Source organism: Streptomyces sp. NPDC088923 (genome assembly GCF_044749745.1).
Taxonomy (GTDB): Bacteria; Actinomycetota; Actinomycetes; order Streptomycetales; family Streptomycetaceae; genus Streptomyces.
On the sequence record NZ_JBIVIO010000006.1, the window covers coordinates 101,984 to 158,239 of the forward strand.

Annotated in this window: 51 protein-coding genes and 1 pseudogene; 29 read left to right on the top strand and 23 right to left on the bottom strand. The window is 72.7% G+C overall.

Translation table 11 applies throughout. The features are described from left to right. Positions 1-116 precede the first annotated feature (116 nt). Complete coding sequence (locus ACIP4O_RS22725) at positions 117-1,229, bottom strand: glycosyltransferase (protein WP_401576968.1); 1,113 nt, start codon at positions 1,227-1,229, stop codon at positions 117-119. Then, positions 1,226-1,765, bottom strand: coding sequence for a WcaF family extracellular polysaccharide biosynthesis acetyltransferase (locus ACIP4O_RS22730; RefSeq protein WP_164289731.1), 540 nt, complete (start codon positions 1,763-1,765; stop codon positions 1,226-1,228). The genes ACIP4O_RS22725 and ACIP4O_RS22730 overlap by 4 nt, the downstream gene beginning before the upstream one ends. A 186-nt stretch (positions 1,766-1,951) precedes the next feature. Here ACIP4O_RS22730 and ACIP4O_RS22735 point away from each other — a divergent pair, with 186 nt between their 5' ends. Both ACIP4O_RS22735 and ACIP4O_RS22740 read left to right on the top strand, forming a co-directional pair. Beyond that, complete coding sequence (locus ACIP4O_RS22735; protein WP_401576970.1) at positions 1,952-3,466, top strand: hypothetical protein; 1,515 nt, start codon at positions 1,952-1,954, stop codon at positions 3,464-3,466. A 313-nt stretch (positions 3,467-3,779) separates the two neighbouring features. After that, on the top strand, positions 3,780-4,625 hold the full coding sequence (locus ACIP4O_RS22740; RefSeq protein WP_401576972.1) for an SDR family oxidoreductase: 846 nt from the start codon (positions 3,780-3,782) through the stop codon (positions 4,623-4,625). Between the two features lie 102 nt (positions 4,626-4,727). On the opposite strand, the gene ACIP4O_RS22745 is transcribed toward ACIP4O_RS22740, so the two are convergent. From ACIP4O_RS22745 to ACIP4O_RS22765, 5 genes are read right to left on the bottom strand one after another with little or no spacing between them, the layout of a single operon-like run. Beyond that, complete coding sequence (locus ACIP4O_RS22745) at positions 4,728-5,075, bottom strand: MerR family transcriptional regulator (protein WP_401576974.1); 348 nt, start codon at positions 5,073-5,075, stop codon at positions 4,728-4,730. Positions 5,076-5,102: 27 nt separating this feature from the next. Next, a complete protein-coding gene (locus tag ACIP4O_RS22750; RefSeq protein ID WP_401576976.1) occupies positions 5,103-6,050 on the bottom strand; it encodes an aldo/keto reductase in 948 nt (315 codons plus the stop codon). A gap of 50 nt (positions 6,051-6,100) precedes the next feature. Further along, positions 6,101-7,345, bottom strand: coding sequence for a hypothetical protein (locus ACIP4O_RS22755; RefSeq protein WP_401576978.1), 1,245 nt, complete (start codon positions 7,343-7,345; stop codon positions 6,101-6,103). Then, entirely contained in the window at positions 7,342-9,048 is a 1,707-nt protein-coding gene (locus tag ACIP4O_RS22760; protein ID WP_401576980.1) for a lipopolysaccharide biosynthesis protein, read from the bottom strand. Before ACIP4O_RS22760 ends, ACIP4O_RS22755 begins: the two co-directional genes overlap by 4 nt. After that, a complete protein-coding gene (locus tag ACIP4O_RS22765; RefSeq protein ID WP_401577294.1) occupies positions 9,045-10,250 on the bottom strand; it encodes a glycosyltransferase family 4 protein in 1,206 nt (401 codons plus the stop codon). Before ACIP4O_RS22765 ends, ACIP4O_RS22760 begins: the two co-directional genes overlap by 4 nt. A gap of 237 nt (positions 10,251-10,487) precedes the next feature. Between ACIP4O_RS22765 and ACIP4O_RS22770 the strand changes: the two genes are divergently transcribed. Then, the gene (locus tag ACIP4O_RS22770; protein ID WP_361334916.1) at positions 10,488-10,961 is read left to right on the top strand and encodes an adenylyltransferase/cytidyltransferase family protein; all 474 of its coding nucleotides are present in this window, start codon (positions 10,488-10,490) and stop codon (positions 10,959-10,961) included. Here the strand turns inward: ACIP4O_RS22770 and ACIP4O_RS22775 are convergent. After that, on the bottom strand, positions 10,942-11,667 hold the full coding sequence (locus ACIP4O_RS22775; protein ID WP_401576983.1) for a CDP-alcohol phosphatidyltransferase family protein: 726 nt from the start codon (positions 11,665-11,667) through the stop codon (positions 10,942-10,944). The two genes, ACIP4O_RS22770 and ACIP4O_RS22775, sit on opposite strands and share 20 nt — an antisense overlap. A gap of 476 nt (positions 11,668-12,143) precedes the next feature. Between ACIP4O_RS22775 and ACIP4O_RS22780 the strand changes: the two genes are divergently transcribed. From ACIP4O_RS22780 to ACIP4O_RS22815, 8 genes are all read left to right on the top strand, one after another. Next, positions 12,144-14,621 carry an ATP-binding protein gene (locus ACIP4O_RS22780; protein WP_401576985.1) on the top strand — a complete coding sequence of 826 codons (2,478 nt, stop codon included), beginning with the start codon at positions 12,144-12,146 and terminating at the stop codon, positions 14,619-14,621. A gap of 131 nt (positions 14,622-14,752) precedes the next feature. Further along, complete coding sequence (locus ACIP4O_RS22785) at positions 14,753-15,172, top strand: roadblock/LC7 domain-containing protein (RefSeq protein WP_007819547.1); 420 nt, start codon at positions 14,753-14,755, stop codon at positions 15,170-15,172. Further along, positions 15,169-15,537: a DUF742 domain-containing protein gene (locus ACIP4O_RS22790; RefSeq protein WP_164283995.1), complete on the top strand. Its 369-nt coding sequence runs from the start codon at positions 15,169-15,171 to the stop codon at positions 15,535-15,537. Before ACIP4O_RS22785 ends, ACIP4O_RS22790 begins: the two co-directional genes overlap by 4 nt. Then, positions 15,518-16,204 carry a GTP-binding protein gene (locus tag ACIP4O_RS22795; RefSeq protein WP_401576986.1) on the top strand — a complete coding sequence of 229 codons (687 nt, stop codon included), beginning with the start codon at positions 15,518-15,520 and terminating at the stop codon, positions 16,202-16,204. The genes ACIP4O_RS22790 and ACIP4O_RS22795 overlap by 20 nt, the downstream gene beginning before the upstream one ends. Positions 16,205-16,455: 251 nt before the next feature. After that, a complete protein-coding gene (locus ACIP4O_RS22800; protein WP_401577296.1) occupies positions 16,456-17,631 on the top strand; it encodes a cytochrome P450 in 1,176 nt (391 codons plus the stop codon). 31 nt (positions 17,632-17,662) lie between these two features. Beyond that, positions 17,663-18,304, top strand: a complete 642-nt coding sequence (locus ACIP4O_RS22805; RefSeq protein ID WP_401576988.1) for a peptide deformylase — start codon at positions 17,663-17,665, stop codon at positions 18,302-18,304. 148 nt (positions 18,305-18,452) lie between these two features. Then, entirely contained in the window at positions 18,453-19,118 is a 666-nt protein-coding gene (locus ACIP4O_RS22810; RefSeq protein ID WP_401576990.1) for a TNT domain-containing protein, read from the top strand. Beyond that, positions 19,102-19,368 carry a hypothetical protein gene (locus tag ACIP4O_RS22815; RefSeq protein WP_401576992.1) on the top strand — a complete coding sequence of 89 codons (267 nt, stop codon included), beginning with the start codon at positions 19,102-19,104 and terminating at the stop codon, positions 19,366-19,368. Before ACIP4O_RS22810 ends, ACIP4O_RS22815 begins: the two co-directional genes overlap by 17 nt. Before the next feature lie 20 nt (positions 19,369-19,388). On the opposite strand, the gene ACIP4O_RS22820 is transcribed toward ACIP4O_RS22815, so the two are convergent. Continuing rightward, positions 19,389-19,889, bottom strand: a complete 501-nt coding sequence (locus ACIP4O_RS22820) for a DUF1772 domain-containing protein (RefSeq protein ID WP_401576993.1) — start codon at positions 19,887-19,889, stop codon at positions 19,389-19,391. Positions 19,890-19,982: 93 nt separating this feature from the next. After that, on the bottom strand, positions 19,983-21,191 hold the full coding sequence (locus ACIP4O_RS22825) for an FAD-dependent monooxygenase (RefSeq protein ID WP_401576995.1): 1,209 nt from the start codon (positions 21,189-21,191) through the stop codon (positions 19,983-19,985). A 238-nt stretch (positions 21,192-21,429) separates the two neighbouring features. On the opposite strand from ACIP4O_RS22825, the gene ACIP4O_RS22830 reads away from it, so the two are divergent. Beyond that, entirely contained in the window at positions 21,430-22,098 is a 669-nt protein-coding gene (locus tag ACIP4O_RS22830; protein WP_401576997.1) for an enoyl-CoA hydratase-related protein, read from the top strand. Between the two features lie 181 nt (positions 22,099-22,279). Here ACIP4O_RS22830 and ACIP4O_RS22835 read toward each other — a convergent pair whose 3' ends face one another. After that, entirely contained in the window at positions 22,280-22,783 is a 504-nt protein-coding gene (locus ACIP4O_RS22835) for a hypothetical protein (RefSeq protein WP_401576999.1), read from the bottom strand. 457 nt (positions 22,784-23,240) lie between these two features. Further along, the gene (locus ACIP4O_RS22840) at positions 23,241-24,533 is read right to left on the bottom strand and encodes an MFS transporter (protein WP_401577001.1); all 1,293 of its coding nucleotides are present in this window, start codon (positions 24,531-24,533) and stop codon (positions 23,241-23,243) included. 93 nt (positions 24,534-24,626) lie between these two features. Here ACIP4O_RS22840 and ACIP4O_RS22845 point away from each other — a divergent pair, with 93 nt between their 5' ends. From ACIP4O_RS22845 to ACIP4O_RS22870, 6 genes are all read left to right on the top strand, one after another. Next, positions 24,627-25,421, top strand: coding sequence for a DeoR/GlpR family DNA-binding transcription regulator (locus ACIP4O_RS22845; RefSeq protein WP_401577003.1), 795 nt, complete (start codon positions 24,627-24,629; stop codon positions 25,419-25,421). Between the two features lie 165 nt (positions 25,422-25,586). Beyond that, positions 25,587-26,618 (top strand): polyphosphate polymerase domain-containing protein, encoded by a 1,032-nt coding sequence (locus ACIP4O_RS22850; RefSeq protein ID WP_401577005.1) that lies wholly within the window; start codon positions 25,587-25,589, stop codon positions 26,616-26,618. Beyond that, complete coding sequence (locus ACIP4O_RS22855; protein WP_361334875.1) at positions 26,615-27,298, top strand: DUF4956 domain-containing protein; 684 nt, start codon at positions 26,615-26,617, stop codon at positions 27,296-27,298. The genes ACIP4O_RS22850 and ACIP4O_RS22855 overlap by 4 nt, the downstream gene beginning before the upstream one ends. Continuing rightward, positions 27,298-29,097 (top strand): CotH kinase family protein, encoded by a 1,800-nt coding sequence (locus tag ACIP4O_RS22860; RefSeq protein ID WP_401577008.1) that lies wholly within the window; start codon positions 27,298-27,300, stop codon positions 29,095-29,097. The genes ACIP4O_RS22855 and ACIP4O_RS22860 overlap by 1 nt, the downstream gene beginning before the upstream one ends. A gap of 92 nt (positions 29,098-29,189) precedes the next feature. Beyond that, positions 29,190-29,933, top strand: coding sequence for a response regulator transcription factor (locus ACIP4O_RS22865; RefSeq protein WP_401577010.1), 744 nt, complete (start codon positions 29,190-29,192; stop codon positions 29,931-29,933). Between the two features lie 50 nt (positions 29,934-29,983). Next, positions 29,984-31,531 (top strand): sensor histidine kinase, encoded by a 1,548-nt coding sequence (locus ACIP4O_RS22870; protein ID WP_401577013.1) that lies wholly within the window; start codon positions 29,984-29,986, stop codon positions 31,529-31,531. A 269-nt stretch (positions 31,532-31,800) separates the two neighbouring features. On the opposite strand, the gene ACIP4O_RS22875 is transcribed toward ACIP4O_RS22870, so the two are convergent. Continuing rightward, on the bottom strand, positions 31,801-32,610 hold the full coding sequence (locus ACIP4O_RS22875) for a TIGR03084 family metal-binding protein (RefSeq protein WP_401577015.1): 810 nt from the start codon (positions 32,608-32,610) through the stop codon (positions 31,801-31,803). A gap of 279 nt (positions 32,611-32,889) precedes the next feature. Here ACIP4O_RS22875 and ACIP4O_RS22880 point away from each other — a divergent pair, with 279 nt between their 5' ends. The 4 genes and pseudogenes from ACIP4O_RS22880 to ACIP4O_RS22895 all read left to right on the top strand — a co-directional run bounded on the left by ACIP4O_RS22880 (position 32,890) and on the right by ACIP4O_RS22895 (position 37,308). Further along, positions 32,890-34,932, top strand: coding sequence for a glycosyltransferase (locus tag ACIP4O_RS22880; protein ID WP_401577017.1), 2,043 nt, complete (start codon positions 32,890-32,892; stop codon positions 34,930-34,932). Between the two features lie 144 nt (positions 34,933-35,076). Continuing rightward, a complete protein-coding gene (locus ACIP4O_RS22885; RefSeq protein ID WP_361334863.1) occupies positions 35,077-35,478 on the top strand; it encodes a VOC family protein in 402 nt (133 codons plus the stop codon). A 279-nt stretch (positions 35,479-35,757) separates the two neighbouring features. Next, a pseudogene (locus ACIP4O_RS22890) lies at positions 35,758-36,270 on the top strand (acetoacetate--CoA ligase); the annotation flags it as partial. A 489-nt stretch (positions 36,271-36,759) separates the two neighbouring features. Next, positions 36,760-37,308, top strand: coding sequence for an Lrp/AsnC family transcriptional regulator (locus tag ACIP4O_RS22895; protein WP_401577019.1), 549 nt, complete (start codon positions 36,760-36,762; stop codon positions 37,306-37,308). Positions 37,309-37,340: 32 nt separating this feature from the next. On the opposite strand, the gene ACIP4O_RS22900 is transcribed toward ACIP4O_RS22895, so the two are convergent. The 5 genes from ACIP4O_RS22900 to ACIP4O_RS22920 all read right to left on the bottom strand — a co-directional run bounded on the left by ACIP4O_RS22900 (position 37,341) and on the right by ACIP4O_RS22920 (position 43,654). Then, entirely contained in the window at positions 37,341-38,072 is a 732-nt protein-coding gene (locus tag ACIP4O_RS22900) for a GntR family transcriptional regulator (protein ID WP_401577021.1), read from the bottom strand. Positions 38,073-38,514: 442 nt separating this feature from the next. After that, positions 38,515-39,699, bottom strand: a complete 1,185-nt coding sequence (locus tag ACIP4O_RS22905; protein WP_401577023.1) for an amidohydrolase family protein — start codon at positions 39,697-39,699, stop codon at positions 38,515-38,517. 109 nt (positions 39,700-39,808) lie between these two features. After that, a complete protein-coding gene (locus tag ACIP4O_RS22910; protein ID WP_401577025.1) occupies positions 39,809-40,924 on the bottom strand; it encodes an amidohydrolase family protein in 1,116 nt (371 codons plus the stop codon). Between the two features lie 203 nt (positions 40,925-41,127). Then, the gene (locus tag ACIP4O_RS22915; RefSeq protein WP_401577027.1) at positions 41,128-42,585 is read right to left on the bottom strand and encodes an aldehyde dehydrogenase family protein; all 1,458 of its coding nucleotides are present in this window, start codon (positions 42,583-42,585) and stop codon (positions 41,128-41,130) included. 109 nt (positions 42,586-42,694) lie between these two features. Next, positions 42,695-43,654, bottom strand: a complete 960-nt coding sequence (locus ACIP4O_RS22920) for an amidohydrolase family protein (RefSeq protein ID WP_361334546.1) — start codon at positions 43,652-43,654, stop codon at positions 42,695-42,697. A 108-nt stretch (positions 43,655-43,762) separates the two neighbouring features. Here ACIP4O_RS22920 and ACIP4O_RS22925 point away from each other — a divergent pair, with 108 nt between their 5' ends. Together ACIP4O_RS22925 and ACIP4O_RS22930 are read left to right on the top strand one after the other, a co-directional pair. Next, on the top strand, positions 43,763-45,355 hold the full coding sequence (locus ACIP4O_RS22925; protein WP_401577030.1) for a bifunctional 3-(3-hydroxy-phenyl)propionate/3-hydroxycinnamic acid hydroxylase: 1,593 nt from the start codon (positions 43,763-43,765) through the stop codon (positions 45,353-45,355). Between the two features lie 159 nt (positions 45,356-45,514). Then, positions 45,515-46,333, top strand: coding sequence for an IclR family transcriptional regulator (locus ACIP4O_RS22930; protein WP_401577031.1), 819 nt, complete (start codon positions 45,515-45,517; stop codon positions 46,331-46,333). 110 nt (positions 46,334-46,443) lie between these two features. Here ACIP4O_RS22930 and ACIP4O_RS22935 read toward each other — a convergent pair whose 3' ends face one another. Next, positions 46,444-47,037 (bottom strand): nuclear transport factor 2 family protein, encoded by a 594-nt coding sequence (locus ACIP4O_RS22935; RefSeq protein ID WP_401577032.1) that lies wholly within the window; start codon positions 47,035-47,037, stop codon positions 46,444-46,446. 85 nt (positions 47,038-47,122) lie between these two features. Here ACIP4O_RS22935 and ACIP4O_RS22940 point away from each other — a divergent pair, with 85 nt between their 5' ends. Both ACIP4O_RS22940 and ACIP4O_RS22945 read left to right on the top strand, forming a co-directional pair. Further along, positions 47,123-48,001 carry a LysR substrate-binding domain-containing protein gene (locus tag ACIP4O_RS22940; protein WP_401577034.1) on the top strand — a complete coding sequence of 293 codons (879 nt, stop codon included), beginning with the start codon at positions 47,123-47,125 and terminating at the stop codon, positions 47,999-48,001. 89 nt (positions 48,002-48,090) lie between these two features. After that, positions 48,091-48,480 carry an RICIN domain-containing protein gene (locus tag ACIP4O_RS22945; protein ID WP_401577036.1) on the top strand — a complete coding sequence of 130 codons (390 nt, stop codon included), beginning with the start codon at positions 48,091-48,093 and terminating at the stop codon, positions 48,478-48,480. A gap of 78 nt (positions 48,481-48,558) precedes the next feature. On the opposite strand, the gene ACIP4O_RS22950 is transcribed toward ACIP4O_RS22945, so the two are convergent. Both ACIP4O_RS22950 and ACIP4O_RS22955 read right to left on the bottom strand, forming a co-directional pair. Beyond that, positions 48,559-49,680 (bottom strand): glycoside hydrolase family 76 protein, encoded by a 1,122-nt coding sequence (locus tag ACIP4O_RS22950; protein WP_401577038.1) that lies wholly within the window; start codon positions 49,678-49,680, stop codon positions 48,559-48,561. A 415-nt stretch (positions 49,681-50,095) separates the two neighbouring features. Further along, positions 50,096-51,283 carry a CocE/NonD family hydrolase gene (locus ACIP4O_RS22955; protein ID WP_401577040.1) on the bottom strand — a complete coding sequence of 396 codons (1,188 nt, stop codon included), beginning with the start codon at positions 51,281-51,283 and terminating at the stop codon, positions 50,096-50,098. A 382-nt stretch (positions 51,284-51,665) separates the two neighbouring features. On the opposite strand from ACIP4O_RS22955, the gene ACIP4O_RS22960 reads away from it, so the two are divergent. Further along, the gene (locus tag ACIP4O_RS22960) at positions 51,666-52,061 is read left to right on the top strand and encodes a Rid family hydrolase (protein ID WP_401577042.1); all 396 of its coding nucleotides are present in this window, start codon (positions 51,666-51,668) and stop codon (positions 52,059-52,061) included. A 406-nt stretch (positions 52,062-52,467) separates the two neighbouring features. On the opposite strand, the gene ACIP4O_RS22965 is transcribed toward ACIP4O_RS22960, so the two are convergent. Next, on the bottom strand, positions 52,468-53,919 hold the full coding sequence (locus tag ACIP4O_RS22965) for an amidase (protein WP_401577044.1): 1,452 nt from the start codon (positions 53,917-53,919) through the stop codon (positions 52,468-52,470). 130 nt (positions 53,920-54,049) lie between these two features. Between ACIP4O_RS22965 and ACIP4O_RS22970 the strand changes: the two genes are divergently transcribed. Beyond that, a complete protein-coding gene (locus ACIP4O_RS22970; protein ID WP_401577045.1) occupies positions 54,050-54,676 on the top strand; it encodes a TetR/AcrR family transcriptional regulator in 627 nt (208 codons plus the stop codon). 534 nt (positions 54,677-55,210) lie between these two features. Here the strand turns inward: ACIP4O_RS22970 and ACIP4O_RS22975 are convergent. Continuing rightward, entirely contained in the window at positions 55,211-55,378 is a 168-nt protein-coding gene (locus ACIP4O_RS22975; protein WP_401577047.1) for a hypothetical protein, read from the bottom strand. Positions 55,379-55,526: 148 nt separating this feature from the next. On the opposite strand from ACIP4O_RS22975, the gene ACIP4O_RS22980 reads away from it, so the two are divergent. After that, the gene (locus ACIP4O_RS22980; protein WP_401577049.1) at positions 55,527-56,054 is read left to right on the top strand and encodes a hypothetical protein; all 528 of its coding nucleotides are present in this window, start codon (positions 55,527-55,529) and stop codon (positions 56,052-56,054) included. The last annotated feature ends 202 nt before the right edge of the window (positions 56,055-56,256 follow it).

Genomic DNA, 56,256 nt, shown 5'->3' on the forward strand with positions numbered 1-56,256 from the left:
GGGGGGTTCTTATTTTGGGTGGGGGGGGGGGGGGGGGCGGGGGGCGCGGGGGGGGGGGGGGGGGGGGGGTGGGGGGGGGGGGCGCCCCCCCCCCCCCCCCCCCCCCGACCCCGTCTCTACAGGCCCTCGTACACCGTCAGCAGCCGGTCCAGGACCGCGTCCATCGCGAAGGTCTCGCCCGCGAGGGCGTGCGCGGCGCGGGAGGCCTCGGCGTGGTGGGCCGGGTCGAGGAGGTCGCCGATGGCGGGGGCGAGCCCGTCCGCCGTCGTGACGACGCGGCCCGCGCCCGCCCGGGCGATGTCCTTGGCGAGGCCGTTCGAGGTCGTGACGACCGCGGGGGTGCCGACCGAGAGGGCTTCGAGCACGGACATCGGGAAGGGCTCGTCGACGGCCGGGAGGACGTAGACGGTGGCCTCGCGCAGCGTGCGGAGCATGTCCTCGCCGCTCAGCGGTCCGGGCAGGGCGACCTTCTCGCGCAGCCCGAGCCTGTCCACGAGGGCGCGGACGGCTTCGAGTTCGCCCTCGTCGGGCCCGGCCACGGTGAAGCGGGCCCCCGGGTGCCCGGCAAGGATCTCCGGGATGGCGGCGACGAAGTCGGTGGGCCGTTTGCGGGCCTGGAGACGGGCGGCGTACACGAGGTGCGGCGCGGTGCCGTCCCAGGGCGTGCGGGGCTCCTGCGCCGGGACGCCGTTGACGAGCCGTACCGCCTGGGCGAGCGGCGGGGCGCCGACGACGGCGTCGAGCCCCGCGCGTTCGTGCTCCGTCAGGTAGAGCACGGCGCCCGCGCCGCGCAGCAGGCGGCGCACGGCCAGCGCGTCGAGCACCTTGGCGAGCGCCTTGCCGCTCGGGTCGACCATGCCGTGCGTCTGGAGCACGAGCGGGCGCCCGGCGCGCAGCGCGGCGAGGGCGACCGGGAGGGTCACGAGGTCGCGCGCGAGGTGCACGTGGACGACGTCGGCCTCGCGCACGAGGCGGCGCGCGGAGCCGAGCAGCGCGGGCGAGGTGATGCCGCTGAAGCCGAGCGGGGCGAGCCTGCGGGCCTGGAAGAGGCGCGCGGGCACGCCCTCGACGTCGGTGGGCAGAGCACTGTCGAAGCCGTCGCCGAGCGCGAGGAGACCGGCCTCGTGGCCGCGCTCCTTGAGGCCCTTCGCGAGGTTGAGCGCGACGCGGACGGGGCCGCCGAAGGCGTGCGTCGGGCTGTGCAGCGTGACGGCGTGCAGGACTCTCATACGGGCTCCGGTACGGGCCTGCGGCTGCCGTCGACGGCGTGCAGGGTCAGGGCGGGCAGGTCGCGGGTGAGCACCGTGCCGGCCGCGACGACGGACTGGGCGCCGACCGTGACGCCCGCGAGGACCGTGGCGCGAGTGGCGACCCAGGCGCCGTCCTCGACGGTGATCGGGGCGTTGCGGTAGCGGAAGTCGGCCTTGCGGTGGTCGTGGCTGCCCGTGCAGATCATGGCCTCCTGCGAGACGCAGACGTGGGCGCCGATCCGGATGGGCTCCAGGTTGAGCAGGAAGGCGCCCTCGCCTATCCAGGTGTGGTCGCCTATCTCCAGCTTCCACGGCCACAGGACGCGCACCCGGTGCCGGATGAGCACCCCCTCGCCGATCTTCGCGCCGAAGGCGCGCAGGAGCATGGTGCGGACCCGGGCCGGTGTGAACCACGCCATGAAGACCGTGTTCATGACGGCGAACCACAGGGCCTGGACGAGTTTCCCGCGTCCCTTGTCGTAACCGGCCAGCGTGAAGGCCGGGAGATTGCGCATGTGTGTAACCCCCACCGGCGCCTCCCCTGGCGCCCTCGGTGCTCAGCCTAATGGTTGACTCAAGGTGACCGAGGAGCGTCGGTAGACTGCCGCGGGGGATCTCTTCCGGTTGTCGTACCGGGCGAGTGGCGCGGACCGGTGACCACCGGCCGTGGTCGGGGCACGAGTTGGGGCGGGGGTCGCTGGATGGCGACAGGCACGGAGCAGGCCGGGACGCGCGTCGAGGACAGGCCGCGGTCCGTCCCGGGCCCGGTGGACGCGGAGTGGGGGAAGCCGACCTCACCGCGCACCCTGCTCTCGCGCGCGCTCTCGGTGCCCCTCGTGCTGGGGCTCGCCGTGTTCTTCCCGCTGTGGGTGTGCGCGCAGACCGGCGCGGGGATCAAGGACGCGGTCTTCTGGCTGCAACTCGCGCTCACCGTCTACTCCGGGGCGCGGCTCGCCGCGATGATCCTCACGAACAAGCGGAAGCTGCTCCAGGGCTCCTTCTGGCTCTTCGTCTACATGGCGATGGGCGTCGCCCCGCTCGCGCAGGTCGTGCTGGGGCAGACCCCGACCGTCGTGGTGGGGGCGCGCGGGGACCTCGTCGAGGCGACGGCGCTGATCCTCGCCGGGTGCATCGCCTTCGACCTGGGCGCGCTCCTGGGCCGTACGCGTCCGGAGCGGCCCGGACGCGACGAGAACGCGCTGCGCCTGGTGCACCGCAGGCGGCTGTACGCGCTCGTGGCCTTCTCCTTCGTGGCGAGCGCGCTGTTCGTGCAGAAACTGGGCGGCCCCGCCGTCTTCTTCAGCAGCCGTCAGGAGATCATCGCGGGGATCGAGGACGCGGGGCTCTCGCAGGACGGCTCGCAGGCGGGGCAGGCGATCCTGCGCGGCCTCGGCACCGTGCCGGCGCTGCTCTCGCTGCTCATCTACACGCGGTGGGTCGTGACCTCGAAGCGGGCCAGGCGCTCCCCGGTGATCCTCGCGACGTGGCTCGCGCTCGCGCTCCTGAACTGCGTCGTGAACAACCCGATATCGAACCCGCGCTACTGGTTCCTGACGGTGATGTTCTCGCTGCTCTTCACGGTCTTCCCGCGCAGCGCGGCGATGTACCGCTCGGCGCTGAGCCTCGGGGTCGTCGTGGCACTCGTCGTCTTCCCCTTCGCGGACCGCTTCCGGTACGACGAGAAGAACTACAAGCCGATGCAGACGACGTCGATCCTGGAGCCGCTCGCGCTCAAGGACTACGACCAGACGGCGATGTTCTCCAACACCATCACGTACGTGCACTCCGGCGAGGGACACACCTTCGGCCTCCAGTTGCTCGGGGACGTGTTCTTCGCGGTACCGCGCTCGGTGTGGAACAGCAAGCCGAAGGACACGGGCGTCATCGTCGGCGAGTGGATGGACAACAAGAACACCAACCTGTCCTCGCCCGTGTGGGCCGAGTTGTGGATCGACTTCGGCCCGCTCGGCGTCTTCGGCGGCCTCCTCGGCGTCGGCTTCCTCGCGGCGCGCGTCGACAGGCGCTACGCGCGCAGGGCGGTGCGCCGCACCCCCCCGGGGGCGCTCGTCTCCGTCCTCGTACCGCTCGTCGCCGGCTACTCCTTCATCCTGCTGCGCGGCCCGCTGCTCCAGGCGACGGGCCGCGTGGCGATCGCGGCGGTGTGCGTGGCGCTCATCTCGACACGGAGCAGGAACGGGCGGGCGTGGATGAAGTGAGGCGCGGGCAGGCGTGAGGCGGCGGCCGGAAACGGGAGGGGCCGCCGACCGGACACCGCCGCGGTCACCACCTGGTACGCCTCCGGGCCACGGTGCCTCGCGCGGAGACGGCGTGGCGCCGCATTGTCGAACGGTCGTTCGGTCGCTGAGGAGTACGGGGTGCTCGCGCCGAAAGGCGCCCTGACGTCGCAGGACCTACCGTCTGTCTTGTGCTGCTCTCCCGGCGGCGTCGCCGTCGCGGACGCGGGTGGCAGCGGCAGGGGCGGCGGCTTCGTGGACAGGCCGGACACCAGCACAGGGAGGCTCGACCATCATGGCGGGACCGATTCTCATCACCGGAGCGGGCAGCGGCTTCGGCAAGGAGGTCGCGCTGCGGCTCGCGGCGGCCGGGCACCAGGTGATCGCGGGCGTGGAGATCATCGCCCAGGTGACGGCTGTCCGTGCCGAGGCGCGGGAGCGGGGCGTCGAGCTGCGCGTCGAGAAACTCGACGTCACCGATCCCGGCGACCGCGAGCACGCCTGGTCCTGGGACGTCGAGGTCCTCCTCAACAACGCGGGCGTCTCGGAGGGCGGTGCGACCGCTGACATCCCCGAGGAGCGGCTGCGCCACCAGTTCGAGGTGAACGTCTTCGGGCCTGTCCTGCTCACGCAGGGCATCGCCCGCCGAATGGCGGCGCGCCGCAGGGGGCGGATCGTCTTCATGTCCTCGGTCGCCGGACTCACCGTCGACCCGTTCACCGGTGCGTACGCCGGATCGAAGCACGCGGTGGAGGCGTTCGCCGACGCGCTGGACCAGGAGCTGGCCGAGTTCGGCGTCACGGTCGCCACGATCAACCCCGGCCCTTTCCTGACCGGCTTCAACGACACGATGTTCGAGACGTGGAAGGAATGGCGCGACGACCCCGCCGACCGCCTCCACGACTACGCCGAGCTGGCCTTCCCGCACGAGCAGTACGACCCCGAGCCGGTCTACGCGCGCACGGTACGGGTCCTGCTCGGCGAGGACCGGCGCTACCGCAACCTGCTGCCCGAGGAGATGGAGCCGCAGGCCCGCGAACAGGTCGACGCCCTGTGGGACCGGCAGCTCAACGACGGCAGCCGACCCGCCCTCGTGCGGAAGGCGTACGACATCAGTCCGGGCACACCGGTCCGGGAGTGACTCCCCGCGGTCCGTCGCCCGCCTCCCGCACCTCCGGCGGCGGGAGACGCTCACCGGCCACCGGTGGCCGCCCGTCGCGCGGGGAGCGCGGACCGCGCCCGCTCAGCCGTAGTACGTGATCTTGTCGTCCAGGACGCCGATCGCCCGGCGCAGCGCCTCGACCCGCTCCTCCAGCGCGGCGCGGCGCGCGCGCAGGAAGCCGACGCGGTCCTCCGCCGGGTGCTCGGCGCGCAGCATGGCGACGAACTCGCGGAGGTCCGCGATGCCGAGCCCGGCGTCGCGGAAGCACGTGACGAGGCCGATCCAGAACACGTCGTCCTCGGTGTACTCCCGGTGCCCGCCGCCCGAGCGCCGGATCGGGCCGATGAGCCCCTCGCGCTCGTAGTAGCGCAGGGTGTCGAGCGGGACGCCGGTGCGCTCGACGGCGGCGGCCGGGGTGAGGGTCGTCATGCGGGCCTCCTGGAAGGGACGTGGGCGCTACCGCGCCGCGGCGAAACGGGCCGTTGCCGCGTCGTCGAGGCGTACGTCGCGCGCCGCGAGGGCCTGCTCGACGTGCTCGGGGCGGCTCACGCCGACGATGGGCGCGATCCCCTGCCGCCGCAGCCACGCCAGGACGACCTGGTTGCGGGTGACGGCGAGGTCGCGCGCGAGGTCGTCCAGGACCGCGAGCACCCGGCCGGTCCCGGGATGATCGTAGGTGGCGGGGAGCGGCTTGTCCGCCCGCTCGTAGGAACCCCACAGCAGGGCGCTGTACGCCCACACGGCGAGTCCCTCCTCGCGGGCGAGGTCCAGGTCCTCGGCCGCGAGCATGCGGTGCCCCGCCTCGGCGACGGGCGTGAGGGGACGCGGTTGGAGGAGCGAGTGGCGCAGTTGCAGCGCCGTCCAGGGCTCCACCCCCTGCCGGCGGGCGAGCGCGCGGGCGCGCTCCACGCGCCAGGCGGCGTGGTTCGCGGCGCCGATCCGCGACACGGTGCCGCGCGCCACCAGTTCGCCGAACACGCCCACGGTCTCCGCCAGCGGTACGGAGCGGTCCTCCGCGTGCGCCCACAGCAGGTCGACGTGATCAGTGCCGAGGCGTGCGAGGCTGCCCGCCACGCCCTCCCGTACCGCGCCCGCGGAGAGGCCCTCCGCGCTCTTGGGCCACGCGTGCGCCACGAGGGGGTTCTGCCGGACCTTCGTGGCGATGCGGACGCGTCCGCGCGCTCCGGGACGGGCCTTGAGCCACGCCCCGATGACCCGCTCGCTCGCGCCGCCCACCCCGCTCGGGTCGGACCAGAAGGAGTAGCAGTTCGCGGTGTCGAGCCAGACGCCGCCCTGGGCGACGAAGGCGTCGAGGAGGGTGAAGGCACGCGCGCGGTCGACGCGCGTGCCGAAGTCCATGGTGCCGAGGATGATTCCCGGTTCGTCGTGATCCATGACGGCCATGCTGGGATCTGGAGCGCGCTCCAGGTCAAGTCCCCGCCGCTCGCGGGCGGTCAGGCCGGGGCGGTTTCCTGCCGGTCGTCCGGGTCCGGGGCCGCCGCGGGCGGGTGCTCGGGGAGTCCGCGTACGCGGTTCCAGGCGCCGACCGCCTTGAGCGCGGAGCCGAGCGCGAGTCCCCAGGCGGCGCCCTGGACGCCCACGAGGGCGTAGCCGCCGAGCATGAAGGCGACGGAGAGGAGCGAGAAGACGACCTGGAGGGAGAGCGTCGCGCGGGGGCTGAGCACGCGGAGGGTGACGAGCGCGCAGGTACCGAGCGCCATGACGGCGTACTGGCTCCCCGTCGCGGGCAGGAGCTTCGCCGTCGCCTCCCACGTGGCGCCGAGCAGGTGCTTGCCCGCGCTCGCGGGGAGCGCGTACAGGAGCAGCGCCCAGCCGAGCGCGACGCAGCCGAGAACGACGCCGAGCAGGGCGGCGGCGCGGGCGGTCGCGCGCCGGCCGCCGAAGCGGCCGAGGATCGGCGGTCCGAAGGCGTTGACGGAGTTGAAGAGGACGTTGAGCGGCCCGAAGAGGGTCGTCGCGCCGCGCAGCGCGCCCACCGCGAGCGGGTTCGCGAAGAGGCCGAGGCCGAGGACGGCGAGTTGGCTGGAGGCGTTGCCGACGGCGAACTCGACGACGAAGCGCCGCCCGAGGTGACCGCGGCCGAGGTAGGTGGAGAGGCGGGCGCGGGTGTCGCGCACGTACGGGCGCAACAGCGCGAGCGCGAGGAGCAGCGCGGGAATCGCCGACAGCCCCCAGGCCAGGACCATGCGGGCGGGGCTCGCGTGGTGCGGCTGGAGGGCGAGCGCGGGCACGACGCACACGAGGCGCAGGGTGTCCGCGGCGAGCGCGCGGTGCGGGACGCGCAGCGCGGAGAAGGAGTAGCGCAGTCCGTCCTGGAGCAGCGCGAGCGGCAGGACGGCGCCGAGCGCGGCGAAGGCCGTGCCCGAGGTGCCGCCGACCGCCGCGCCGCCCGCCACGAGCAGCGCTCCGGCGAGCAGCGAGGCGAGCGCGGTGAAGGCGGTCGCGGAGCGGCAGGCGGCGGCGAGCGCGCGCTCGCCGCCCTTCTCCAGGACGACGACCTGTCCCACGTACGACATGTTGAGGCCGAGCAGCACCGTGAAGGTCACGTAGACCATCGAGAAGGCGGCGAAGCCGGCGGCCGTCGAGACGCGGGCCACGATCACCAGGACCAGGATGTTGGTCAGGCTGGAGGCGGCCTGGTCGAGTACGGAGGCGGCGACCGTGGCCGAGCGTCTCATCTCTTGTCGCCCGTCCGCAGGTCCTCGGGCCGCAGCTGGCGCAGCGTCACGGTCTCGGTGCCGTCGCCGAGGCGCTGTTCGACGGGGGGTGCGGGGCGCGGGGCGGGGGGCGGCAGCTCGCTGCCGGCCGCGCGGTGCCCGGTGCCCTTCGCCGCGCCCTTGTCCCTGGCCGGGTGCCCGCCCTCGTCGTGGGTGACCGCGCCGAGCACCGTGCCCCCCGCGCCGACGATCAGCTCGCGGATACGGACGAGTTCGGTGCGGTGCACGCTGCGCAGGTCGCAGACGATGACGACGCCGTCGACGCGGTCGACGAGCGCGAGCGCGTCGGCGTAGGAGAGGACGGGCGGGGCGAGGACGACGACGGTCGAGCCGTTCTCGTCGGCGTCCTCGATGAGCCGGGTGGTGCGGCTCGACGTCAGCGCGCGGGCCACGTTGCGCACCCGCTGGCCCGCGACGAGGTCGAAGGAGCCGGCCTCGCCCGCGTCGACGGTGAGCGGGCGGGTGCCGGGCCAGCCGTTGTCGTCGCTGTCGGCCGGCAGGCTCCAGCCGGGACGACCGGCGCTCGTGTGCAGGCGCGCGGAGAGCCCGGGGGCGCGCAGGTCCGCCTCGACGAGGAGGACGTCCTTGCCGGTCTCGGCGAAGGAGGCGGCGAGGTTGGTGGCGACGGAGGTGGCCGCCTGGGCGCTCGCGTCGCGGGCCGCGACGACGAGGAGTCGGCGGCGGTCGGCGAACCGCGCGTCGTAGGCGAGCCGGAAGGCGATCGAGCGGTACTCCTCGGCGGTGCGCGAGCCGGTCTGGTCGACGGCGAGGAGGCTCTTGGCGGCGCCGCGCGGGAGGGAGCCGAGTACGGGGGCGTGCACGGCGCGCGCGACATCGCCGGTGGAGCGCGGCGAGGGGTCGAAGACGAGCCGGACCCAGGCGGCGAGGAGGCCGAAGGCGATGCCGAAGGCGCCGCCGAGCGCGAGGGATATGACGAGCCCGAGGCCGTCCGAGCCGGTCGGCGGGGTGGCCTCCTGTGTGACGGAGCCCGCGGCCATGTCGAGGCCCATGAGGGTGTCGCGCTGGTTCTGGAGGGTGCTGATGCGGCTCTTGAGGTTGACGTTCGCGGTCTGCTGGGCGTCGTAGGCGGAGGTGCCCTTCGTCATGGCGTCCAGCTGCTGCGCCAGCTCGTTCTGCTGCTTGCCGAGCGGGTCGATCTGCCTCTTGAGCCGGGCGACCATGCTGTCGCGCAGGTCGGACCACTTCTTCTCGCTCGCCGTCAGGTAGGCGTCGGCGAGCGCGTTGGCGCCGCGCGCGGCGGCCTCGGGCGAGTCCGCGGTGTACGTGAAGCGCAGCGTGAGGCTCTGCGGGGGCGTGGTGACCTGGAGCCCCTTCTTGAGCGTGCGGGCCGAGGTGCCGTCCTTGAGCTTCTTCGCGGCGATCTGTGCGACGTTGGAGGAGAGCGCCGTCTGGCGCTCGGTGTTCATGTTGACGCTCTTGTCGGGCGCGGTGGAGCTGTCGAAGGGGTTGGTGGTGGGGGTGCGGACGACGATGTCGCTGTTGGCCGCGTACGAGTCCGCCGAGGTGATGCCGAGGTAGGCACCGCCGATCAGGCCGATCCCGATGCCCCCGCCGATCAGCCAGCGGTAGCGCAGAAGCTGCCGGAACTGGTCACGCAGAAGTTCCGGTTCGTCCCCCGCCGGACTGACGTGCGAGTCGCTCATGTGCGCCAAACCCCCAGAGCCTCTTCGATGAGTGCGTCGATACGGGCGAGTCCCGCCGCGCGCGTCAGATGGGCCGCGACGTGGCGCGGTCCCGCATCCCCCAGTGCCCGGGCCCGCGCCGGGTCGTCGGCGAGTCTACGCACTTCCTTGAGCAGCGCGTCGGGGTCCTCGGGGGCGACGAGGACACCCGCGCCCGAGCGCAGCACCTCGTGCGCGGTGCCGCCCTCGGCGGCGACCGAGGCGATGACGGGGCGCGCCGCGGCGAAGTAGGAGGTCAGCTTCGAGGGCACGCTCATGTCGAGGACGGAGGCACGCTGCGTGACCGCGAGGACGTCCGCCGCGGCGAGGACGTCCATGAAGTCGGCGTCGTCGGCGGGCGGCAGGAAGTGCAGGTTGGGCACGCCGCGGCCGAGTTCTTCGAGGTGGGCGCGCTGATTGCCGTCGCCCATGAGCACGAAGCGGACGGCGGGGTCGCGGCGGGCGGACTCCACGAGGACTTCGAGACCCTGCTTGAGGCCCATGTTCCCCGAGTGCACGACGACGATCTCGCCCGGGGCCCACCCGAGGCGCGCGCGGGTGGCCTCGCGGTCGCCCGCGGGGCTCGTGACGTGGGACCAGTTGGGCACGAGGCGGATGCGCTCCGGGGCGACCCCGAGGGCCTCGACCTTGGCGCGGAAGGTCTCATGGATGATGCCGACGAGGGTCGCGCGGCGCAGCGCGAACGACTCGGCGCGCGCGGCGACCTTGGCGGCGCGGTCGCCGCCGCTGATGCCGCTCTGCGCGGCGGCGGCGCCCATGAGGTCCTGGACGACGGGGATGTACGGGACCTTCCAGCGGTGCGCGAGGCGGGCGGCGAGCACGCCGCCGGCGAGGCTCGGCATCTGCGCGTGCACGGCGTCGGGGCGCGGCATCCGGGGCGGGGCGACGGCGCCGTGCAGGAGGATCGAGCCCTCGAACAGGGCGCGGCGCACGGCGGTCTGGCGGGGCGGCACAGTGTGCCTGCGCCGGTGGACGGTGACACCCGCGCGTTGCTCGGTGCGCCGCCAGGCCCCGGCGTACTCGGGGTCGAGGCTCCACGAGGGGTAGTGCGGCATCCCGGCGAGGACGTGGGTCTCGTGGCCCGACTCGGCCCAGTGCTCGGCGATCTGTGTCGCGTACGGGCCGATCCCGGCGTGCTCCGGCGCGTAGTTGGTGGAGACCATGAGCAGGGTGCGTCGCCCCGCTATGTCCCCGATCTGATCGTTTGCGCTCACGCAGCGCTCCCCTTCCCCCAGCATTTCGCTGCAATCCCCCGGGCGTTCGCGCAGGTACAGACCCTTTCGGCCCTCCAGGCGAAGCTTTCCTAGCCTAAACGTTCACTCACGCCGAAGTGAACGCGCACGCTATCGTCAGACCCGCACCGCACGAACGGTGCGAACGAGACCAGGGGGGTTTCTTTCATGACGGAGCACAGACCGTATCGAGTCGGTTATGCCCCGGGTGCTTACGATCTCTTCCATATCGGACACCTCAACATCCTTCGGCACGCGAAGAGTCACTGCGACTACCTCGTCGCGGGCGTCGTCTCGGACGAGATGCTGGAGCAGTCCAAGGGCCGTCGGCCGATGATCCCGCTGGTGGAGCGCCTGGAGATCGTGCGCAGCGTCAAGTACGTCGACGCCGCCTTCGTGGAGACCGTGCCGGACAAGGTCGACACCTGGAAGCAGGTCCGCTTCGACGTGCTCTTCAAGGGCGACGACTGGCGCGGCACGCCGAAGGGGGACAAGCTGGAGCGCGATTTCGCCGCGGTCGGCGTGGACATCGTCTACTTCCCGTACACCGTCCACACGTCCAGCACGCAACTGCGGCGCGCGCTGGACGTGCTCACGGGGGATGAGCGACCCGCCGGGCCGCTCAGCGCCGAACTGCGCTGAGCTCCCTGAACCACTTGGCGAGGAACGCGAGCAGGAAGAGCACGGCGGCGAGGGCGAGGGCCGCGTAGGCCCAGCGGAATCCGCTGCCCGCGCCGAGGAAGAGGAAGACCAGGCAGAAGATGCCGTGGTCGACGGGGAGCAGCGCGATCGCCCGCAGCGTCGAGGGGGCCGCGGCGGGCGTTCCCGGGGCCGGGCGCGGGGTGAGCTTCTCGGTGAGCAGTCCGCCGAAGAAGGTGACGACCGCGGCGAACTGGAAGACGAGCGGGAGCAGCAGCCAGGCGTCCTCGCCGTCGAAGCCGTAGGCGTCCGGGTGCCGGTAGAAGGAGATGAGCACCGCCGTGTGCAGGGCGGTGATCTTCGCGCAGTCCACCACGTGGTCGAGCCACTCCCCGGCGGCGCTGCCGCCGCCGCGCAGCCGGGCGAGCTGGCCGTCCGCCGAGTCGAAGGCGAAACCGATCGCGAGGCCCAGCCACACGAGGACGCCGAGGCCCACGGACGGAGTGCCGATCGCGAGGCCGACCACGGCGGCGAAACTGAAGAGCGCGCTGATCACCGTCACCTGGTTGGGCGTCAGGCGCAGCGCGTAGGCGCAGGCGGCGAGGACGCGCCCCGCCGGGCGGTTGGCGAAGCGGGAGTAGAGCGAGACGCCTTTCGAGGACTTCTGCGCGGTTCTCAGCTCGCGGAGCGCGGTGTTGATCGTTCCCATGGCCCCCCCGGGTCATTTTTCGTTCATGTGCCGGTCAATAATGTCAGGCGGCTTTCGTGGCCCGGTGGCCGGTACCGGGTGACACGGTGGCTGGTACGGCGTCGTCCCACACCGCCCGCGGAAGAGCGCGAAGCCCCGCGCGCGGAGCGCTCGCCGGGCTCCGCCCCGATCACGGTCGCCAGCACGGACGGGACTGTCGCACGCCCCACCGACAGCGGGCCCACTTCCCGTCACTCCGCGCCGCGCCCCGCTCAGCCTGCCCGGCCGGTCCCTCCCGGCAAACCCGCCTCCTCTATCACAATCACCCCACCCCCGGAAGGGGTTCGGCGGTAAACACCCCCATCGGGCGCTATGCCCGTACAGCACCCCAAGAGTCCGCTTCGGCACGGTTAGCATGACCCGCACGCGGCCCCGGTCCGCGTCTCGTACGTCGCCGTACTCCCCTCCCCCACCGTCGAGACCGAGGGAACCGCGGAATGCCAGTGACCGCTCACCACCCGCGCCGCGCGGGCCGCCCCGGGCGCCTGCCCCGGGCCGCGCCGCCCCTGATCCTGCTCGCCCTCACGGCCGTCGGCGCCATGGCCGCGACGACCGCCGCGCCCCCCGCCGCCCAGGTCTGGACGGGGACGACGGCGGGAATCTGCTGGCTGCTCCTCGCCCTCGCCACCACGTGGGCCACCCTGCTCGTCCGGGTGCACCGCCGCCGGGCGGAGCGCGCCGAACAGGCCCGTACCGACGCCCGCGAGGCGCTCTCCGGCCACACGGCCGAGATCGCCAGGCTCGTCCGCGTCCTCCTGCCCGATCTCGGCGCCCGGCTCGCCGAGGGCGAGACCGCGACGCACGCGCTCGACGCCCTCTCGCTGCCCTCCGATCCCTCGCTCCGCGCGGCCCTCCACTCCGTCGCGACCGCGCTCGGCTCCGCGCACACGGCGGCGCGCGACGCCCGTGCGCTGAGCGTCGAGGCCGCGCTGCGCGCCGAGCGGCTCGACCAGGACATCGAGACCTTCGCCAACGAGACGGTGCCGCTCGTCGTCGCCCGCTTCGCCGAACTGCGCAACCACGGCGACGCCTTGCACCGCGTCCCGCTCCCCGAGGACGAGCGGCTGCGCGCCGCGCTCGACGAGTTCGCGTGGTCCGCGCACTACGGCATGCGGCGCGCCAAGGTCGCCTACGGCATGGTCAGGCACAGCCTCACCCGCGTGCAGGCCCGCAACGCCACCGTGCTGCACCGCCTCCAGGACATGCAGTTCCGGTACGGCCAGGAGGCCTTCAAGGACCTCTTCTTCCTCGACGAGACCGCCTCGCGGCTCGCCCTCGCCGCCGACCGCATCGCCTGGATGGTCGGCGGCAGGGGCAGCCGGATCTGGACCCGGCCCATCGTCATGTACCGCATCCTGCGCGGCGCGATCGGCAAGATCGAGGCGTACCGCAGGGTCGTGCTGCACTGCGACACGGAACTGTCGATCGTCGGCCGCTCGGCCGAGGCGATCATGCACCTCCTCGCCGAACTCATCGACAACTCCACCCAGTTCTCGCCGCCCACCGCCGAGGTGCACGTCTACGCCGAGGAGCGCCCCGCGGGCATCGTCGTGACGATCGAGGACAGCGGCATGAAGATCCCCTGGGCGATGCGCGAGTACGTCGAGGACTGCCTCGCGGGCAAGGTGCTCGACCTCGCGGACTTCAAGAACCACCACTACGGCTTCAACGTCGTCGGCATGATCGCCCAGCGGTTCGAGATCGAGGTCAGCATCCGGCCCTCCTCGCGCGGCGGTACCGGCTTCGTCGTCCTGCTCCCCTCCGTGCACATCTCCGAGCGCAACCCCCAGCACCCCGCGCTCGTCGTCGAGCAGAAGCTCCCCGAGATCACCGCTCCCGTCGCCCCGCCGCTCGACCGCGACCTGCCGCCCGCCGAGGCCCTCGCCAAGCACCGGGCATGGGTGGCGGCCCACAAGGAGGAGCGCGCCCGCGCCGCCGCCGAGGCGGGCACGCCGCTGCCCCCGCCCGGCCCGCCGTCCGAGCTGGAGCGCCTGACCGCCCCCTGGATCGCCCGGCCCGCGCCGGACGCCGAGGAGCACCGGAACGAGGTCCCGGAGCAGGAACCGCCCGCCCGCAGGAGGCGCGCCCCCTACCTGCCCGAGGGCGCGGACCCGTACGACAGCGAACCGCCCGGCGAGTACGAGGAGGTGACGGGGCGGGACCCCTACCGCGACGGCCCGGCCCCGGAGACCGCCACCGCGCCGGAGGCCCCGCCGAGCGGCACGCCCGGAAGGGACGCGTACGGCACCGGGACGGAGCCGGAGGGTACGGGGACACCGCCACGTACCGCCGGGACCGGCGCCCCGCCCGCCCGGACCGGCGCACCCGCGCAGGACGCCCCGCGTCCAGCGGGGCCGCCCCCGCTCCCGACCCGTGGCCCCGGCACGCACGGACCGCTCCCCGCTCCGCGCCACCAGGCCCCCGGGCCGGGCTCGGCCCCCTACTCCCGGGACCTGCCGGCGGAACCGGACAGCGAGGACCCGGTGCCCGGCTTCATGGAGCGCGAGCGCTTCCGCGCCGACCCGGAAGGGGCACGGGCCCGCTTCTTCGGGGACGACAGCGGCGAGTTGTTCTTCGACCCCTTGCAGGGTCTCGGGCCGCTCGTCTCCACGGAGAACGGCCTCCCCGTGCGCCCGCCCGGCCGGACGATGGCCGCCGTCGACCAGATGATCGCCGAACTCCTCGCCGCAGAGCCCCCCTCGGCCGCCCCGCAGCAGGACGTGGGCCGCAGCTTCGGCGGCTTCGACCGCGCGATGCGCGCGGGCCGCGCCGCCCGCGCGGCGGCCACGACCGAGCAGGCGGCACCCCCCACCGCACCGGACCCCACCGCGCCACCGGGCCCGCCCCCGCACGGCGCGCCACCCCCCGAGCCCACCCCGCCACCCACCGACCTGCCGGAGCGCGAGACCCCCTGAGCCCGGCAGGGCCGCCCCCGAGTTCCCCCCGCCCCGCCCCCGGCCGCCCCGCGGCGGCCCCGGACCGGCGCACGTGATTGGAGACAAGGGCCAGTGTCCGTGCCCCCGCCCGGACACCGCCCGCGCACACCATGCCCACCACCGACAACAGCCTCGACTGGCTCCTCGAAAAACTCCTGGACCACACCCCGGGAACCCGCCACGCCCTCGTCCTCTCCCGCGACGGCCTCAAACTCTGCTGGACCCCCGACCTCCCCCTCGACCAGGCCGACCAGCTCGCCGCGATCTGTTCCGGCATCCAGGCGCTCGCGCAGGGCGCGTCCGTGGAGTTCGGCGACCGGCGCGGTGGGGTGCGGCACTCGATGACCGCGTACTACGGCGGACAGTTGTTCATCGTGGACGCGGGCGACGGCGCGCACCTCGCGGTGGTCGCTGAGGAGAACGCCGATCCCGAGTACGTGGGACAGGAGATGAGCCACCTGGTCGGCGCGATCGGCGCCCACCTGCGCGCCGAACCGCGCAGCCCCGCACCGAACGCCGGTACCCCGTGACGCCACGCGGTCCGGCCGACGTGGGCGAACCCGACCGGATCTTCCTCGTCACCGGCGGCAGGACCGCGCCCGGCTCGCGCGTCTTCGACCTGGTCACCCTGGTCGTGCGCGAGACGGACCGGGCGCGGGACCTGGGGCCCGAGCACCAGCGTGTCCTGGACCTGTGCCAGCACCCGGTGGCGGTCGTCGAACTCTCCGCCGAACTCGGCCTCCCCGTGGTGGTGACGCGCATTCTGCTGGAGGACCTGCTCGCCGCCGGGCACATCCGCGTCCGCTCCCCGCGCCCCGCCGCCCGCGCGGCAGGGACGACGGGGCCGGACACCGCCGTACTCGAAGAGGTGCTCCATGCGCTGCGCAGACTCTGAACCCGCCACCCCCACGACACCCCCGGGGTCCACCGGCGCCTCCGACGCCGTGCCCGCCCAGGCCACCGCGCCGCCGGGCCCCCGCACGCCGCTGCCCGCGACCGCCGAACAGGGCGTGAAGATCGTGGTGGTCGGCGGTTTCGCCGTCGGCAAGACGACGATGGTGCGCGCGGTGAGCGAGATCCGCCCGCTGAGCACCGAGGAGGTCATGACGGAGGCCGGCGAGGGCGTCGACGACCTCGCCGGCGTCGAGTCGAAGACCACCACGACGGTCGCCTTCGACTTCGGCCGCATCACGCTCAACGAGCGCACGGTGCTCTACCTCTTCGGCGCCCCCGGGCAGGAGCGCTTCTGGTTCCTGTGGGACCAGCTCTTCGCGGGGAGCCTCGGCGCGGTCGTCCTCGTCGACACCCGCAAGGTCGCCGACTCCTGGTACGCCGTCGACCGCCTCGAAGCCCACCGCACACCGTTCGTCGTCGCCGTCAACCGCTTCGAGAACGACCCGCGCCGCTACGGCCTCGCGGAGATCCGCGCCGCGCTCAACCTCTCCGCGCACGTCCCCGTCCTGGACTGCGACGCGCGCGAACGCGCCTCCTGCAAGGAGGTCCTCCTCACCCTCGTCGACCACCTCTACCACCGCGCCCTCGCGCAGGAGGCAGGCGTATGAAGAACCCGCTCTTCCCGCCCCCTTCGGACGACTACGGCCCCGAACCGCTGCGGCCCTGGGACCACCGGCCGAAGGAATCCGCCACGCCCCCGCTGCGCGGCCCCACCGCGGCAGGCGGACCGCCGCCCGCCTGCCCCGCGCACGGGGACCGCTGGGAGGACGAGCCCGTACGCCTCTCGACGCTCGACTCGGACCGGCCGCCCGCCGAGCTCTACCGCGAACTGCGCGCGCGCTTCGGGCCCGTCGCCCCGGTGCTGCTCGACGACGACATCCCCGCCTGGCTCGCCCTCGGCTACCCCGAGGTCGCCTATGTGACGGGCCACGACGAGGAGTTCGGGCGCGACTCGCGGCGCTGGCACCAGTGGGAGAACATCCCGGGCGACTGGCCGCTGCTCGCCTACGCGGGCTACCAGCCCTCGGTGTTCTTCGCCGAGGGCGAGGAGCACCGGCGGCGCGCGGGCGCGCTCACACGCGCGCTGGAGGCGATGGACATGTACGACGTCTCGCTCGTGTGCGAGTCGGTCGGACGGCGGCTCACCGACCGGTTCGTGCACGACGGGCGGGTGGAGCTGCTCGAGGCGTACGTGCACGCGCTGCCGGTGCGCGTGATGATCGAGCTGTGCGGGATGCCCGCGGGCGAGGAGATCACCGAGAACCTCGCGGAGGACCTGCGGATCACGCTGGACGCCGAGCGCGGCGAGAACCCGGTGGACGCCTACCGGCGGGTCGCCAAGCAGCTCGGCGCGCTCGTGGCCTCGCGCCGGGCGCGGCCCGAGCGGGACCTCACCTCGTACCTCGTGACGGACGCCGCCGCGCTGAACGACACGGAGGCGGTGCACGACCTCACGGTGCTCATCCTGGCCGGTCAGCAGCCCACGGCGAACTGGATCTGCAACGCGCTGCGCCTCCTCCTGCTCGACGACCGCTTCGCCGACAAGGTCGCGGGCGGGCGCGTCGGCGTGCCCGAGGCTCTCACCGAGACGCTGTGGCTCGACACGCCGGTGCAGAACTTCCTGGGCCGCTGGGCGACGCGCGACACGGAACTGGGCGGTCGCCCCGTCAAACAGGGCGACTGCGTGCTGCTCGGTCTCGCCGCCGCGAACACCGATCCCGAGCTGTGGCCGCACGGCGGCATGGGCGAGGGCAGCACGGCGCACCTGTCGTTCAGCATGGGCGAGCACCGCTGTCCCCACCCCTCCCCGCAGATGGCCCGCGTCATCGCCCGTACGGCGATCGACACGCTGCTCGCCCGGCTGCCCGATCTCGCGGTCGCGGTCGAGTCCGAGGAGCTGCGCTGGCGCCGCTCGCTGTGGAAGCGGGGCCTGGAGGAGCTGCCGGTGGTCTTCTCGGCGGGCGGGGTACGGGAGTGGACGGACCGCGGCGCGGGGCGGGCCCGCTCCCGCGAGACGGGCCTCCTGCGGGACTGAGCCGGGCGGGTCCCTTTGCGAGACTGGCCCGATGACCACTCCCGGCACCCTGCCGCCCCTGCCCGAGCGGGTCGAGCGCCTGCTCGCCACCGAGGACCCGCTGCCGATCGTCGCCGCGGGCGGCCCCGTCCTGCGCGCGCCCGCCGCGCGGTACGAGGGCCAGCTTCCCGACGCGCTGCTCGCGCGGCTGCTCACGGCGATGCGCCGCACGATGCGCGAGGCCCCCGGCGTCGGTCTCGCGGCGCCGCAGATCGGTGTGCCGCTCAGGCTCGCGGTCCTGGAGGACCCGGCGACGGTGCCCGAGGAGGTGCGCCGCGTGCGCGAGCGCGAGCCGCTCCCGTACCGCGTGCTGGTCAATCCGGTGTACGAGGGCGTCGGTGAGCGGCGCGCGGTCTTCTACGAGGGCTGTCTGAGCGTGCCGGGCTGGCAGGCCGTCGTGGCGCGCCACGCGGTCGTGCGGCTGCGCGCCGAGGACGAGCGCGGCACGGCGCTGGAGGAGGAGGTAAGCGGCTGGCCGGCGCGCATCGTGCAGCACGAGACCGACCACCTCGACGGGACGCTCTACGTGGACCGGGCGCTGCCGCGCTCGCTCACCTCGAACGAGAACCTGCTGCGGTACTGGAACGAGCCGGCGCCCGAACGGGCCGCCGCTGAACTGGGGTTCGCGCTCTGACGGAGGCCGCATCACTCGTTCGGGGGAACTCCGGCCGGTACGGGGTCGGCGCGGGTCGCGTCGGGACGCCGCACGGCTAGCTTGCGGCAGTCGACACCCGCGCCGCCGCTTGGCGCGGGGCTCCCGTACAGCCCGGAGGTACCCCTTCGTGACCGCCAAGCCGCTCGCGCTGCTGCTCGCCGCGCTCACCACCGCAGCGCTCGCCACCGCTCCCGCCGAGGCGGCGAAACCGGCCAAGGACGCCGCTGTGCGGGCAGCCGCGTGCACGGGCGAGTTCCGCGGTGACGCGCGGCTCGGCCCGCGTCACCTGCCGGGGCCCCGGCAGGAGCCGGTGGGGCCGCTCCTGAAAGGCTGGAAGCGCACGGGCGGGCTGGGCGAGCGCGCCTTCCTGAAGAAGTACTGGGAGGGCGACGCCACGAGCGGGAGCTGGAAGTATCCGCCGAACGACGGCTTCATGGAGACGAACGGCGAGCCGGACCGCACGGCGACGCGGCTGCGGCGCGGGAAACGCCTGGACCGGTTCGGCTCGGTGTACGGCGCCTTCCTCGCCCCCGCCGGGGACGCGTACGCGAAGCGCGCGCTGCCGCCGCAGAACCTCAACACCCGTGAGGCGAGCGCGCCGTGCAGCTATCACGTGTACGAGGTGACGAAGCGGTTCACCGTGTGGCAGGGGCCGATCGCACCGTGGTTCGGGCAGCCGGGCGGCGGCGAGCAGATCAAGCTGGACCCGGCGCTGCTGAACCCGGGTGAGGGCGAGGGCCTCAACGTGAAGTGGCTGCTCGACCACGACTACCTGCGTGCCCTCGTCGGCTGAGACGGTGGGCCCCCGGGCAGCGCTCGCCGCCGCACTGCGCGCGGCGGGCCTGCCCCCGTCGGTCTACTGGATCGAGGAGGTCCACCAACCGGCCCCGCTCCCACCGGACTTCCTGTACCTGCGCCGCACGCCGGGCGGGGCGGCGGGGTGGGAGACGGGGGGCTACGAGCGGGGTCGTTGGACGCCGTACGCGCTCCACGCCGACGAGTCCGGGGCGTGCGCGCACCTGCGTCACCTCCTCCTGGGCTGAGGTGGCGCGGGTCCCCCGTGTCAGCCCGTGCTCCGGCCGTACAGGACGAGTCCCCACGCCGCGCACGCGAAGGAGCCGGTCGCGGCGAGGGCGCGGACGACGTTCCAGGCCACCCACGAGGACTCGAAGCGCTCGCGGGCCGCGGCGAGTGCTCCGGTGGTCTGGGGGAGTTCACCGGCGGCGAGGCGGTCGTTGAGCGGGACGTTGATCCCGCCGGTGACGGCGAACATCACCACGTACAGGACGAGCGCGGCGATCACCCACCAGAAGACGCGGTGCTCGCCGCTCGTCCAGGCCCCCACGGCGGCGAGTGCCAGGACGAGGAGCGCGCCGGCGAAGGGGGTGAGGAACCAGCCGTTGAGGATGACCTTGTTGATGTTCCGCATGGCCTCGACGAAGGTGCGGTCGCCGCCCTTGCCGAGGCCGGGCATGACGGCGTAGGCGAAGGCGGCGAAGAGTCCCGCCATGAGTCCGGTGGCCAGGACGGCCAGGAAGAGGGCGGCCCCTGTCGTCGTCTTCACGTTTCCCCCGTGTCGTGTGAGTTCTCAAGTTCCCTTTTTGGTAAAGGGGTTGAGAACTTATCGGGCCGCGAGGGGACCGTCAAAGGCGTTCTCTCACCTCCGGTCGGCGCCCCGGGACTGGAGGCCGCGGGCGAGGCGCGGGCCGAGCCAGCGCTTGAGGCGGCGGAGGGCTTCGAGTCGCTCGGCGGCGCGGTCGACGCGGTAGTAGAGCTGGGGCGGGACGTAGGGCAGGAGCGGGGAGTGGCGCTGGCCGAGGAGCGCGAACATCTGCTCGGGCGGGAGGTCGATGTAGCGGGGCAGGTTCTCGTACCAGTGGGCGCTGTGGCGGGCGGCGCTCTGGACGGAGAGGAGTTCCCTGCGGCGGCGGCGTTCGTACGCGGCGAAGGCGGCCTCGCGCGCGCCGCCCTGTCCGAGGGCCTCGGCGAGGGCCATGGCGTCTTCGAGGGCGAGGGTGGTGCCGGCGCCGATGGAGTAGTGGGTGGTGTGGGCCGCGTCGCCGAGAAGGACGAGGTTGCCGTGGTGCCAGCGGCGAGTGGTGAGGGTACGGAAGGGGCGCCAGTCGGGAGCGGGGTGCGTCGCGTCCTGGCCGAGGAGCGGGGCCCCGTCGAGGAGGCCCGCGAAGAGCCGTTCGAGGGTGCGGAGTTGGGCGTCCTCCTTGGCGCTGTCGAGACCGAGGCCGCGCCAGGTGGCGGGGGCGCACTCGATGACGCAGGTGCTGCCCTCGGGGCCGTACCCGTAGGCGTAGCACCAGATCCAGCCGTGCGGGGTGTCGACGAACGCGAAGCTGAAGCTCGTGAAGACCTTGGGGGTGCCGAGCCAGACGTAGACGTTGCGGCCTTCGGTGAGGCGCGGGGCGAAGTGGTGCGCGTGGTGGCGGCGCAGGGTGCTGCCGACGCCGTCGGCGGCGACGAGGAGGTCGGCGGCCGGGGGTGCCGCCGGGTCGATCGCGCTGCCGTGGCGGACGTCCACGCCGAGGTCGCGGGCGCGGGCGGCGAGGAGGGCGAGGAGGCGGTGGCGGCCGATGCCGTAGCCCTGGTCGCCGTGGTGCTCGGTGACTTCCTCGCGGATGCGGGCGCGGCCGTTCTTCCAGGGAAGCGAGGCGGCGTGGAGGGCGTGGGCGCTGGGCTCGTCGTGGGCGCGGAGCCGGTCGAGGAGTTCTTCCCAGTAGGTGACGCCCCAGCCGTAAGTGGAGCCCGCGGGGTTGCGTTCGTGCACGGTGATGTCGTGGGTGGGGTCCTGGAGTTTCATCAGGATCGAGAAGTACAGCCCGCCGGGGCCGCCTCCGGCACAGACGATCTTCACGTGCGCTCCCGCTCTGTCGCTGCCGACGCTTCTGTCGCGTCTTACGGTCGACGGTGACGAAACCGTCGGAATCGGCAGGAAGGTAGCAGGAGTTACGGGTTCTGCCGGGCGCGACAGGTGGGCGGCGTCCGGGGTCCACTCCCCCGGTCGGCACCGCTTCCCGGTAAGTTACCGACCGGTTAACATGTGGCCCCGCCCCGGCCGCCCCGGCGGGGCGCCCCGCCGGAAGGACTACGTCATGCCTCAACTGACCCGTGACGGGGACGTCTTCGTCCTGCGCCTGGACGCGGACAGCGAGAGCCTGTTCCACCCGGACTGGCTGGGCCCGGTGGAGCGGGCCCTCGACGAGGTGGAGGCGGTGGAGGGGCCGTGCGCGCTCGTGACGGCGGGCGTGGGAAAGTACTGGTCGAACGGGCTCGATCTCGCGTGGCTCATGGCGCACGGGGACCAGTACGCGGCGTATCTCGACCGGGTGCACGCCCTCCTGGCGCGCACCCTCGCCTCGCGCGTCGTGACGGTCGCGGCGCTCACGGGGCACACCTTCGCCGCGGGCGCGATGTGGGCGCTGGCCCACGACGTCCGGGTGATGCGCGCGGACCGGGGCTGGTTCTGCCTCCCGGAGGTGGACCTTGGCCTCCCCTTCCAGCCCGGCATGACGGCCCTCATCCGTTCTCGGCTGTCCCCCGCGACGGCCCACGAGGCGATGACGACGGGCCGCCGCTACCCCGCCCCGGACGCTCTGGCGTCCGGCCTGGTGGACGCCGTGGCGGACGCGGACCAGGTCGTCGCCGAGGCCGTGACCCGAGCCGGCGCCCTCGCCGCGAAGGCCGTCCCGGTCCGCGCGGAGATCAAGGAGGGGCTGTACGCGGAGGCGCTGGCCGCCCTGCGGACGGCGACGAAGGCGTAGCGCCGCTCCGGAAGGCGGACCCGCACCGTACACTCGGGCCGCGGCGGACACGGGACGTGACGGCCGGGCCGCCGACGGGGCCCAGCGCGTCGATGACGTCGCCCTGAGCCGCCCGGTCTTCGTCCGGCGCTGTCGCGCCGACCACTGCGCGCGCGTGCACGAGGGGCCCGCTCCGGGCGCGTCAGGCGCCTTTGCCCCGCCGGGACGTACCGGGGCCGGTCAGGGCCCCGACCGGGGCGAGCACATGGGGTGCGGGCCGCTCGCCCCGCGCGCCCGAACACCCCCAGGCGGGGGCGCCGTCGGGGGTGAGGCACAGGTGGGCGCCGAGGCGGTGGTCGGGGCAGACCGGCCAGACCCGGTGGAGGAGTTCCATCAGGGACTCCTGGGCGGCTTCGGCCACGGCGGCCACGGCGTCGGGGAGGGTGCCGGGGGGCTCGGCGAGGAGGGTGTTGTGGTGCCACTCGCCGTTGGACCTTGCCACGTAGAGGAGTTCGGGTGCGTCGGCGTCGCCGGGGCAGGCGACCAGGCGCAGCGGCGGCTCTTCCGGCAAGGTCGCCGCCACGTCCTCGTTGACGAGCGCCAACGCCTCCTGCCAGTCGCCGTGTTCGCCCGGCTCTACGAAGCGAAAGGAGAAGAGGTCGGGCGCGGGGCCCGGCAGGGGTTCGAAGAAGAAGTAACCGGACAAGTGGTCCCCCCGGTGTCGGCAGAGCGGGTCAGTACGGGTCTTCGAGCCGGTCGCCCGGGACGAGTTCGCGGAAGGTCTAAAGGGCTTCCGGGGAACGGGACCGTGCCAGGAGGGCGGCGCCGTCGTCGTCGTCGCGGAGCAGAGTATCCCCGGCCAGGAACCAGCGCACGCGCGCACCGGGCGGACAGTCGGGGAAAGGCAGCCGTGTCGCGACCCCCTCCAGCGCCGCCGCCGTGTCCTCGTCCTGTGCGAGGAAATCGGGTCAGGCCCCCCGCCGGCGTGGGGGAAGGGCCTGTGCCGCGCGGAGTTCCTCCTCGGGGACGCCGTGAATCCGCTTCAGCGCCACGTCCCGGTCCGCCGCGAAGCCCTCGATGAAGCGCCAGGCTTCGTGGCGGTCCGTGGCTGCCCGGCCGAAGGCTGCCGGACTCTCGTGTCATGAGCGGACAGTGCGCGGACGTCAGACGGTGCCCTCGCTCAGGGCGGCACGCGGTTCCTCCGCCGGATCCTGTTCCGGCGTCCGCAGCACCCCCGCCGCCACCGCCGCGCTCACGCAGAAGGCGACCGGGAGGAAGAAGGCGAGGTTGAGGGGCATGAGGTGGGTCATGGGGCCGATGACGGCGGGGCCCGCGAGCATGCCGAGATAGCCGAGGCCCGCGACGCGGGAGACGTTGACGCCCGCGCCCGCCGGGTCGGCGTGGCCCGCCGCGCTGAAGAGCTGCGGGACGCAGCCCGAGAGCCCCGCGCCGAAGACCGTCCAGCCGACGAGCGCCGCCCAGACGGAGGGCGACAGGGCCGCGAGGGTCATGCCCACCGCCGCGAGAGCGGCCCCGTACCGCAGCACCGCGAAGGAGCCGAAGCGCGCGGCGACGCGGTCCGTGAGGAAGCGCCCGACGGTCATCGCCGTCGCGAAGGCGCCGTAGGCGAAGGCGGCCGTGGACTCGGGAGCGTCGAGGACGTCCTTGAGGTGCAGCGTGCTCCAGTCGTTCGCGACGCCCTCGCTGAGCATGAGCATCAGGGCGAGCACGGCGAGGAGCCAGATGCGGCCCGACGTACGGGTACGGAGCGCGGCCTTCCGCGCGGGCGGCGACGGCGCGTCCGCCTGGCCGGGCAGCGGCTCCGCACCCGTATCCCTGCCCGCATCCGCATCCGCGACCGCGCCAGGCCCCGTAGCCGCCTCCGCGGCCTCCTCCGCCTCCGACCGCAGCAGCATCGGCGTCACCACCACCGCGAGCACGATCCCCACCACGGCCGTCACCGCGAAGACCGCCACCGGGGACCAGTCCAGACGCAGCGTCTGCGAGCCGGCGAGGGCCGCGAGGACGCCGCCGACCGAGAAGACCGCGTGGAAGGCGGACATGATCGGTCGCCCGTACCCGCGCTCGACCTGCACGGCGTGCGTGTTCATGCTCACGTCGAGGCAGCCGTTGCCGAAGCCGAGGACGAGCAGCGCCCCCGCCAGGGTCCACGCGTTCGTCGCGAGGCCGGGCAGGACGAGCGCGGCGGCGCACAGCGCGAGACCGGCGGGGACCGTGCGGCGCGGGCCGAAGCGGTCGCTCAGCGGGCCCGCCGCCTGCATGCCGAGGAAGGCGCCGCCCCCGAGCAGCAGCAGGAGCCAGCCGAGCAAGGCGTGATCGATTCCGGCGCGGTCCTCGACGGCGGGGATGTGGACGACCCACATGCCCATGACGAAGCCGTTGAGCAGGAAGACGGCGAAGGTCGCGCGGCGCCCGGCCCGCAGCACTTTGTTCATCGAGCGAACATAGCGCACAGCGTTTCTGTGCGTAAAGGCTCGGCCAAGGCGCGACCAGCGGCGTTTCTCACATGTGGCGTGTTTACTGGGGGTGTGTCTGGGACCGATCGATGGAAGCTGATCACGCACGCGGTGCGTGAGGCCGGGCGGCTGGGTGTCGCGGAACTCGCCGCGCTCACCGGCGCCTCGGAGATGACGATCCGCCGGGACCTCGACGCGCTCGCGCGCCAGGGGGTGCTCGAACGCTACCGGGGCGGGGCGCGCAGCCTCGTGCCGCGCGGCGAGGAGGAGCCCTTCGCGGCGCGCGCCCGGGAGGGCAACGCGGCGAAACGGTGGATCGCGGCCGAGGCGGCCGCGCTGCTCGCGGACGGCGAGTCGGTCGTCCTGGACAGCGGTACGACGTGCGTCGAGGTCGCCCGCGCGCTCGCGGGCCGCCGCCTCACCGTGATGCCGCTCTCGCTGCACGCGGCGCACGTCCTCACCGAGCGGTACGAGGGCGTCGCGCCCCCCGCGACCCGCCTCCTCCTCCCCGGCGGCGAACCGCGCCCCGGCGAACTCGCCCTCACGGGGCCGCTGACCGAGGCCTCGCTCGCCGCGCTCCGCTTCGACACGGCGGTACTCGGCTGCTGCGGCCTCACGGCGGCGGACGGGCTCACCGCGTACGGCCTCGCGGACGCCGCCGTCAAACGTGCCGCGATCGCCTCGGCCCGCCGCGTCATCGCCGTCACCGAGGGCGCCAAGCTCTCCCGCACCGCCCTCGCCCATGTCGCCCCCGTCGCCGCGCTGCACACGGTGGTCACCGACGAGGACGCCCCGCCCGAGGAGGTCGCCGCGCTCACGGCGGCGGGGGTGACGGTGCTGACCGTGCGCGTCACGGAGAGCGGCTGAGGCGCACGTCACCGTCACCCCGCAACCACCGCCCTTCACTTCTCGTTCACCTCTCCGCTTCCCGCGGTACTCCCGTGATTCCCCCGTCATTCTCATTGCCTCCTCATACGCCGCTGATTACGTGGCCGTGGCCGGTCCGACCACGACGTACGAGCGAGGAGGCACATGGTGTTCCTGTCGAGGGCAGCCACGAGAAGGAAAGCGGAACAGGGGACGCGGGCCCCGGGCGCGACGACGTCCGCCGCCGACACCCCCGCTTCCGAAGCGGCGGAGCCCCTTCACGTCGCCAGCCGGTTGCACGCGTTCAACCGTTTCGAGCTGAAATACCTCGTCCCGGTCGAGGAAGCCGCCGAGATCCGTGAAGAACTCGCCGAGCGCATGGACGCCGACGAGCACAGCCCGGTGGGCGGCTACGGCGTGTGGAGCCTCTACTACGACACACCGCGGCTCCGCTTCTACTGGGAGAAGATCGACGGCCTCAAGTTCCGGCGCAAGCTGCGCATCCGGCACTACGGGGACCCCGATGGCGTGACCGACGGCTCACTCGTGTGCGTCGAGATCAAGCAACGCGTCAACCGCGTCACGCAGAAACGCCGCATCACGCTGCCGTACGGCGAGGCGCGGCGGTTGTGCGACGGGCGTGAACTCATCGCGCACTCGCCCGGCGAGAGCGCCTTCGTGCAGGAGGTGCTGGATCTGATCGTGCGCCTCGATCTGCGCCCCACCGTGATCACCGGCTACCAGCGCGAGGCGTTCGTCGGCCGCGACGCGGATACCGGCCTGCGCGTCACCTTCGACCGGCGCATACGCGGCAGGGACCGCGATTTCCACTTCGGCATCAGCACCCCGGAGAACCGTTTCACCTTGCCACCGCACATGACGGTCATGGAGATCAAGGTGAACGAACGCACGCCGCACTGGATCACGGACCTCGCGGCACGGCGTGATCTGGGCCTCGTCCGCGTCTCGAAGTACGTGCAGTCGGTCGAGGCCTTCGGGCTCGCCCCGCGTTCGGTCTTCCACGTCCACGAGGCGGACTGCCCGCCCCCGTTCACGGCGGACACCGCCGACCCACACCAGACCGCCGATCCCACCGAGCCCACCACCCCCGCCGCAACCGGCACCCCCACCGTGAAGCAGCCGCTCGCGAAGCGGCCGGCGCGGCACGACGCGCCGTCGAAAGCAGGAGCACAGTGAACTTCGATCTCGATCTCCAGGAACTGAGCGGCACGTTCAGCGTGGCCGACGTCGTGGCGGCGATGGCTCTGTCCTTCGTCCTGTCCGCGCTCATCGGCTTCGTGTACCGCTACACGCACCGCAACGTCTCGTACAGCCAGTCGTACGTGCAGACGCTCGTCATCGTCGGGATGATCGTCGCTCTGATCATGCTCGTCGTCGGTTCGAACCTGGCCCGCGCCTTCTCGCTCGTCGGAGCGCTGTCCGTGGTCCGTTTCCGCAATGCGGTCAAGGAGACCAGGGACGTCGGCTTCATCTTCCTGGCGATGGCCATCGGCATGGCCTGCGGTGCCCGCTTCTACACGCTGGCCGCGGTCGGCGCGGTCGTCATCTGCGCCGTCGTCCTCGTCATGTTCAAGTTCGACTGGTTCGCGCTCAACGTGCAGCGCCAGGTCGTCAAGGTGCAGGTCCCGTCCGGTGACGACTACACCCCGCAGATCCGTGACGTCCTCATCAAGTACACGACGGAGTTCGAGCTGGTGAGCACCGAGACGATCCGCGGGGGCGCGCTCAGCGAGGTCTTCTACACGGTGCGGCTCAAGAAGGGCGCCGAGCCCGGTGACCTGGTCAGTGCCCTCCAGGAGCGGACCTCCGGCCAGCGGGTCACGGTCCTGACCGGTTACGACACCACGGACCTGTGATGGGCGGCGGCACGGAGCCCGGCTTCCCTTCCCGCGAACGGCGTCGCCCGCGGCTGCGCGACCGGGTGCCCGTCCGGCTGCGGCACCACTGGAAGCCGGCCGCCGCACTCGGCGTCGGACTCGCCGCGATGGTCGCCTTCCTCGGGGACGCGCGGATCTCCCCGTACGTCACCTCCGCCTCGCGCGCCGAGGCGGACCCCGTCACGGACGACGTCGGGGGCACGGTCGGGCTCTACGACACCTCGGCGAAGCACTCGATACAACTGACGTACGAGCAGACCGACTTCGACAAGATGATGAAGGAGTTCAAGAAGGACGGGACGAAGGACTACATCGAGGCCGATCTCACCATCGACGGCGTCTACCTCAACGATGTGGGGATTCGGCTGAAGGGCAACTCCACGCTCTCCTCGCTGCGCGGGTCGAAGGGGATGCCCGGCGGGGACCGGAAGTTCCCGGGCGGGGGCGGCGGGCTCCCGGGCGGGGGCGGCCCCAAGGCCGAGGGCGGCCTGGGCAAGGGCAACGGCAACACCGGTACGGGTACGAAGGCAGGCGAGGCTCCCGCGAGCAGGGGCGCCGCGACCGCCGACGGGGCGGCCGAGGCCGGTGCGGCGGCCGAGGCCGGCGGTGGTCCGGGCGGCGCGGGCGGTGGCATGGGCGGCATGGTGCAGTACGACCTCTCCGCCGCCAAGCCCGAGGAACTGCCCTGGCTCGTCAAGATCGACGAGTTCGTCGAAGGCCGCGCCTACCAGGGCGAGCGGGAGATCTCGCTGCGTCCGGGGAGCAACGAGCAGGTCCCGCTCAACGAGGCCCTGGCGCTGTCGCTCACCGCGAAGAGCGGCCAGAAGGCCGAGCGGTACGGCTTCACCGAACTCAAGGTGAACAACCGCCCGGCGGCGACGCGGCTCATGGTCGAGGCGCCCGACACCGACTACGCCGAGGACGTCGCGAACGGCGACGGCGTGCTCTACAAGGCGAAGGCGAGCGGGAGTTTCGCGTACCAGGGCGACGATCCGACCGACTACGAGAACTCCTTCAAGCAACTCAACAAGGTGGGCAGTCAGGACCTCGAACCGGTCATGAAACTCATCAAATGGGCGAACAAGGCGTCCGACGAGGAGTTCGCCCGCGACCTTCACCAGTACGTGGACGTCGACTCGCTCGCCCGCTACCTCGCCGCGCAGAACCTGCTGCTGAACTTCGACGACATGGCCGGTCCCGGCAAGAACTACCTGCTGTGGTACGACCTCGACACGAAGAAGTTCTCCGTGCTCGGCTGGGACTACAACCTGACGTTCAGCGGCAGCGCGTCGACGGGCCCCGACGACTCGGTCGGCATGGGCGGCGGGATGCCGGGCGGTGGCGCGGCCCCCGGGGACGGAGCGGCTCTCGGGGACGGAGCGGCTCGCGGGGGGACGCCGGAGGGGACGGGCGGGGACATGCCCGACGGCTTGCCCACGGACCTCCCCCAGGGCGCACCGGGCGGCGACGGCGCCCGCGTCGACCAGGACGCCAAGGGCGGGGGCATGGGCGGCATGGGCGCACGTATGGAACACGTCCTGAAGACGAAGTTCCTCGCGTCCGACGCCTTCGACGACGTCTACCACGACGCCTACCGAGAGCTGTACGAGAAGTTCTACGGCTCCGGCACGGCGGCGAGGGAACTCACGTCGATCGCCGGGCAGGCGCGCGCGGTGGGCGGCGCGTCGAAGGCGCTGGACAGCGCCGTGACGAAGCTGAGGAAGACCGTCACCGACCGGGCCACCGCCCTCGGCGAGGACGAGGAGGTGACGGGCTGAGACCCGCCGGCGTCCCGGACGGCCGCGCCCCGCGGCCGTCCGGGGCCTTCCTCGTTTCCCCCGTCCCTTCGCCGTCCCCCGAGGTGCCGACCATGACCTTTCCCCGCTCCCCCGCCACCGGGCACACCATCCTGGTCGTCGAGGACGACGCCAGCATCCGCACCCTGCTCACGACCGCGCTCGGCGCGGCCGGTTACGCCGTGGCGAGCGCCGTGGACGGGCAGGAGGCCATGTTCCAGGCGGGCAGCCGCAGGCCGGACCTCATCGTGCTCGACGTCATGCTGCCGGACACGGACGGCTTCCGCCTCACCCGCGAACTGCGTGCCCAGGGCGTCTACACGCCGGTGCTCTTCCTCACCGCGCGGGCGGGGGTCGAGGACCGCATCACGGGGCTCAGTTCGGGCGGCGACGACTACGTCACCAAGCCCTTCCACGTCCAGGAGGTGCTGCTCCGCATCCGCGCCATCCTCCGCCGCGCGGGCGCGCCCGCCTCCACCGCGCCCGTGCGGCCACCGCTGCGGTACGCCGGTCTCACGCTGGACGAGAACACCCACGAGGTGCGGCACGCGGGCCGTCCGCTGCGCCTGTCCCCCACCGAGTTCCGCCTCCTGGCGTGCCTCCTCGCGCACCCCGAACGCGTGGTGGAGAAGGCGGAGATTTTGCAACAGGTGTGGCGTTACGACTTCTCGGGAGACACGAGGATCGTCGACACCTACGTCAAGAACCTGCGCCGCAAGCTCGACCACGACGGCGCGCCCGCGCTCGTCCACACCGTGCGCGGCGTCGGGTACTGCCTGCGGCTGCCTCGCGACGAGCCGGACGCCGGTACACGATGAGCCCGCGCGAACGCGCGCGACCGCCCCACGCCGCCACCCCCCACGCCCCCATGCCCCGCGCCCGTTCCGCCGCGTCCCGCGCCCGTACCGTCCGGCACCGTCTGCGGCCCCGTTCGCTGACCGCCCGGCTCGTCCTCATCGCGACCCTGCTCGCCACGAGCGCCGTCCTGCTGTGCCAGCTCGCTGGGCTCGTGGTGCTGCGCGGCTGGCTCACCGATCAGGTCGACGAACGGCTCTCACACTTCCGGCCGCCGCCCGGCGTCTACGAGGACCTGCGGACCGGCGAGGAGCCGCACGCCCCCGGCGCCGAGGACGCCCTCCCCTCCGACTACCGGGTGTTCTTCTACACCGAGGACGGCCGCCTGTCTCGGGTACGCCTGGGCACCGACGACGGTCCCGGACCGAGGCTCCCGGAGCGCTCGGCCGCCCTGCGGCTCACCGGCCGTCAGGCCCGCGCCCTGCCTTCCGGGGACGGGCGCGGCTCGGCGTGGCGGGCCGTCGCCTTCACCGGCCCCGACGGAATCAGGACCGTCGTCGCCCTGCCCCTGGACACCGTCGACGGCGCGACGACGAAGCTGCTGTGGCTGAGCCTCGGACTCGGCCTCGTTGTCTGCGTGGGCGTCGTCGTCCTCGGCGGCGGCGCGGTGCGGCTCGGGCTGCGCCCGCTCACTCGCGTCGAACACACGGCCAGGCACATCACGAGGGGAGCGCTCGGGCTCAGCGTGCCGGTCGCCGACCCGGACACGGAGGTCGGCCGGCTTGGCCTGGCTCTCAACACCATGCTCGACCGGCTGCGTGACGCGCTGCGCCGCACCGAGGCGTCCGAGACCCGGCTGCGGCGCTTCATGGCGGACGCGGGCCACGAACTGCGCACGCCGCTCACTGCCGTACAGGGCTTCGCCGAACTCCTCCTCGCCGAGCCCGCCACGGCGCCGGAGCGGCGCGCCGAGGCGCTCGCCCTGGTCGCGGCCAACGCCGACCGCATGAGCCGCCTCGTCGACGACCTGTTCCTCCTCGCGAAGCTCGGCGACACGCCCGCGGCGCACCGCGAACCCGTGGACCTGCTCTCGCTCGCCGCCGACGCCATCGCCACGACCGCGATCCGTCATCCGCACCGCGCCATCGCCCTCGAACCCCTCACAGCGTCCCCCGCGCACGACCTCGCCGTCATCGAGGCGCCCGGTGACCCGCATCAACTCGCCCAGGTCCTCGGCAATCTCCTCGCCAACGCGTGCGTCCACACCCCGCCGGACAGCGCGATCACGGTACGGGTCGGCGCGCGCGACGAAGCCGGAACCGCCGTCTGCGTCGTCGAGGTCGCCGACGACGGCCCCGGCATCGCGCCCGAGGCCGCCCCGTACGTCTTCGACCGCTTCTACCGGGCGCGACCGCCCAGGCCCGAAGGCCCCTCGACCGAAGCCGGATCCGGTGAAGGGGCCGGACCCGGTTCCGGCCTCGGCCTCGCCATCGCCTCCGCCATCGCGACGGCTCACGGCGGTCGCCTCACGCTCGACAACCGGCCGGGCGCGGGCTGCGTCTTCCGCCTCGTGCTGCCGGAGTCCGGGGCGCCCGCACCGCCCGGCCCCGGAGGGGGGTGATCGCCCGGACCCGGGCCGGGTGAGGCACGAACGCGGAGTGCCGGTGCTCCGAGAACCGCGCGGAAGCGGTCGCACGGGCTGTCCGGCCCCATGGAGTCGGGGGCGAAGTGACGCGGCTCGGGCCTCTTGGCGGTGGTGGGGCGTCGTCTCCCGGCCGGGTGCGCGGTCCGCCCTCTCCTGGCCGCCGGTTGCGGGGATTCCCCGGTGACACGCGTCCGCGCGCCCTCCGGTCGTCCGGACCGCGGAACCCGCGTGCGCCATCCAGGTGTTCAGTCGGCCGCCCCGCGCACCCCCGGTCCCGTCCCCCCGCCCGCCGCGCGCCCCGCGCCCGGTGGGCCCGCGAAGGCCTGGGCCACGTCGAGCCATTCCGTGGCGACAGGGCCTTGCGCGGTGAGGGCGAGGTCGGTGCGGTGGCGGCGCTGGGTGACGAGGAGGCAGAAGTCGAGGGCGGGGCCCGTGACGCGGTTCGCGGCGTCGGCGGGGCCGTAGGACCACGTACCGCCTTCGGGCGCGGCCAGTTCGACCCGTACCGGGGCGGTGGGCAGGGGGCGGCCGTAGGTCGCGAAGCCGTGGCCGAGGGTGCGGAAGCCGAGGTGCGCGATGTGGCGCAGGCGCGCGGTCGGGGGGCGGGTGAGGGAGAGCGCGTCGTGGATGTCCTGGCCGTGCGCCCAGGTCTCCATGAGCCGTGCCGTGACCATCGAGGCGGGGGCCATGCGGGTGCCGATCCACCCGATCCTCGTCCCCTCGGGGACGCGCGCGAGCGCCTCGGCGAGCGCGGTGCGGCCCGCGCGCCAGCCGTCCAGGAGTGCGGCGGGCGCGGTACGGAACTCCTCCGCGCCCTCGTCGGCGAGCCGCTCCGGGCGGACGCGGGCCAGGCGCGCGGCGAACTCCTCGGGCCGCGTCACCGCGAGGAGGGCTACGTGGTCGGTCCAGGCGAGGTGCGCGATCTGGTGAGCGACGGTCCAGCCGGGCGACGGCGTTTCGCGGCCCCAGGCGGCCTCGGGCAGGCCGGTGACCACCCGGTCCAGCGCGGCCGATTCTTCGGCCAGGTCGGTCAGCAGAGCGGCGAGGTCCGCCACGGTGTGCTCCTTCGTCGGCGTGAGCCCCCACGGGCACGGCGCGGACAGCCTCCCGCCACCCGGCGCGGGTGACCAGGGTCCGGGGCCGGAACAACGGCACGACGCGGAACGGATGAGGACACGCCCACCCACTCCTCACTTCCCGATATGCCCGTTTTGTGCTCATATGTGAATTCGCCGCGCCTCCCTCCGCAGGACTCCCGCACGACCCCCGCCGTTCTCCCCGCGGCCACCCCGCCCTCCTCCCCCGTCCCGCCCCTCCGCGCCAGGAGAAGCCACGTGAAGATCGCCTTCCTGATCAACAACGCCTACGGCATCGGCGGTACGATCCGCTCCACCGCGAACCTCTCCCGCGCCTTCGCCGACCGCCACGAAGTGGAGGTCGTGAGCGTCCACCGCTCGAAGGACACCCCGGCGATCCCCTTCGACCCCCGCGTCAGGATGACGACGCTCATCGACACGCGCCCCGGCTCGCGCGCGCTCACCACGGGTCCCCTCGCGCAGCGCCCCAGCACGATGTTCCCCGGCCCCGCGGCGCCGCGCGTCTCCGCCGCGACCCCGTACTCGGCGCTGCACGACGACCGCATCGGCCGCTGGCTCCGTACGACCGGGGCGGACGTCGTCATCGCGACGCGGCCCGACCTCAACGGCTACCTCGCGCGCGACGGGCAGAGCCGCTGCGTCCGCGTCGGGCAGGAGCACCTGAGCCTCGCGGGGCACAGCGACGCGGTCCGTACGGCGCAGAACGGCGTGATCGGGCGGCTCGACGCCTTCGTCACCGTCTCCGAGGCCGACGCCGCCGCCTACCGCGCGGCCCTCCCCGACGTTCCCACCCGCATCCGCTGCATCCCCAACGGCGTGCCCGCGCCCGTCGTCGAGGGCTCGGCGCGGGACACCGACGTGATCGTCGCGGCCGGGCGGCTCATCCCCGTCAAGCGGTACGACCGCCTCGTCGACGCCTTCGCGCGCGTCGCCGACGCACACCCGACGTGGACGTTGCGGCTGTACGGGCGCGGCCCCAAGCAGGCCCAGCTGCGCGAGCAGATCGACCGCCTCGGCCTCTACGAGCGCGTCCAGCTCATGGGGTCCGTCACGCCGATCGAGACGGAGTGGGCCAAGGGCTCGATCGCGGCGGTCTCCTCGGACAAGGAGTCCTTCGGGATGACGATCGTCGAGGCGATGCACTGCGGCGTCCCCGTGATCGCCACCGACTGCCCACACGGCCCCGGCGAGATCATCACGCACGACCGCGACGGCGTCCTCGTCCCACTCGACTCGGGCGCGGCGGGCTACGCGCTCGCGCTCGACCGGCTCATGAGCGACCGTGAGCTGCGCGGGCGGCTCGCCGCGGGGGCGCTGCGGCGCGCGGCGGACTTCGCGCCGGAGCGGGTCGCGGAGCGGTACGAGGACCTCTTCCACGCGCTCGGCGCCGGACGCGCCCCCGTGCGGGCCACCCCCGCCCCCGCCCCGTGGTGGCGCAGGCTGCGCGCCGCTCTCCTCCCCGTCCGGGCGACACCGCCGCGCCGCGCGACGGACAGCCGGCCGCTCGCCTCGGCACGCTCGGGAGCGGACGGCGAGATCGTGTTCCGCTTCCCCGCCGCGTCCCTCCCCTGGGGCGAACTCGACCTGCTCGTCCGGCTGCGTCGCGACCCGAAGGGCCGCGAGGTGCGCGTACCGCTGCCCGCCGGGCGTGCGAGCGAGGTCCGCGTCACGCTCGACCCGCTCACGCACCCCCTCGCCGAGGGCCGTTGGGACTGCTACGTCGTACCGCGCGGGGCGACGCGGGGGCGCAAGCGGCTCGTGTGCGAGGTCGCCGAGCGCGCGCGGCGCGTCGGGCGCGCGCCGCTCACGGCGGCGGACGGCGAGACGGTGAGCGCGCTGCCGTACGCGACGGTGGACGGCTTCCTCGCGGTACGGGCCTGGCGGCGCCCCGCGCACGCGGAGGTCACGCGCGTCACGGTGGGCGCCGAGGGGACGACGGTACGCGCCGCGCTGCCCGTGCCCGCGACGGGCGCGGTCGTCGTGGCGGTCTCGCGCCAGGGCGAGTCCGGCGACTTCACCCTCCCCGTGACCCCGGACGGCACGGGCCTGCTCTTCACGCTCCCGCACGCGAGACCCGCCGCCGCCCCGCACGCCCGCTGGGACCTCTACCTCCGCGTCCCCTCCCACGACGTCCCCGTCCCGCTCGGCCGCATCGGCGGCGACGTCATCGACCGCAACAAGACGGACCTCCTCCCGGCGACCCGCTGCGACGACACGGCGGAGGCCCGGGTCTTCTTCACGGGCGCGCACAACCTGGCCTTCGAGGTGCGCACGCGGTAACCGGACGCGGGAGCGGGCGGCGGTCCGGTGGCCGCGGGCTCGGTGGCACCGCTTTCCCCACCACGGCCGGTGCCCCCGACCGCCCCCGCCGCGTCCCGTACAGTGCCCGGTACCTTCATCCCCGAGCCGCCGCAGGAGCCCGCCGTGCCGCCCACTCCCGGAACGCTGCACCACGTCGAGATCTGGGTACCGGATCTCCCCCGCGCCGTCGCGGACTGGGCCTGGCTCCTCGAAGCGCTCGGCTACACGCTCCATCAGGAGTGGGACGGCGGGCGGAGCTGGCTCCTCGACGCCACGTACCTGGTCTTCGAACAGTCCCCCGCGCTCTCCGGGCCGCGCCACGACCGCCTCGCCCCCGGCCTCAACCACCTCGCCTTCCACGCGGGCCCCCGCGCCACCGTGGACGCGCTGACCGACAAGGCGCTCTCGCACGGCTGGACCCTTCTCTTCGCCGACCGCCACCCCCACGCGGGCGGTCCCGACCAGTACGCCGCCTACCTGGAGAACCGCGACGGCTTCGAGATCGAACTCGTCGCCACCGACTGAGGCCCCGGGGCGGGGAATGCCGTGCGCGGGGCCGATGTTCCGCCCATGTACCGGCGGTTCGCTCGGGAGCGCCGGGCGGACGAGGGGGCGGGCTTGGCGTCAGCAGTGGTGATCGGGCCGGGCCGGGGATCGGGGCCTCGGTGGCGGCGCGGCTCGGCCGCGAGGGGATGGCGGTCACGGCGGTCGCGCGGAGCCGCGAGACCCTGCGGGACGTCACCGGGCGGATCGAGCGGGACGGCGGGACCGTACGGGCACTGAGCGCGGACAGCACGGACGAGAAGGCCCATGCCGTCGATGCCGGTGTACTTCTGGAACGACGCCGACGGCAGCCGCTACCGCGGGGCCTGCTTCGACCGGTGGCCCGGTGGGTGGCGGCACGGCGACTGGCTGACCGTCACGGACCACGGCGGGCTGGTGCTCTCCGGCCGCTCCGACTCGACCCTCAACCGGGGCGGCGTACGGCTCGGCAGCGCCGACGTGCACGCCGCCGTCGAGGGGCTGGCGGCGGTCCGCGAGAGCCTGGTGATCGGCGCCGAACTGCCGGACGGGGGCTACTGGATGCCGCTGTTCGTCGTCCTGGAACCGGGCCACGAGCTGGAGGACCTGCTGCGGAAGGAAATCATCACGGCGCTGCGCACCCCGGCCTCCCCGCGGCACGTCCCGGACACGGTGATCGCCGTCCCGGCCGTCCCGCACACCCGCACCGGCAAGAAACTGGAGATCCCGGTCAAGCGCGTCCTCCAGGGCGCTGGAGTACTTCGCCCGCTACGCGTCGGCGGATGTGAGGGGCCGGGTGTAGGGGCGGTACGTACGCCGGGCGGCGGCGACCCGTACGGTACGCGGGGCGCCGCCGCCCGGATCGCTCGCTCAGGGGCGGTACTTGAGGGCGGGCAGGATCACCGAGTCGTTGAACCCGACGATGTACTCCTCGTCCGCGGCAGCTTCGGCCGGGTGGACGCCCCGGCGAGCCTCGCCGGGCTCAAGGAGGAACTGCCCGCGGACTGGCACGAATTGACGGCGGAGCTGCAGCGGGCGGACGACGAAGACGTGCTGTACCGGCTCGCGGACCGCCCCTCCGACCTCCCACTGGACCGCCTCGCGGACCGCTGAGGGCTGTGGCCCGACCGCGACACGGTGCTCGGCGTGCGGCCGGCGAAACCACCGCACGTCCGGGCCCGTTGCCCGCGAGCATGCCGCCCGGTCAGAATGTGCGCGAGAACCTCCGTGATAACAGTGCGCACCGCTCAGGATTCCTGGGCGACGCACGGGAAGGTGCGCATCGTGCCCAAGGACACACGGATCGATCCCACCGACGCCCGGCTCCTCCTCGCCCTCTCCGCCGAGCCCCGGGCGACCACCGTCGCCCTGGCCGAGCGCACGGGGCTCAGCCGCAACACCGTGCAGGCCCGGCTCGCGGCGCTGGACCGGGAGGGGGCCGTCACCTCGTTCGAGCGGCGCGTCGACCCGGCGGCGCTGGGCTACCCGCTCACCGCCTTCGTCACGACGCACGTCGCGCAGAGGCTGCTCGACGAGGTCGCGGCGGCGCTCGCGGCGATCCCCGAGGTGGTCCAGGTGCACGGGCTGACCGGCGAGAGCGATCTCCTCGTGCACGTCGTCGCGCGGGACGCCGAGGACCTGTACCGCGTCGCCGGGCAGATCCTGGCCCGCCCTGGCGTGGAGCGCACCAACACGGCTCTGGTCATGCGGCAGTTGGTCGAGTACCGGATGACGCCCCTGCTGCGCAGGACGGCGGGCGAAGGCAGGGCCGCGAGTGGGGGGAACGCGGCTGGTGGTGACAGGGAGAGGGAAGCGAGGCACCGCTCTTCCTGAGGACGAACCGCCCCGGGGGCCGGGGCAGCCGCTCAGCGCCCGGCCGGTTTCGCGCCCCGCACGTCCTCTTCCTCGCGCGTCTGCGTGACGTACGGGTCGTCGGACAGGGCGCGCAGCGCCGTCTGTTCGTTGCGGTTGAGGTGGTCGAGCACGGCCGCGGCGACGGCTCCCGGGTCGCGTCGTCTGAAGACGTCGACGATCGCCTCGTGGACGTGCTGGCGGCGCGGGTTCTCGCGCGGGTCGGGCTCGGTCTTGCCGAAACCGATACGGATGTAGCGCTCGGCGGCGCGCCACAGGGAGTGGAGGACGCGCAGGTCCCACACGGTCGCCGCGGGGGTGAGCAGCGCGGCGTGGAAGTCGTGGTGCGCGTCGTACACCGTCTGGATCGTGTGGTGCGGATCGCCGAAACCGGCCGCGACGGCCTGGAGCCGGTCGAGTTCGGCGTCGCTGATCACCGCGCAGGAGCGGGCGGCGAGTTCGGGTTCGAGACCGCGGCGCAGCCGGTAGATGCCCTGGAGATCCTCCAGGTAGAGGGGCGCGACGCGGGCGCTGCGGCCCGGCTCGGTGATGACCAGGCCCTCGGCCTCCAGATTGCGCAGCGCCTCACGGACCGGGATGAAGCTCACGTCCAGCATCGCGGCGATCTTCCGCAGCGAGAACGTCTCCCCGGGCGCGAGGTCCCCGGAAACGATCGAGCGACGCAGCTCCTCGGTCACCAGATCCGGCACGGAACGGGCCTCGATCGGCTGGACGGGAGGCTTCATCGCGGTGCCTGCTTTCGGGGCCTGGGCCAAGGGAGGGGGTGTCCCCGGCGCGGGTGCGGTCGGCCCGACGATAGCGGCAGCGGCGAGTGCCCGGTACGGGGCGGTCCGCAGGCGAGCTCGCCCCCTACCCGTGACGGCGGGCCCCTCGCCCGTACCGCCCGCCCCGGTTCAGGACGCCGGCACCGGTGGGGCGAGACCTGCGGGCCCACGACGCCTGCCGGTTTTCCTTGAAGGCCGCCGGTTTTCCCTGAAGCCGCCGCGTCGGTGGCCCCACCACGGGCGGGGGCGGTTCGGCGTGTGGGGCTTGGCCCGCGAGGCTCAGCCTTCGCCGGGCCCGCCTGCCGTGTACGTGGCAGGCAAACCCGGCGGGAGGGGGGCGGCCCCCCGAGTCCGCCCCCCGCCGTAACGGCCCTGCGGCCGCCGCCGGTTCGCCGCGCCGGACTCAGGCCACCGGCGCGTACTCGGTGCCGCCGATCCAGACCCGTTGGACGGCGCGGGTCGCCGTGATGTCGGCGAGGGGGTCGCCGTCGATCAGGAGGAGGTCGGCGCGGTAGCCGGGGAGGATGGCACCGCGGTCGAGCAGGCCGAAGGACTGGGCGGGCAGGCTGGTGGCGGAGCGCAGAGCCTCACGGGGCGTCAGGCCGGCGCGGACGAGGAGTTCCAGCTCGTGGTGCAGGCTGTCGCCGTACGCGGGGTGCACGGGGACCCCGGGGGTGGCGTTGGAGTCCGTACCGGCGAGGATGCGCGCGCCGGCGCGGCGCAGGGCGACGACGCTGCCCTCCGCCGCCGCGTAGTCCATGCCCGGGATGCCGAGGCCGCCGAAGCCCTCCATCATCGTCAGGGTGGGGACCGACACGGTGCCCGTGGTGGTGTAGCGGGTCGCGGCCGAGGCGGTCAGCGCGGTGTCGATGGGGACGTGGTGGATCATGTCGACGCCCGCGGCGAGGGCCACGTCCGCCGATGCGGCGGTGGTGGCGTGGGCCATGACGCGCTTGCCGCGGACGTGCGCGGCGACCGTCACGGCCTTGATCGTCTCCGGGGACAGGCCCGGCACGTCGATGATGATCTTGATGTAGTCCGAGCCCTCGGAGATCCGGGCCCGGACGAACGCGGTGGCCTGCTCGGGACCGCTCAGGACCGCGTCGGCGGGGAAGGTCGGGATCTGGCTCTGCGGGCTCCCGGGGGCGACCGCCGGGGTGCCCGCGCTGCGGATGTCGGTCAGTCCGGGACGCCGGCGCAGCGAGTCGACGAGCGCGGGCGGGAAGGTCGCCATGTCCAGGGCGGTCGTCACGCCGTAACTCGCCAGTCGCTGAAGGGTGCTGATGTCCTGGAGGTGGATGTGGGCGTCGATCAGGCCGGGGAGCAGGGTCGCGCCGCCGCCGTCGATCTTGCGCGCCCCGAGAGCGGTGAGGCCGATCCTGCCGTTCTCGATGACCACGGTACGCGGGGACGTCAGCGAGGTGCCGTCGAAGACGCGCACATTGGTCAGCGCGATCTTCTCACCCGCGTCGGCGGTGCTCTGCGCCGCTTGCGCGGTGGCGGGGACCGCCAGTACACCGGCCGCGGCGATTCCGGTGACCGCCGCGGTCTTGAGGAAGTCGCGCCGGTTCCTGTCGTTCATGCACATCGTCGTGCCTCTCTGTCAGGGACGGATCTTTCAGGGGAGATCTGCCGGAGACACGCCTGTCATATGTGATAACAGGCGGTATGCGGCTACGCGGTACGTGAAGCGGGGATCACAGGTGGAGCAGGCGTTCGGCGTTGCCGTGGGCGATCTTCGCGCGCTGCGCGGAGGACAGCTTGGCCCCGCGCAGGAAACCGACGGCCTGGGCGGTCTTCTCGAAGGGGTAGTCGATGGCGAAGATGACGTTGTCGATACCCATCACGGTGATGGCGGCGTGCAGCATCGTGTCGTCCATGACGCCCGAGGTGGTGATGGCGATGTTGCGGCGCAGGTACTCGGACGGCTTGCGCTTCAGGGGCACCTTGGTGTTGATGTTCTGGATCTGGACGTCCAGGCGCGAGGCGTGGAAGGGCAGGAACTCGCCCATGTGGCCCAGGATCAGCTTCGCCTTGGGGAAGTCGTCGAAGACGCCGCCCACGATGACGCGCAGGGCGTGCCCGCCGGTCTCGGCCGCCCAGCTGTAGAGCGGGCCGACGAGTTCGGGCCGGTTCTTGAGGATGTCCCAGTCGCCGGCCGGGGCGGGCGTGGGGTGCAGGTAGATCGCCGCGCCGAGGTCCTCCAGAGCGGCCCACACCTGCCGGAACTGCGGCTCGTCCAGGTACTGCCCGTTGGTGTGGCCGTTGACCAGGAAACCGCCCATGCCCAGTTCGCGGATGGCGCGTTCGGCCTCTCGCACCGCGGCCTTCGGGTCCTGGAGGGGCAGTGCCGCGAGACCGCCGAAGCGAGTGGGGTGCGCCGCGATGATCTCGGCGAGCGCGTCGTTGGCGACCTTCGCGTCCCGTACGGCGATCGCCGCGTCCGGCTGCATCTGCACGCCGGGCGGGGTGAGCGAGAGCACCTGCATGGTGACGCCGTTGGCGTCCATGTCGGCGAGGCGGTACTCGGTGATGTCGGGGAGGCGCTTGAACCAGTCCGCCGTGACCTCGGGCTTGAAGGGGATGGCGCCGTTGAGCGCCGTGCCCTGGGTGATGAGCCCGGGCAGGATCACGGCCTCCTCGATGGCGATGATCTTCTCGCGGCGGCCGTGGCCGTGGTGGCGGTCGCGCTCGGTGGTGCGGCCGTGTGCCTCGGCGGTGCCGGTGCCGAGCAGCGCGGAGGCGCCGAGCAAGGCTCCGCCGCCGGTGGCGGTGTTCAGTACCTGGCGTCTGCTCCAGGGGCGAGTACTCATGTGCGGTGGTTCCTCCTGGTGAGGTGGTGCGCGACACGAACAGCCCGCCCCGGCCGCGAGGCGTGGACCTCGGACAGGGTGCGGCCGGGACGGGGGCTTGATGCGGTACTGGCCTTGCCTCTGTGCGGTGGTGGGACGCGCTCGCCGCGTCGTCCGTCCGGGCCCTGAACGCCCGGACGGACGAACCGGCCCGTGTGCCCGGGTCAGTGGGCGGGCGCGTAGTCCTGGACGATCTGCTTGTACTCCAGGAAGTCCTCGACGGAAGCGAGGCCGCCGAGCCGGCCGACGCCGCTGGACTTGAAGCCGCCTTCCTCGAACTCGACGGTCAGGTTGGCCCAGCTGTTGATGGAGATGAGACCTGCCTCCAACTGGCGCGCCACGCGCATGGGGCGGTTCACGTCCTGGCTCCACACGCAGGCGCTGAGGCCGTACTCGGAGTCGTTGGCGAGGGCGATCGCCTCCTCCTCGGTGTCGAAGACCTGGATCGTCTGCACGGGGCCGAAGGTCTCCTCCTGCACGATCGGCAGCGAGGAGTCGGACACCGACAGGAGCGTGGGGTGGTAGAAGGCGCCTCCCGCCAGTTCCGGCGCTGTGCTGGGGCCGCCCCGGACGATGGCCTTGGCACCGGCGGCGAGCGCGGCCTCGACGGCGCCGTCGACCCGGGCGACCGAGGCCTTGTCGATGAGCGGGCCCATCTGGCTCCCGGGGTCGGCGGCCGGGCCGGGACGCACGCTCTCCAGGCGGGCGGCGAGCGCCGCGGTGAACTCCTCGGCGATCTCTCGCTGGACGAGAATCCTGCTGCCCGTCATGCAGAACTGGCCCGCGAAGACGGTGCAGGACTGGACGGCGGTCGCGAGGGCCGCGTCGAGGTCGGCGTCGGCGAAGACGAGGTGCGGCGTCTTGCCGCCCAGTTCGAGGCCCACCCGCTTGAAGTGGGCCGCCGCGTTCTGCCCGATGATCCGGCCGGTCCTGGTGCTGCCGGTGTAGCTGATGACCGGCACGTCCGGGGAGTCGACGAGGAGGCTCGCGACCTCGGCACCGGACTCGATGACGACGTTCACCGCGCCCTTGGGCAGCTCGGGGACGGAGGAGAGGATCTCGCTCATGAGGGCTGCGGTACGGGCCGCCTGGCCGGGCATCTTCACGACGGCGGTGCACCCGGCGGCGAGCGCGGGGGCGAGCGCCCGGACGCAGAGGTAGGCCGGGGAGTTCCACGGCACGATGATCCCGGCGACGCCGACGGGCTGCCGTATCGACATGGCCTGCTTGCCCGGGGCGGTGTCGGTGACGTGGCCGTGCGGGTGCACGGCGAGGCCGGCCGCGAAGCGCAGCGCCCGCAGGATGAAGTGGGTCTCGAAGCCCGCCTCTCCCTTGAGCTTGCCGTTCTCCTCGCACAGCGTGTCGATGACCTCGCCCATGCGCGCCTCGTAGCCGTCCGCGAGGTGACTCAGGGCGGCGGCCCGCACCATCGGGTCGACGCGCCAGGAGCTCTCGGCGAAGGCGCGTGCCGCCGCGTCGATCGCCGCCTGTCCCACCGCCGTGTCGGCCTCCGTGTACGTGCCGATCACGTCGCCCGTCGCCGGGTTGACGCTCTCGGAGGTCTCGGAGGACGTGGCCCACTCGCCGTCGATCCAGTGGCGTGCCGTGTGCTCTCGGGTCATGCTGCGACTCCTTTGTCGGGGAGGAACGTGTGGAACAAGGGAGTGGGAGGACTCCCCGGAGGGGGGACGGTGGGTGGGGTGGGGCAAGGCGGGCGGCGGTGCCCGGGGTTCACAGGCCGAGCAGGTGCTCCGCGTTGAGGTGGGCGATCTTCGCGCGGTCGGCCTCGCTCACGGGCGCGGTGCGCAGGAACTCGGTGGCCGTCGCCATGTCCTCGAAGGGGTGGTCGGTCCCGAAGAGGATGTGCTCGGAGCCGAGGGCGAGCAGGGCGCACAGCAGTGGCGCGGCCGAGCAGACACCGCTCGTGGTGATGTACAGGTTGTGCCGCAGGTAGGCGGAGGGCTTCTCGCGGGCGAGTTCGACGCCGTGGCGGTTGTGGAAGTCCCAGCGCGAGTCGAGGCGCCACAGGACGTACGGCAGCGCCTCGCCCATGTGCCCGAGCAGGAGCTTCGCCTCGGGGAAGTCGTCGAAGACACCGCCGAAGACGAGGCGCAGCACGTGCGAGGCGGTCTCCGTGCCCCAGCTCCACATCGGGCCGATCAGCTCCGGGTGCCCCTCCAGGACGTGCGGCGTGTCCACGCCGTTGGCGGGGTGCAGGTAGAGCGGGACACCGAGCCCCTCGGCCATCTCCCACACGACGCGCAGCTCCGGGTGGTCGAGGTAGCGGCCCTGGGTGTGCGCGTTCACGAGCGCGCCGCGCAGCCCGAGCTCGCGCACGCCGCGCTCCAGTTCCTTGGCCGCGGCCTTGGGGTCCTGGAGGGGCAGCGCGGCGAAGCCGGCGAAGCGGTCGGGGTGCTCCGCGATGACACCCGCGAGCAGGTCGTTGACCTGCGTCGCCTTGGCGACGGCGGTCGCCGCGTCCGGCTCCGCCTGGATGCCGGGGGCGTTGAGCGAGAGCACCTGTACGTCGAGCCCCGCCGCGTCCATCTCGGTCAGGCGCTCGCCGGTCAGGTCGAGCAGCTTCCGGGACGCCTCGCGCCACCGGTCGGGCTGCGCGATCGAGGCCGACCCGGCGCCGTACCCCACGAGTTCCGGGGTCACGAAGTGTTCTTCCAGGCCGATGGTCCGCATCCGAGCGCTCCTGTCCGTTTCACTTATATGCATTGACTTCATGGATAGTGAAACGTACGTTCCCTCGGTGTCAACCCTTGTGAAGCGCGGAAAAAGCGGAGGTGCGCGATGACGGGTACGGAAGACGCTGGGGTGGGTCACGCCGTGGGGGACGCGCCGGTGGACGTGGCGGTGGTGGGATACGGCCCGGTGGGCATGGCGGTGGCGAGCCTGCTGGGGCGCGCCGGGCACCGGGTGCTGGTCCTGGAGCGGTACGCGGGCCTGTACAACCTGCCGCGGGCCGCGAGCTTCGACGATGAGACCATGCGCACACTGGACCGGCTCGGCATCGCCGGGACGCTGCTGCCGAAGGTGCGGGTGCAGCGCACCTACGAGTGGCGCAACGGCGGCGGGGACCTGCTCATGGAGCAGTCCTTCGCGGCGGTCGGGCGCAGCGGCTGGCCCGAGTGGAACATGATGTACCAGCCGGACCTGGAAGAGGCGCTGGACGGCCTCTGCCGCTCGCTGCCGAACGTGGAGGTCCGGCACTCCCGCTCCGTCGTCGGCCTGGAGCAGTCCGACGGGCACGTCACGCTCACCGTGGACGGTCCCGAGGGGCGCGGCGAGGTGACCGCGCGCTACGTCGTCGCCTGCGACGGCGGCAACAGCTTCGTCCGCTCGGCGCTCGGCATCGGTCTCCAGGACTACGGCTTCTCCGAGCCCTGGATGGTCTGCGACTTCCGCTTCCGCCGCGCGACGCGCGTGCCCATGGCGCTGCAACTCGGCGACCCGGCGGGCCCGACGTCGATCATCTCGCTCGGCCCGGACCACCACCGCTTCAGCTTCATGCTCGACTCGGTCGACGCCTTCGAGACCGAACGCGCCCCCGAGCGGGTGTGGAAGCGCGTCGCCCCCTACCTGACGGGTGAGGACGCCGAGTTGATCCGCGTCGCCACCTACACCTTCCGTTCGCTCGTGGCCGACGACTGGCGCCGCGGGCGCGTCCTGCTCGCCGGGGACGCCGCCCACCAGATGCCGCCCTTCCTCGGGCAGGGCATGTGCTCCGGCTTCCGCGACGCGCAGAACCTCGCCTTCAAGCTGGACCACGTCCTGCGCGGGTCCGCCCCGGACGCGGTGCTCGACACGTACCAGGCGGAACGCGAACCGCACGTGCGCGCCGTGACCGAGAAGGGCATCGAACTCGGCCACCTCCAGACCCTCCGCGACCCCGAGCTGGCCGCGGAACGCGACCGGACGCTCCTCGCCCGGCGCGCCGCCTCCTCGGCGCCCGAGCCCATGCGGTTCCCCAGCCTCCAGGGGGGCCTGCTCTCCCGTACCGGGTGCCCGGGGCGCGGCGAGCTGTCGGTGCAGGGCGTCGTCGACGACGGTACGCGGCGAGGCCTCCTCGACCAGGTGGTGGGCGGCGGCTTCCACCTCATCGCGCGGGGCGACACGCTCCGGGACGCGTCCCTGCCCGCGGAGCTGCACCGGGCCGGGGTCCGAGTCGTCGCGGTCGGCGGGCAGGCCGCCGGCCTGCCGGAGGCGGCCGTCGTCGAGGACGCCGAGGGCACCTACGCGCGCTGGTTCGCGGAGCTGGGGTGCTCGGCCGTCCTCGTCCGTCCGGACTTCTACGTCTACGGGACGGCGAGCGGCGCGGAGGCGACGGCGGCCCTCGCGGCGGAGCTCCTGGACGCGCTCGACGAGGGTGCCGCGGCGGCCTGAGGCGAGCGCCGGCGCCCGGCCACGTGCGGGCGACGGCACGCACGGCCCGTACCCGCGCGGCGCGCACGGCCCGTACCGGAACGGCACACGCCGCCCGTACCGGTGCGGCCGGACGGCCAGGGGCGTTCGGCCGCCGGGGCGGTCACTATGATCGCCCCTGTGACCCCTCGCCTCTCCTCCGATCCCGACGACTCCGAGCCCACCGAGTCCTCCCCCGCCCGGCAGGGGATTCAGTCCGTCGAGCTGGCGATGACGGTACTGCGCGCCCTGGAGGAGGGGCGGGGCCCGCTGAGCCTCACGCAGATCGCGACGGCCAGCGGGATGCAGCCGAGCAAGGCGCACCGCTACCTGGTCAGCCTGATCAGGACCGGGCTCGTCGCCCAGTCACGCAGCTCGGGGCGGTACGACCTCGGCCCCGCGATGCGGCGGCTCGGCGTCGAGTCGCTGCGCCGCATGGACGAGGTCGCCCTCGTGAGCGAGCACCTGCCCGAGCTGCGGGAGCGCACCTCGCACGCGGTGAACCTCTCGGTCTGGAGCGATCACGGCCCCGTCGTCGTGCGCTGGGAGTACGGCGCGCACGCCCTGCCCATCACGGTCCGGGCCGGTGCCACGATGCCGCTCCTGAACTCGGCGATGGGCGGGGTCTACCTCGCGCACCTCCCCGCCCAGCTCACCGAACCGGTACTGCGCGGCCAGGCGGAGCGGGAGACGCTGGACGCGGCGACCCGCGAGCGGGCCGCCGCGATCAGGGCAGAGGTCCTGGACTCCGGGCTGGCGGCCACCGTGGGCGGCGTCATCCCCGGCGTCACCTCGCTGGCGGCCCCCGTGTTCACGGCGGGCGACTCCTTCCCCCTCGTCGTCACGCTCGTGATGCCGACCCGCGTCGTCGCGGAGGAGGACCTGCCCCGTCTGAAGGCGGAACTCCTGCACTCGACCCGGGCCATGTCGGACGACCTGGGGTACTCGGCGGAGCTCTGAGGACCCGTCATCGGCGGTCCCCTCCTCGCGTCCCCACTCCGCTGCCGCGCCCGGCTACCGCGTGGCGGGGCCGGGGAGCACCCGCGCGCCGGTGGTCGCCCCGGTGGCGGTCACACTCCGGTCCGCTCGCCAAGCCAGGCGAAGGCGGACTCCTTGATGTCGCGCTCCAGGTCGCTGCCCCTGGTCGCGAAGACCCTGCTCACCGGGAATCCGCTGGCCTCCAGCAGGTAGGCGAGGGCGGCGTACTCCCGCGGGTACCGGGCGACCGCCTCCGCGTCGATGGCGACGATCCCGGCGGGGAAGGTGAAGGTGCCGAAGTCGTAGACGCTCTTGCGGTCGCTGATGCGCCACGTCCCGTCCCGCTTCTCCAGGCGGTCGATGAACCGGTTGTGGCCCTCGCAGCCGAGGCGCAGGTCGACGTTCTCGCCGATGATGACGGCATTGGTCTCGCTGACGGCCCGGGTCCCGTCGGCGGAGAAGGTCACGACCGGCGAGGTGATCAGGTGCTTGGTCCGGAAGGCCGAGGCGCCCATCCGGGCGGACGCGTCCACGAACTCGTACGCGCGCCCCTCGAACCAGGTGATCTCGATCCGACCGTCGGGATGGAAGAGGCCCTTCAGCCGGTCCCACTCGCCCAGGTCCCGGTGAATCCACCCGGTCATGAGGTCTGCGATGTCCTGTCGGTCCTGAGATGTCACGTTCATGCGTCCAGCGTGCATCCGCCTGAGCGATAGGTCCAACCGAAAGATACGATCGACCAATCGGCGGCGACGATGGAACGGAGGCGTGATGGAGCTGCGGCACCTGCGCTATTTCGTCGCCGTCGCGGAGGAACGGCACTTCGGCCGGGCCTCCGCCCTCCTGCACGTCACCCAGTCCACTCTCAGCGCCCAGATACAGGCTCTGGAGCGGGAAGCGGGCGGGCGACTGTTCTCCCGCACCAGTCGGCACGTCGAGCTGACCGAGGCCGGTGAACTGCTGCTGCCCGAGGCCCGCAGAGCCCTGGCTCAGGCCGGCCGCGCCCTGCGGGTGGCCCGGGAGTCGCTGCGAGGTGAGACGGGGGCGGTCCGTATCGGCTTCTCCGGCGTCGCCGTCCTCCAAGGCGTCCTCTCGGACGACCTGCGCGACTTCCGCCGGGCGCACCCACGCGTGGAGCTGACCCTGACCGAGCTGCCGCCGGCCGCCCAGGTCCAGGCGGTGCGCGACGGCGCGCTCGACCTCGGCTACTGCCCCGACCTGAGCCTGGGCGACACCGACGGGCTACGGGTCGCACGCCGCGCGCCCACTCCGCTCTCCGTCGCCCTGCGCGCGGACCACGAACTGGCCTCCGCGTCCTCGGTCACCACCTCCGCCCTGCGCGCCCACGACCTCATCGTCTTCGCGAGCGGCGAGGAGGACGAGACCGTCCTCTCCCGGCTCTGGCCCGCCGCCGAGGAGGACCGCTCCCGGGTCCGCCTGGTGGGCAGCACCCTCGGTGCCCTCGCTCTGGCCCTGGCGGGCACCGGCGTGGCCCTCGTTCCCACCGCCACGGAGCACATCGCGCTGCCGGGTCTCCGTTACCGGCCCCTGCGCGGCGCACCACCGGGACCGGATCTGCTGGTCCTCGGCAGGCGCGACGAGACGGCGGGAGCCGTCCGCGCCTACCTCGACGGCGTCCCCTCGCCCTGACGGTCCGGGACGGGCCCCGATCCGACCCCGCCCGACCCCACGGGCCGTTCGCGCGTGAACACCGAGAGGGGCGTACGGCAATCTCTCGAATGCGACCGAAGCGTACGGGAATTCGCCCGGCTCCCCGCCGTGAGCGGGAAGCGCGCCTGACCTCCGCCGGTACGGCGCTGGTGATCCGCGGCTGTGACGGCGCGGCCGCTCAGAAGTGGGCACGGGACGCCGTCGCCGGCCCCGTGAAGGGAGCGGGCTCCGGGCGCTGCCTGGATGTGCCCGACGGCCGGACGGACGATGGCACCCGGCCCGCCCTGTGGGACTGCGACGGCGGCGCCAACCAGACCTGGACGTCGACCGCTTCGAACCAGCTCCGGGTCTTCCCGACCGAGTGCCTCGACGCCTACGACGCCGGCACGGCGAACGGCACCCAGGTGATCATCTGGCCCTGCGACGGAGCCGCCCACCAGAAGTGGGGCCGCGGCTGATCCCAGCCCGCGTCCGGCGGAGGGACCCGTGGGAGGCCGCGCGCCACGGGCCGCCCACGGGTCCCGCACACCTCCTCGCTACGGTCGAGCGGCCGGAGTGACCGCCTGCATGATCACCGCTCCGATGGCCTCGACCGCCCGGGTGTCGCCGCGCGGCGTCTGCGCGTCCCACCGGTTCCAGGCGAGATCGAGGTCCGTACGCCGGACGCTCCACGCCGCGTCCGCGTTGCGCTTCATGAAGTCGTAGTACTGACCCCACAGGTTGTTCTCACGGACGAACTCGCCCATGCCCCGGGCGAATTCGGACTGCCAGGTGCCCTCGCGCTGCCCGTTGGTCATGATCCCGTTGACGGTGCGGTCCCGGACGACCCAGTCGACGGTCCGTTTGGCGTCGTCGAAGAGGCTCCCTTGGCCCTGGTCCCGGTAGAGGGCCTGGGCCGCGCTGACGAAGGCGCCCGCCGAGTACACGGTCTGTCCGCTGGAGAGGCTCCCGTCTGCCCGCATGTTCTCGTATACGCCGCCGGTGGAGCGGTCGAGGAGCTTCGCCCACACCCAGTCGTAGATCTCGCGCGCCCTGTCCAGGTACCAGCCGTCACCGTTCGACTCGTAGATCAGGCAGCCCAGGACGGTCGCGGGGCTGTTGCTCAGCGCGCTCTTCTCGCGCTTTTCGACGCTCCACCACACGCCGCCGCCCAGGGCGTCGTCCCAGCCGCGGTCGTACACCCGGTCGAAGGCGTATCTCGCCTGGTTCAGGTAGGTCTGGTTCCCGGTGATCTTGTAGCCGCGCGCGAAGGCCAGCCCCGCCCAGAGCAGGTCGTCGTTGTAGTCGTTCCAGTCCCAGTCGTACAGTCCGCCGCCGCCCTGGTTCTGCTGGAGGAACGTGTCGAGGAGGCTGCCGATCAGGTCGCGCGTCCGCGTGCTCGGGGCGCTGTCGTGTACGTCCTGCACCGCCTGTATGTCCAACGCCTGACGCCAGAAGTAGTCCTTGGTCGTCTTGTCGAGGGACTCCTTGTAGTACCGCTGGTTCCCGTCCGAGATCAGGAAGGCACTGTTGAACGCGGCGAAGGCCGCGGCAGCGTTGTCGGTACCCAGCGCTTCGGCGCTGGACGCGGCGAAACCCGGTGCGGACGCGCCACCGACCGCGGCGATCCCGAGCGCCGCCGTCGCCGAGGCCGTGAGGAACGTTCGGCGTGTGACCATGTCGGTCTCCTGGCTGAGTTGTGTGTGGGGGGAACGGAAAGCGGGGCGACGCCGTACGTCCGGGAGGTCCACAGCCCATTTCCGGGGGAACGTGCGGCCACTGTTCACCGGCCAGTCCGCCGCCGAGATCAACGAGTGTATAAGGGGTGTTGCCGGTTGAGGAGTGGTCGGCGGCGGCTCGCACGACCCACTGCCGATGGGTTCCAGCCCTGTCGAGCCAATGACGCTGAAAGACCCAACTCCCCCAGCTCGCACGCGCTTTCGCTTACTGCGCGCCGTCACATGACTTCGCGCCCCAAGGACGCGGGCGGCGTCCTCGTGGAGCTGGTGGAACCTGCCGCCTCCCGGAGCACCTGAGCCGTCCACTCGCCCCGCGCACCTCCCACGCGCGGAGTGCGCGGGACAGCCGGTGAGGTCACGCGGCTTTCACGGGAAGCTGGAGGTACGAGGCGCGCTCCCCGCCGGTGTGGACAACGTGCCGCCCGCTGTTGGCGGGCACGTACTCGCGGTTTCCGGGCATCATCGTGCCGAGCGGGGAGCGGCCGCTGATGACGAGGCGGAGCTGTTCGCCCGGGTGAAAGGCGAGCCCGACCGGGAGCAGGTCGATCTCCACCTCGACCACCTCACCGGGAGCGAGCTTCTCGACCCGGTCGAAGGTGTGGGCGGGCACCTCGTCGGTGGACAGCGCCGGGTCCAGGTGGCGCATCGAGACACGCAGGCGCCCGTCGGACCCCTTGTACCGCAGGATCGAGGCGCCCCGCTCCGTGACGTCCTGGATCATCGCCCCCTGGTTGGGCACGGTGAACTCCTGCAACGGCGTGCCGTACGCGTCGAGTTTCTGGACGAGGAGGAACAGGTCCATGTCGTCGTAACCGTCGGCCTCCACCCAGAGCCGCGCCTTCGGGTACCCGACCAGCAAGGTCTCCCGGTCGAAGCGCGTCACGAAGGACACGGTGTCCGGGTTGGCCCCGACGACGTACCCCGCCGTCGCTTCCGCGGTGGGCACCGTCGTGGCCAGTGTCCGCGAACGGCCGTCCAGGTAGTACTTGGTGGGGGTGACGTCCGTGGGCGGGAACCGGGTGGCCGGGACGTTGACCCGGCCCCCGCCTTCGAGGTCCAGGACGGAGTAGCGCACTCGTGGTGTCTGCTCCCAACCGTTGTCCGCGCCCTTGAGGAAGTGGTCGAAGAATCCGCGCAGGTCCTCGCGGTTCTCCTCGTCGTAGTAGTCGGGCCACTCCTGGCCGTTGTGGACGCGCAGCCACTTCTGCTCGGAGGCCATCCGGCGCCAGGCGCGGAAGGTCCCGGCGGTGTGCAGGGTGTTGGAGTAGCTGGCGACGACGTACGCGGGAACGGTGATGTTCTCGAACCGGGGGATCTTGTTCTCCCACAGGCCGTCCATCAGCGGATGCCGCTCGGCCTCAGCGACGACGTCCTCCTTCTGCCCCTTGCCGAAGAAGCTGCCCTCCTGGAGCTGCCCCGCGAAGCCTGTGTCGGGCATGCCGCCGCGCCTCACCAGGTCCCGGTAGACGTCGCTCACGCCTTCCCAGGGGTTGATCGCCGCCAGGTGGGGAGGCTGCTCGGCCGCGGTGATGGGACGGAACATCGTCGGTGTCCCCGCGCTGACGGCGGCGGAACGCGAGACGCTCGTGACACTCGTCGGGCCCGCAGTGCAGAACGTACTCGTCCCGCCCGGGCTGGCGCGTGCCGGGACAGCGGCCTGACACCTGGGCGGCACCCGGGTGAGGGCGTGGAGGGGCGGCGGCGGTGCGCCTCTCCCCCACCTCCGTGCCCACGTGGCCCGGGCGGCGTGCTCGGTGGAGGCTCGACCGGTGAAGGCTCGACGTAGGCGGCTGTGCTGTTGTGCGGGGCAGCAGGGGCATCACGCAGGGGGCGCGTTACCGGCGGGGCGACCTGTGTCGCGCGGCAGGTGTCGAGGAGAGTCTTCGACTGGACTGACCGAGCAGAGGAACGAGGAACGGAGTCTGATGGTGATCCATGAGATCGGCCCGCGCATGGCCGGCGAGCGGCTGATGTACAACCGGGCCGTCAGGGTGGACGAGCCGCGCAGCTGGTTGTTCGTCTCGGGGCACGAGGCCCGTGACGACGAGGGCGGCATCGCTCACCGGGGTGACATGGCCGGGCAGATGAGGCTGGCGCTGCGGCGGCTGGGCGAGACCGTGGCAGAGGGCGGGATGACGATGGCGGACGTCGTGCAGATCCGCGTCTTCACCACCGACCTCTCCTCGTGCAAGGCCCAGTACGGCGTCCTCATGGACGAACTCGCGGCCGTGGACTGCCGGCCTGCCAGTCTGCTGGCAGAGGTCAGCGCCTTGTCCGACGAGGACATGCTGATCGAGATCGAGGCCGTGGCGGTGCGCTGAACGAAGACGGCCGCCCACGACGATCCGGCACGGGCCCGTCGGCGCGGCCACGGCCGAGCTCGCGACCGCACTCGATCACGAGGAGCCCGCGGCCACCGTCCGCGCGGGGACGCCGACGCGTCGGCCAGGGCGCCCGAGGAGACAGCCCGAGGGGCGGTTCCCCAGCCGGCAAGGGAACCGCCCCTCGCGGTTCGACGTCTCGGCGTGTTCCGGAGTTGGACACCGCGGACATGAGCGGGACCTCTTCCTGGAACGTCGGCAGGTGGGGTCGACGATCGAGGGTGGTGCAGGTGGCGCGCACCGTGACCGTGCGCGAGGCTCGTAGTACCTGGACGACGTGCGCGAGGTGCGCTTGTCCCACTCGCTCAGCCCCATGGCTCGTTGGCTGCCGACTGTGGGGCGCTTCTCAGCGGCCCGTGCGATTCCCTGCCCAGACCGGGGGGATGCGGCCCGTCCACGGGCTTGCCTGTTCGAGTTGGCCGGCGAGGCGGAAGAGGCGGCTTTCGAGGCCGTATCCGGCGGCGAACTGCATACCGATCGGAAGCCCCGTTTCGGCGTCGGCCGTCAACGGCACGGACATCGCGGGAGTGCCCGCCATGTTGAACGGCATGGTGAACGGCGAGCGGTCGAAGACGCGGTCGATCCAGCCGAGGCCGTCCAGCGTCTGCGCGCTCTCGGTATAGGTGCCCATTGATACGGGCAGCTCCGGCACGGTCGGGGTGAGCAGTATGTCGTAGGTGTCGAAGTACTGTGCCAGGCTGCGGGCGACCCGGTTGCGGATCGCGAGAGCCGCGACGAACTGAGCTCCGCTGATCCGCTGCCCGTAGTGGTAGCCGGCCAGGGTCGCCGGTTCGAGGGTGGAGGAATCGATGGGCCGGTCGAAGGCGGTAGCCAGTTCGTCGAGCGAGGCCGCGAGGTTCGCCGTGAACAGGCGGGCGTTGGCCAGGACGTACTCCTCCCAGTCGGCACCGAGGTCGACCTCGGCCTCCTCCACCTGGTGGCCGAGGGATTCGAGCAGACCCGCGGCACGGGAGAGGGCGTCGGCCACCGGTGCGGTGGTGCGGCGTCCGCCCCATGCCTGGGTGAGGACACCGATCCGCAACCGGCCCGGGGGGCGGGCGACTTCCCGCGCATACGGCCGGGACGGTTGCTGGGCGAAGTAGGGGTCACCCGGTTCCGGGCCGCTGATCTGGTCGAGCAGGGCCGCACTGTCGCGGACCGTGCGGCTGACGCTGCCGGGCACGGCCAGGCCGCTGAAGAGCTCGTCGAAGTCGGGGCCCATGGAGACCCGGCCACGGGTGGGCTTCAGTCCGAAGAGGCCGTTGTAGGCCGCGGGGATACGGAGCGAGCCGGCGGCGTCGGTGCCGTGCGCGATCGGGACCACTCCGGCCGCCACAGCCGCGCCCGCGCCCCCGCTGGAGCCGCCCGCGCTCCGCTCGAGGTTCCACGGGTTGCGGGTCGCGCCGTACAGCACTGGTTCCGTCGTGATGCTGTAGGCCATCTCCGAAGTCGCGGTACGTCCGAACGTCACCAGGCCGGCGCGACGCAAGCGCAGCGTCAGGAAGGAGTCGGCGCGTGCGACGTTGCCGGCCGCGAGGCGGCTGCCCAGCTCCATGCGCCGCCCGGCCATGGCGGCTCCGATGTCCTTGACCAGGAAAGGCACCCCGGCCAGCGGTGTGCTGCCGGGCTCGGGCTCGTCGTCAGCCGGCCAGGTCTCCACGACGGCGTTGATCCGCGAATTGACCGCCCGCGTGGCCTCCAGCGCGGCTGCTCGCAGTTCGGCGGAGGTCACCTCCCCTTCGGCCACCAGCTCCGCGAGTCCGACCGCGTCGTAGCTCACGTACTCGGCAACTCTCACTTCTACTCCCAGCACAAAGAACGATACTTCTGAGTCTCTTACGATACCCAACGGTATCGAACGGAACGCAGTGGTACCGTGGAGCGGTGAGGCAAGGGCCCCGCACCCGAGCGGACGTCACGGAGTAGTCATGGCATCGACCACCAGAAGGCCGAGCAGGGTGGCGAAACTGCCGCCCCGTGAGCGCATCCTCGACGCGGCGGAGGAGCTCTTCCAGAGCGAGGGAATCCGGCGGGTGGGCGTCCAGGCGATCGCCGAGAAGGCGGCGACCACCAAAATGGCGATCTACCGGCACTTCGAGACCAAGGACGCGCTGGTCGCGGAGTGGATGCGGATCGTCGCCACCGACTACCAGGCGGCCTTCGACCGGGTCCGGACGGAACACCCCGGCCGGCCCGGGGAGCAGATCATGGGCTTGGCCCGCTTCATCGCCGAGGGATTGCCGGCCCTCTCGCACCGAGGCTGCCCGTTCATCAACTCCCTCGCCGAATTGCCCGACCGCTCCCATCCCGCCCGGCAAGTGATCGAGAAGCACAAGGCCGACCAGACCCGCAGGCTGGTGGGCATGTGCACCGAGGCCGGGATGCCCGACCCCGAACAGGCCGCGGCCGAGATCACCTTCGTACTCGAAGGCGCGCAGGTCAGCACGCAGAACGGAAGCGTCGATCAAGCGGGGGACCGCCTGATGAAAATCGTCGAGGGGATCGTGGAGCGGCACCGCTCCCCCCTCGGCGCATCCCTGCCGACCGACGGCTGAAGCCTCGTGATCCGTGTCCGCATAAACGCCTCAGGGCCGGTACCGGATTTCTCCGGTACCGGCCCCGAAAAGCCGACTCGCTCCAGTCGGGACGACAGGATTTGAACCTGCGACCCCTTGACCCCCAGGAGTAGGCGGTACCCCTTTCGCTTAGACATAAAGTCACAAATCAGGGTGTACAACGTGCGGGATCAGGCATGTCGTGAGGGGCTATGCACCCCGTCTGGTCCCCAACTGGCCCCCAAGGCTCAGGCTCAGAAGGGGGCGTGCGCGCGTCCAATGTCGTCTGCCCGCGCAAGGCAGCCACGCTCAGCCACAGATGCGCACCGAAGCGCTCGCGCCCCCTCGTGCCTCAACCTGTGTGGAGGGCGCCCTTCACACAAACCACCGTTCCCAGCCCAAGCGCCAAGCGGGAGCAGCTCTTCCTGGCGGACAGCTTTTCCGAGGTGACCTGGTGAGCGACGCATGGCGGGGCATCGGGGCCACTCCCCCAGCGCTTTCGGGGCGCTGCACAAGCGGTCATCGGCTCTTCCACTAGGAGCGGATCGGGGCCGCTCCGGCGCCTTTGGCGAGGGAGCCGTCCGGGTGTCGGTCGGGTAGGCCGAGGAGTTGTTGCTCGATGGAGGTGAGGGCCGGGTCCTGGCGGAGGTCGGTGGCGGGGTCGTCGACGGGGTGGAGCCAGCGGTAGCCGTACTGGAGCATGGGGGCGATGCGGGGGCGGCCAGAGAGGTTGAGAAGCCGTATCTCAACCGAACATGATCGCTTGGTTTTCGCTGGTCGGGCATGGTCTAACTCGGAATGAGGGAGGCATGCGGCGTCTTGTTTCGGCTCCGTGATCGAGGGGTGCGCGATGGCGTCGGTGCTGGGAATGCTGGAGGAGCGGGAGACGACGGCCCGGGCGCGGGTGGAAGAACTGCGTGAGGAAGTCGCGCGACTGGCTGGGGTGTTGGAGGCCGCGGAGATCGAGCTGGACCGGCGGGTGATCGCGCGGGAGGAACTGGTGGAGGCGCTGGCGGCCTCGGCTGCCGAGACCACCGCCCTGACCGAAGCGAAGGGGGAAACCGTGTTCTCGCCCGCGCCGGTGCCGGGCTCAATCGTGCCGCCTTGGCGCGAAGGACTGCCAATGACGGTGCTGGCTCCCGATCACCAGCGGATTCCGGGCGTGCTCGACGAGCAGCAGTCCGCGGTCCAGGGGCCGCTGAAGGCCAGGGAGATCACGGCTTCGCTGAGCTTGGAGACGGTATCGGCGAAAGTCGAGGGGGTGCGCTCGAAGGCCCGGCGCCTGGCGGAGCGCGGATGGCTCCTACTGGAGGCGTCGGGGGCATTCAGTGCCGGCCGGCGGCCTGTGGCCGTGCCAGACGCCGGCTCATCCGCGTGACCATCGACCACCGGATCATCGCCGCGCTGGTGGCGGGCAGCGCTCGTAGTCCCGGGCGAGTCGGCGCGAGTGCATCACGTCCCAGGCCCTGTCCGAACGCCGGGACAGGGCTGAGGCCGACCTCCCCCCATGATCTTGCTGAGCCGACGGCGTCGGAAGCGGACTGCCCGGAGCGGCGAGGATGTCCCACTTGGGATACAAC

Coding starts and splice junctions, on each gene's coding strand:
- ACIP4O_RS22725 (WP_401576968.1), bottom strand. CDS start 1,229: ATGAGAGTCCTGCACGCCGTCACGCTGCACAGCCCGACGCACGCCTTC.
- ACIP4O_RS22730 (WP_164289731.1), bottom strand. CDS start 1,765: ATGCGCAATCTCCCGGCCTTCACGCTGGCCGGTTACGACAAGGGACGC.
- ACIP4O_RS22735 (WP_401576970.1), top strand. CDS start 1,952: ATGGCGACAGGCACGGAGCAGGCCGGGACGCGCGTCGAGGACAGGCCG.
- ACIP4O_RS22740 (WP_401576972.1), top strand. CDS start 3,780: ATGGCGGGACCGATTCTCATCACCGGAGCGGGCAGCGGCTTCGGCAAG.
- ACIP4O_RS22745 (WP_401576974.1), bottom strand. CDS start 5,075: ATGACGACCCTCACCCCGGCCGCCGCCGTCGAGCGCACCGGCGTCCCG.
- ACIP4O_RS22750 (WP_401576976.1), bottom strand. CDS start 6,050: ATGGCCGTCATGGATCACGACGAACCGGGAATCATCCTCGGCACCATG.
- ACIP4O_RS22755 (WP_401576978.1), bottom strand. CDS start 7,345: ATGAGACGCTCGGCCACGGTCGCCGCCTCCGTACTCGACCAGGCCGCC.
- ACIP4O_RS22760 (WP_401576980.1), bottom strand. CDS start 9,048: ATGAGCGACTCGCACGTCAGTCCGGCGGGGGACGAACCGGAACTTCTG.
- ACIP4O_RS22765 (WP_401577294.1), bottom strand. CDS start 10,250: ATGGTCTCCACCAACTACGCGCCGGAGCACGCCGGGATCGGCCCGTAC.
- ACIP4O_RS22770 (WP_361334916.1), top strand. CDS start 10,488: ATGACGGAGCACAGACCGTATCGAGTCGGTTATGCCCCGGGTGCTTAC.
- ACIP4O_RS22775 (WP_401576983.1), bottom strand. CDS start 11,667: ATGGGAACGATCAACACCGCGCTCCGCGAGCTGAGAACCGCGCAGAAG.
- ACIP4O_RS22780 (WP_401576985.1), top strand. CDS start 12,144: ATGCCAGTGACCGCTCACCACCCGCGCCGCGCGGGCCGCCCCGGGCGC.
- ACIP4O_RS22785 (WP_007819547.1), top strand. CDS start 14,753: ATGCCCACCACCGACAACAGCCTCGACTGGCTCCTCGAAAAACTCCTG.
- ACIP4O_RS22795 (WP_401576986.1), top strand. CDS start 15,518: ATGCGCTGCGCAGACTCTGAACCCGCCACCCCCACGACACCCCCGGGG.
- ACIP4O_RS22805 (WP_401576988.1), top strand. CDS start 17,663: ATGACCACTCCCGGCACCCTGCCGCCCCTGCCCGAGCGGGTCGAGCGC.
- ACIP4O_RS22830 (WP_401576997.1), top strand. CDS start 21,430: ATGCCTCAACTGACCCGTGACGGGGACGTCTTCGTCCTGCGCCTGGAC.
- ACIP4O_RS22840 (WP_401577001.1), bottom strand. CDS start 24,533: ATGAACAAAGTGCTGCGGGCCGGGCGCCGCGCGACCTTCGCCGTCTTC.
- ACIP4O_RS22850 (WP_401577005.1), top strand. CDS start 25,587: ATGGTGTTCCTGTCGAGGGCAGCCACGAGAAGGAAAGCGGAACAGGGG.
- ACIP4O_RS22860 (WP_401577008.1), top strand. CDS start 27,298: ATGGGCGGCGGCACGGAGCCCGGCTTCCCTTCCCGCGAACGGCGTCGC.
- ACIP4O_RS22865 (WP_401577010.1), top strand. CDS start 29,190: ATGACCTTTCCCCGCTCCCCCGCCACCGGGCACACCATCCTGGTCGTC.
- ACIP4O_RS22870 (WP_401577013.1), top strand. CDS start 29,984: ATGCCCCGCGCCCGTTCCGCCGCGTCCCGCGCCCGTACCGTCCGGCAC.
- ACIP4O_RS22900 (WP_401577021.1), bottom strand. CDS start 38,072: ATGAAGCCTCCCGTCCAGCCGATCGAGGCCCGTTCCGTGCCGGATCTG.
- ACIP4O_RS22905 (WP_401577023.1), bottom strand. CDS start 39,699: ATGTGCATGAACGACAGGAACCGGCGCGACTTCCTCAAGACCGCGGCG.
- ACIP4O_RS22910 (WP_401577025.1), bottom strand. CDS start 40,924: ATGAGTACTCGCCCCTGGAGCAGACGCCAGGTACTGAACACCGCCACC.
- ACIP4O_RS22915 (WP_401577027.1), bottom strand. CDS start 42,585: ATGACCCGAGAGCACACGGCACGCCACTGGATCGACGGCGAGTGGGCC.
- ACIP4O_RS22920 (WP_361334546.1), bottom strand. CDS start 43,654: ATGCGGACCATCGGCCTGGAAGAACACTTCGTGACCCCGGAACTCGTG.
- ACIP4O_RS22925 (WP_401577030.1), top strand. CDS start 43,763: ATGACGGGTACGGAAGACGCTGGGGTGGGTCACGCCGTGGGGGACGCG.
- ACIP4O_RS22935 (WP_401577032.1), bottom strand. CDS start 47,037: ATGAACGTGACATCTCAGGACCGACAGGACATCGCAGACCTCATGACC.
- ACIP4O_RS22940 (WP_401577034.1), top strand. CDS start 47,123: ATGGAGCTGCGGCACCTGCGCTATTTCGTCGCCGTCGCGGAGGAACGG.
- ACIP4O_RS22945 (WP_401577036.1), top strand. CDS start 48,091: ATGCGACCGAAGCGTACGGGAATTCGCCCGGCTCCCCGCCGTGAGCGG.
- ACIP4O_RS22950 (WP_401577038.1), bottom strand. CDS start 49,680: ATGGTCACACGCCGAACGTTCCTCACGGCCTCGGCGACGGCGGCGCTC.
- ACIP4O_RS22955 (WP_401577040.1), bottom strand. CDS start 51,283: ATGTTCCGTCCCATCACCGCGGCCGAGCAGCCTCCCCACCTGGCGGCG.
- ACIP4O_RS22960 (WP_401577042.1), top strand. CDS start 51,666: ATGGTGATCCATGAGATCGGCCCGCGCATGGCCGGCGAGCGGCTGATG.
- ACIP4O_RS22970 (WP_401577045.1), top strand. CDS start 54,050: ATGGCATCGACCACCAGAAGGCCGAGCAGGGTGGCGAAACTGCCGCCC.
- ACIP4O_RS22975 (WP_401577047.1), bottom strand. CDS start 55,378: ATGCTCCAGTACGGCTACCGCTGGCTCCACCCCGTCGACGACCCCGCC.
- ACIP4O_RS22980 (WP_401577049.1), top strand. CDS start 55,527: ATGGCGTCGGTGCTGGGAATGCTGGAGGAGCGGGAGACGACGGCCCGG.